Origin of the sequence: Qipengyuania sp. 902, from assembly GCF_051195295.1 — a bacterium.
Lineage (GTDB): Bacteria > Pseudomonadota > Alphaproteobacteria > Sphingomonadales > Sphingomonadaceae > Qipengyuania.
Genome location: NZ_JBNJLJ010000001.1, coordinates 435002 through 490775, shown reverse-complemented (window position 1 = coordinate 490775; position 55774 = coordinate 435002). Strand labels below are relative to the sequence as shown.

57 protein-coding genes and 1 pseudogene (2 of these 58 cut by a window edge) are annotated in these 55774 nt (G+C 65.2%); 27 read left to right on the top strand and 31 right to left on the bottom strand.

Annotation, left to right across the window (positions count from 1 at the left end):
- The 5 genes from ACSH0F_RS02410 to asd form a co-directional block, all read left to right on the top strand.
- Positions 1-49 carry the end of a toxin-antitoxin system HicB family antitoxin gene (locus ACSH0F_RS02410; protein ID WP_435199545.1) on the top strand. 143 nt of this gene lie to the left of the window's left edge, so the window shows 49 of its 192 coding nt (coding positions 144-192); the start codon falls outside the window, past its left edge; the stop codon is at positions 47-49.
- Positions 42-314, top strand: a complete 273-nt coding sequence (locus ACSH0F_RS02405) for a hypothetical protein (protein ID WP_435199543.1) — start codon at positions 42-44, stop codon at positions 312-314. Before ACSH0F_RS02410 ends, ACSH0F_RS02405 begins: the two co-directional genes overlap by 8 nt.
- Before the next feature lie 60 nt (positions 315-374).
- A complete protein-coding gene (locus ACSH0F_RS02400; protein ID WP_435199541.1) occupies positions 375-1361 on the top strand; it encodes a right-handed parallel beta-helix repeat-containing protein in 987 nt (328 codons plus the stop codon).
- A 63-nt stretch (positions 1362-1424) separates the two neighbouring features.
- Positions 1425-1688: a DksA/TraR family C4-type zinc finger protein gene (locus tag ACSH0F_RS02395; protein WP_435199539.1), complete on the top strand. Its 264-nt coding sequence runs from the start codon at positions 1425-1427 to the stop codon at positions 1686-1688.
- Positions 1689-1714: 26 nt separating this feature from the next.
- A complete protein-coding gene (gene asd / locus ACSH0F_RS02390) occupies positions 1715-2575 on the top strand; it encodes an archaetidylserine decarboxylase (protein WP_435199537.1) in 861 nt (286 codons plus the stop codon).
- Here asd and ACSH0F_RS02385 read toward each other — a convergent pair.
- The 8 genes from ACSH0F_RS02385 to pabB form a co-directional block, all read right to left on the bottom strand.
- Positions 2554-3054: a GNAT family N-acetyltransferase gene (locus ACSH0F_RS02385; RefSeq protein ID WP_435199535.1), complete on the bottom strand. Its 501-nt coding sequence runs from the start codon at positions 3052-3054 to the stop codon at positions 2554-2556. The two genes, asd and ACSH0F_RS02385, sit on opposite strands and share 22 nt — an antisense overlap.
- Positions 3051-4112: a GTP cyclohydrolase II gene (gene ribA / locus ACSH0F_RS02380; protein ID WP_435200527.1), complete on the bottom strand. Its 1062-nt coding sequence runs from the start codon at positions 4110-4112 to the stop codon at positions 3051-3053. The genes ACSH0F_RS02385 and ribA overlap by 4 nt, the downstream gene beginning before the upstream one ends.
- Entirely contained in the window at positions 4109-4900 is a 792-nt protein-coding gene (gene xth / locus ACSH0F_RS02375; protein ID WP_435199533.1) for an exodeoxyribonuclease III, read from the bottom strand. The genes ribA and xth overlap by 4 nt, the downstream gene beginning before the upstream one ends.
- Before the next feature lie 471 nt (positions 4901-5371).
- On the bottom strand, positions 5372-6031 hold the full coding sequence (locus ACSH0F_RS02370) for a LolA family protein (protein WP_435199531.1): 660 nt from the start codon (positions 6029-6031) through the stop codon (positions 5372-5374).
- Between the two features lie 82 nt (positions 6032-6113).
- On the bottom strand, positions 6114-6281 hold the full coding sequence (gene rpmG, locus ACSH0F_RS02365; protein WP_050601641.1) for a 50S ribosomal protein L33: 168 nt from the start codon (positions 6279-6281) through the stop codon (positions 6114-6116).
- A gap of 117 nt (positions 6282-6398) precedes the next feature.
- Positions 6399-6803 carry an alternative ribosome rescue aminoacyl-tRNA hydrolase ArfB gene (gene arfB, locus ACSH0F_RS02360; RefSeq protein ID WP_435199528.1) on the bottom strand — a complete coding sequence of 135 codons (405 nt, stop codon included), beginning with the start codon at positions 6801-6803 and terminating at the stop codon, positions 6399-6401.
- Positions 6796-7452: an RluA family pseudouridine synthase gene (locus tag ACSH0F_RS02355; RefSeq protein WP_435199526.1), complete on the bottom strand. Its 657-nt coding sequence runs from the start codon at positions 7450-7452 to the stop codon at positions 6796-6798. Before ACSH0F_RS02355 ends, arfB begins: the two co-directional genes overlap by 8 nt.
- Entirely contained in the window at positions 7449-9260 is a 1812-nt protein-coding gene (gene pabB, locus ACSH0F_RS02350) for an aminodeoxychorismate synthase component I (RefSeq protein WP_435200525.1), read from the bottom strand. The genes ACSH0F_RS02355 and pabB overlap by 4 nt, the downstream gene beginning before the upstream one ends.
- Before the next feature lie 109 nt (positions 9261-9369).
- On the opposite strand from pabB, the gene ACSH0F_RS02345 reads away from it, so the two are divergent.
- Positions 9370-10896, top strand: coding sequence for a helicase HerA-like domain-containing protein (locus ACSH0F_RS02345; RefSeq protein WP_435199524.1), 1527 nt, complete (start codon positions 9370-9372; stop codon positions 10894-10896).
- A gap of 29 nt (positions 10897-10925) precedes the next feature.
- On the opposite strand, the gene ACSH0F_RS02340 is transcribed toward ACSH0F_RS02345, so the two are convergent.
- The 6 genes from ACSH0F_RS02340 to ACSH0F_RS02315 form a co-directional block, all read right to left on the bottom strand.
- Positions 10926-12332: an ATP-binding protein gene (locus ACSH0F_RS02340; protein ID WP_435199522.1), complete on the bottom strand. Its 1407-nt coding sequence runs from the start codon at positions 12330-12332 to the stop codon at positions 10926-10928.
- Complete coding sequence (locus tag ACSH0F_RS02335; protein ID WP_435199520.1) at positions 12329-13063, bottom strand: response regulator; 735 nt, start codon at positions 13061-13063, stop codon at positions 12329-12331. Before ACSH0F_RS02335 ends, ACSH0F_RS02340 begins: the two co-directional genes overlap by 4 nt.
- A 63-nt stretch (positions 13064-13126) precedes the next feature.
- Positions 13127-13813: a hypothetical protein gene (locus tag ACSH0F_RS02330; RefSeq protein WP_435199518.1), complete on the bottom strand. Its 687-nt coding sequence runs from the start codon at positions 13811-13813 to the stop codon at positions 13127-13129.
- A 200-nt stretch (positions 13814-14013) separates the two neighbouring features.
- Positions 14014-14418: a cupin domain-containing protein gene (locus ACSH0F_RS02325; protein ID WP_435199516.1), complete on the bottom strand. Its 405-nt coding sequence runs from the start codon at positions 14416-14418 to the stop codon at positions 14014-14016.
- Positions 14415-14810 (bottom strand): VOC family protein, encoded by a 396-nt coding sequence (locus tag ACSH0F_RS02320; protein ID WP_435199514.1) that lies wholly within the window; start codon positions 14808-14810, stop codon positions 14415-14417. Before ACSH0F_RS02320 ends, ACSH0F_RS02325 begins: the two co-directional genes overlap by 4 nt.
- Before the next feature lie 72 nt (positions 14811-14882).
- Complete coding sequence (locus tag ACSH0F_RS02315) at positions 14883-16685, bottom strand: aminopeptidase P family protein (protein WP_435199513.1); 1803 nt, start codon at positions 16683-16685, stop codon at positions 14883-14885.
- Positions 16686-16839: 154 nt separating this feature from the next.
- Between ACSH0F_RS02315 and ACSH0F_RS02310 the strand changes: the two genes are divergently transcribed.
- Both ACSH0F_RS02310 and ACSH0F_RS02305 read left to right on the top strand, forming a co-directional pair.
- Positions 16840-18909 (top strand): S9 family peptidase, encoded by a 2070-nt coding sequence (locus tag ACSH0F_RS02310; RefSeq protein WP_435200523.1) that lies wholly within the window; start codon positions 16840-16842, stop codon positions 18907-18909.
- The gene (locus ACSH0F_RS02305) at positions 18906-19301 is read left to right on the top strand and encodes an acyl-CoA thioesterase (protein ID WP_435199512.1); all 396 of its coding nucleotides are present in this window, start codon (positions 18906-18908) and stop codon (positions 19299-19301) included. Before ACSH0F_RS02310 ends, ACSH0F_RS02305 begins: the two co-directional genes overlap by 4 nt.
- Here ACSH0F_RS02305 and ald read toward each other — a convergent pair.
- The 8 genes from ald to ACSH0F_RS02265 all read right to left on the bottom strand — a co-directional run bounded on the left by ald (position 19298) and on the right by ACSH0F_RS02265 (position 26386).
- The gene (gene ald / locus ACSH0F_RS02300) at positions 19298-20413 is read right to left on the bottom strand and encodes an alanine dehydrogenase (RefSeq protein ID WP_435199510.1); all 1116 of its coding nucleotides are present in this window, start codon (positions 20411-20413) and stop codon (positions 19298-19300) included. The genes ACSH0F_RS02305 and ald overlap by 4 nt on opposite strands.
- Positions 20414-20529: 116 nt before the next feature.
- Complete coding sequence (locus ACSH0F_RS02295; protein ID WP_435199508.1) at positions 20530-22077, bottom strand: DUF389 domain-containing protein; 1548 nt, start codon at positions 22075-22077, stop codon at positions 20530-20532.
- A gap of 129 nt (positions 22078-22206) precedes the next feature.
- A complete protein-coding gene (locus ACSH0F_RS02290) occupies positions 22207-22470 on the bottom strand; it encodes a hypothetical protein (protein ID WP_435199506.1) in 264 nt (87 codons plus the stop codon).
- A gap of 77 nt (positions 22471-22547) precedes the next feature.
- Positions 22548-22766 carry a hypothetical protein gene (locus ACSH0F_RS02285; RefSeq protein ID WP_278329199.1) on the bottom strand — a complete coding sequence of 73 codons (219 nt, stop codon included), beginning with the start codon at positions 22764-22766 and terminating at the stop codon, positions 22548-22550.
- 25 nt (positions 22767-22791) lie between these two features.
- A complete protein-coding gene (locus tag ACSH0F_RS02280; RefSeq protein ID WP_435199504.1) occupies positions 22792-23001 on the bottom strand; it encodes a hypothetical protein in 210 nt (69 codons plus the stop codon).
- A 35-nt stretch (positions 23002-23036) separates the two neighbouring features.
- A complete protein-coding gene (locus ACSH0F_RS02275) occupies positions 23037-23240 on the bottom strand; it encodes a class IIb bacteriocin, lactobin A/cerein 7B family (protein WP_435199502.1) in 204 nt (67 codons plus the stop codon).
- A 169-nt stretch (positions 23241-23409) separates the two neighbouring features.
- A complete protein-coding gene (locus ACSH0F_RS02270) occupies positions 23410-25749 on the bottom strand; it encodes a DNA translocase FtsK 4TM domain-containing protein (protein ID WP_435199500.1) in 2340 nt (779 codons plus the stop codon).
- A 127-nt stretch (positions 25750-25876) separates the two neighbouring features.
- Entirely contained in the window at positions 25877-26386 is a 510-nt protein-coding gene (locus ACSH0F_RS02265; protein ID WP_435199498.1) for a thiamine phosphate synthase, read from the bottom strand.
- Positions 26387-26411: 25 nt separating this feature from the next.
- Here ACSH0F_RS02265 and ACSH0F_RS02260 point away from each other — a divergent pair, with 25 nt between their 5' ends.
- Positions 26412-27086, top strand: a complete 675-nt coding sequence (locus ACSH0F_RS02260; protein WP_435199496.1) for a YggS family pyridoxal phosphate-dependent enzyme — start codon at positions 26412-26414, stop codon at positions 27084-27086.
- Positions 27087-27096: 10 nt separating this feature from the next.
- Here ACSH0F_RS02260 and ACSH0F_RS02255 read toward each other — a convergent pair whose 3' ends face one another.
- On the bottom strand, positions 27097-29856 hold the full coding sequence (locus ACSH0F_RS02255; protein WP_435199494.1) for a [protein-PII] uridylyltransferase: 2760 nt from the start codon (positions 29854-29856) through the stop codon (positions 27097-27099).
- Complete coding sequence (locus ACSH0F_RS02250; RefSeq protein ID WP_435199492.1) at positions 29853-31547, bottom strand: class I adenylate-forming enzyme family protein; 1695 nt, start codon at positions 31545-31547, stop codon at positions 29853-29855. Before ACSH0F_RS02250 ends, ACSH0F_RS02255 begins: the two co-directional genes overlap by 4 nt.
- A 163-nt stretch (positions 31548-31710) precedes the next feature.
- On the opposite strand from ACSH0F_RS02250, the gene lgt reads away from it, so the two are divergent.
- From lgt to ACSH0F_RS02235, 3 genes are read left to right on the top strand one after another with little or no spacing between them, the layout of a single operon-like run.
- Positions 31711-32586, top strand: coding sequence for a prolipoprotein diacylglyceryl transferase (gene lgt / locus ACSH0F_RS02245; RefSeq protein ID WP_435199490.1), 876 nt, complete (start codon positions 31711-31713; stop codon positions 32584-32586).
- Positions 32583-33668, top strand: coding sequence for a class I SAM-dependent methyltransferase (locus tag ACSH0F_RS02240; RefSeq protein WP_435199488.1), 1086 nt, complete (start codon positions 32583-32585; stop codon positions 33666-33668). The genes lgt and ACSH0F_RS02240 overlap by 4 nt, the downstream gene beginning before the upstream one ends.
- On the top strand, positions 33665-34078 hold the full coding sequence (locus ACSH0F_RS02235) for a DUF2147 domain-containing protein (RefSeq protein WP_435199486.1): 414 nt from the start codon (positions 33665-33667) through the stop codon (positions 34076-34078). Before ACSH0F_RS02240 ends, ACSH0F_RS02235 begins: the two co-directional genes overlap by 4 nt.
- Here ACSH0F_RS02235 and ACSH0F_RS02230 read toward each other — a convergent pair.
- The 4 genes from ACSH0F_RS02230 to ACSH0F_RS02215 all read right to left on the bottom strand — a co-directional run bounded on the left by ACSH0F_RS02230 (position 34075) and on the right by ACSH0F_RS02215 (position 38428).
- Positions 34075-35610 carry an ABC transporter permease/substrate-binding protein gene (locus ACSH0F_RS02230; protein WP_435199484.1) on the bottom strand — a complete coding sequence of 512 codons (1536 nt, stop codon included), beginning with the start codon at positions 35608-35610 and terminating at the stop codon, positions 34075-34077. The genes ACSH0F_RS02235 and ACSH0F_RS02230 overlap by 4 nt on opposite strands.
- Positions 35607-36371 carry an ATP-binding cassette domain-containing protein gene (locus ACSH0F_RS02225; RefSeq protein ID WP_435200521.1) on the bottom strand — a complete coding sequence of 255 codons (765 nt, stop codon included), beginning with the start codon at positions 36369-36371 and terminating at the stop codon, positions 35607-35609. The genes ACSH0F_RS02230 and ACSH0F_RS02225 overlap by 4 nt, the downstream gene beginning before the upstream one ends.
- A complete protein-coding gene (locus ACSH0F_RS02220) occupies positions 36371-36820 on the bottom strand; it encodes a hypothetical protein (protein ID WP_435199481.1) in 450 nt (149 codons plus the stop codon). The genes ACSH0F_RS02225 and ACSH0F_RS02220 overlap by 1 nt, the downstream gene beginning before the upstream one ends.
- Before the next feature lie 81 nt (positions 36821-36901).
- A complete protein-coding gene (locus tag ACSH0F_RS02215; protein WP_435199479.1) occupies positions 36902-38428 on the bottom strand; it encodes a GAF domain-containing protein in 1527 nt (508 codons plus the stop codon).
- A 173-nt stretch (positions 38429-38601) separates the two neighbouring features.
- Between ACSH0F_RS02215 and ACSH0F_RS02210 the strand changes: the two genes are divergently transcribed.
- The 12 genes and pseudogenes from ACSH0F_RS02210 (at position 38602) to ACSH0F_RS02155 (ending at position 48071) form a co-directional block, all read left to right on the top strand.
- Complete coding sequence (locus ACSH0F_RS02210) at positions 38602-39771, top strand: acyl-CoA dehydrogenase family protein (protein WP_435199477.1); 1170 nt, start codon at positions 38602-38604, stop codon at positions 39769-39771.
- On the top strand, positions 39768-41378 hold the full coding sequence (locus ACSH0F_RS02205; RefSeq protein ID WP_435199475.1) for a carboxyl transferase domain-containing protein: 1611 nt from the start codon (positions 39768-39770) through the stop codon (positions 41376-41378). Before ACSH0F_RS02210 ends, ACSH0F_RS02205 begins: the two co-directional genes overlap by 4 nt.
- A 70-nt stretch (positions 41379-41448) precedes the next feature.
- Entirely contained in the window at positions 41449-42150 is a 702-nt protein-coding gene (locus tag ACSH0F_RS02200; protein ID WP_435199473.1) for a hypothetical protein, read from the top strand.
- Positions 42151-42235: 85 nt separating this feature from the next.
- Positions 42236-42868 carry a 1-acyl-sn-glycerol-3-phosphate acyltransferase gene (locus ACSH0F_RS02195; RefSeq protein ID WP_435199471.1) on the top strand — a complete coding sequence of 211 codons (633 nt, stop codon included), beginning with the start codon at positions 42236-42238 and terminating at the stop codon, positions 42866-42868.
- Positions 42865-43665 carry a DUF1295 domain-containing protein gene (locus ACSH0F_RS02190; protein ID WP_435199469.1) on the top strand — a complete coding sequence of 267 codons (801 nt, stop codon included), beginning with the start codon at positions 42865-42867 and terminating at the stop codon, positions 43663-43665. Before ACSH0F_RS02195 ends, ACSH0F_RS02190 begins: the two co-directional genes overlap by 4 nt.
- A 73-nt stretch (positions 43666-43738) precedes the next feature.
- Positions 43739-44365, top strand: coding sequence for a hypothetical protein (locus ACSH0F_RS02185; protein WP_435199467.1), 627 nt, complete (start codon positions 43739-43741; stop codon positions 44363-44365).
- A complete protein-coding gene (locus tag ACSH0F_RS02180) occupies positions 44362-44550 on the top strand; it encodes a hypothetical protein (protein WP_435199465.1) in 189 nt (62 codons plus the stop codon). The genes ACSH0F_RS02185 and ACSH0F_RS02180 overlap by 4 nt, the downstream gene beginning before the upstream one ends.
- A gap of 21 nt (positions 44551-44571) precedes the next feature.
- Positions 44572-45600: pseudogene (locus tag ACSH0F_RS02175) on the top strand (WcaI family glycosyltransferase); the annotation flags it as partial.
- Positions 45601-45692: 92 nt separating this feature from the next.
- A complete protein-coding gene (locus ACSH0F_RS02170) occupies positions 45693-46127 on the top strand; it encodes a hypothetical protein (RefSeq protein WP_435199463.1) in 435 nt (144 codons plus the stop codon).
- A gap of 208 nt (positions 46128-46335) precedes the next feature.
- Positions 46336-47142, top strand: a complete 807-nt coding sequence (locus ACSH0F_RS02165; protein WP_435199461.1) for a hypothetical protein — start codon at positions 46336-46338, stop codon at positions 47140-47142.
- A gap of 114 nt (positions 47143-47256) precedes the next feature.
- Complete coding sequence (locus ACSH0F_RS02160; protein ID WP_435199459.1) at positions 47257-47637, top strand: hypothetical protein; 381 nt, start codon at positions 47257-47259, stop codon at positions 47635-47637.
- Positions 47638-47696: 59 nt separating this feature from the next.
- Positions 47697-48071 carry a hypothetical protein gene (locus tag ACSH0F_RS02155; protein ID WP_435199457.1) on the top strand — a complete coding sequence of 125 codons (375 nt, stop codon included), beginning with the start codon at positions 47697-47699 and terminating at the stop codon, positions 48069-48071.
- On the opposite strand, the gene ACSH0F_RS02150 is transcribed toward ACSH0F_RS02155, so the two are convergent.
- Together ACSH0F_RS02150 and gyrB are read right to left on the bottom strand one after the other, a co-directional pair.
- Positions 48068-49138, bottom strand: a complete 1071-nt coding sequence (locus ACSH0F_RS02150) for an AI-2E family transporter (protein ID WP_435199455.1) — start codon at positions 49136-49138, stop codon at positions 48068-48070. The genes ACSH0F_RS02155 and ACSH0F_RS02150 overlap by 4 nt on opposite strands.
- Positions 49139-49157: 19 nt before the next feature.
- Positions 49158-51686: a DNA topoisomerase (ATP-hydrolyzing) subunit B gene (gene gyrB, locus ACSH0F_RS02145; RefSeq protein WP_435199453.1), complete on the bottom strand. Its 2529-nt coding sequence runs from the start codon at positions 51684-51686 to the stop codon at positions 49158-49160.
- 128 nt (positions 51687-51814) lie between these two features.
- Here gyrB and ACSH0F_RS02140 point away from each other — a divergent pair, with 128 nt between their 5' ends.
- The 3 genes from ACSH0F_RS02140 to ACSH0F_RS02130 are packed head-to-tail and all read left to right on the top strand — an operon-like array spanning position 51815 to position 55487.
- On the top strand, positions 51815-53200 hold the full coding sequence (locus ACSH0F_RS02140; protein WP_435199451.1) for an L-serine ammonia-lyase: 1386 nt from the start codon (positions 51815-51817) through the stop codon (positions 53198-53200).
- Complete coding sequence (locus ACSH0F_RS02135) at positions 53194-53898, top strand: ZIP family metal transporter (RefSeq protein ID WP_435199449.1); 705 nt, start codon at positions 53194-53196, stop codon at positions 53896-53898. The genes ACSH0F_RS02140 and ACSH0F_RS02135 overlap by 7 nt, the downstream gene beginning before the upstream one ends.
- Before the next feature lie 32 nt (positions 53899-53930).
- The gene (locus ACSH0F_RS02130) at positions 53931-55487 is read left to right on the top strand and encodes a class I adenylate-forming enzyme family protein (protein WP_435199447.1); all 1557 of its coding nucleotides are present in this window, start codon (positions 53931-53933) and stop codon (positions 55485-55487) included.
- A gap of 54 nt (positions 55488-55541) precedes the next feature.
- Here the strand turns inward: ACSH0F_RS02130 and ACSH0F_RS02125 are convergent, their stop codons facing one another.
- Positions 55542-55774 carry the 3' portion of a UrcA family protein gene (locus tag ACSH0F_RS02125; protein ID WP_305931466.1) on the bottom strand. The gene runs 43 nt beyond the window's last position, so 233 of the gene's 276 nt are visible here — the last part of the coding sequence; its start codon lies beyond the right edge, outside the window; its stop codon occupies positions 55542-55544.

Sequence of the window (55774 nt, the reverse complement as noted above, 5' to 3'; positions counted from 1 at the left end):
TGGCAAGACCAAGCCCGCCCGCCGGGGAAGGCCACCGAAGGATGACTGATCCGCCCATAAAGCATGATGACGCGTGGTTTTTGCCGAAGGCGTTCGGCTATGGGGCGGGCTGGCCGATCAAATGGCAGGGCTGGGCGCTGGTCATCGGTTATCTTGTCATAGTGGCAGCATGCGAGCGCTTGCTCGACTGGGACACGATCGTCGGTGCAGGAACCGCCTTCGCCATTATCGTCCCCGCGACCTCTGCCCTGATCCTCATCGCAAAGGCCAAAACCCGCGGAGAGTGGCGCTGGCGATGGGGCAGTACCGACTAACCCGGTCCGGCCTACGAAAAGCTTATCACCCCGTTAACCGTTGCGTGCTAGGCATATGGCATGACGACTCCGCACCCACCCGCTTCGGACCGCTCGCCTGGCTGGCTGCTGGCCGGTGTGGCGGGCTTCGCGCTTGCGGTGATCCCGCTCGCTGCCGTGATGGCGCAGGAACCGGCGCCCAGACCCTTCACGGTCCAGGAAACGGGCCAGGGCTTCGTGACCCTGCAACAGGCGGTCGATGCCATCGGGGACGGCGAGGGGGCCATCCGGATTGCGCCCGGCAACTGGCGGCAATGCGCCGTGCAGAGCGCGGGATACATTACCTACACCGGCGAAGTGCCGGGACAGTCGCTGCTCGGCGGAACGGCCTGCGAGGGCAAGGCGCTGCTCGTGCTGCGCGGACGCGGTGCGCGGGTCGAAGGGCTGGTGCTGGCCGACGTCAGCGTCGGCGATGGCAATGGCGCTGGCATCCGGCTGGAAAAAGGCCCGCTGCATGTCTCGCAGACCTGGTTTCGCGACAGCCAGCAGGGCATCCTCACCGTCAATGGTGTCGATAGCGAGATGGTGATCGACAAGTCGACCTTCACCCGGCTCGGCACTTGCGAACACTCGGCAGGCTGCGCGCATTCGATTTATGCCGGCGACTACGGCAGCGTCACGGTCACTCGCTCGCGTTTCGAACAGGGGCGCGGCGGCCATTACTACAAGTCGCGCGCCGGGCGGAACGTGGTGGTCGACAACAGCTTCGACGATTCCAAGGGCCGCGCCACCAATTACATGATCGACCTGCCCAATGGCGGCAGTGGCGAAATCCGCGACAACTGGTTCGTGCAGGGCGCGGACAAGGAAAACTGGTCCGCGCTGATCGCCGTGGGGGCCGAAGGCGCGCAATACAGCGCAGACGGGCTGGTGATCGAGGGCAACAATGCCCGCCTTGCGCCGGGTCTCGGTCGCAATCCCGCCTTCGTCGCCGATTGGACGGGCCACGATATCCTTATCCGTGGCAATACGCTGGGCACCGGCCTTAAACGCTACGAGCGCCGCTGAGCCCTCTCCACTGGCGAAACCTTGGGCGGCCCGATCCGTTGGGCCGGTGAAGGAGATTGTCGCATGGCAGGCGGATGGGCGCGCGATGGCGCGGTTCAGGATCAGATCGACGACACGGTCAGCGACGCGGTCAGCGCCGCCCGCTCGCGCATGCCGAAGGGCGAGAGCGCCGAATATTGCGACGAATGCGGGGAAGGCATCCCTGAAAAGCGCCGTGCGGCCCTGCCGGGCGTGCGCACTTGTGTGGAATGCCAGTCCCGCCGCGACGGCGCGCTGCGCCAATCGGGCATCAATCGCCGCGGCAGCAAGGATAGCCAGTTGCGCTGATCTGCGCGGCGCGCCAAGGCTTCCCCATGTCGTCCCCTTTCATTCTCCTCCAGCATGCCTTGCCGCATCATGCCGTATCGCGCCTTGCGGGCAAGTTCGCATCGAGCGAGACGCCGTGGCTGAAGGACCGGCTGATCCGCCGTTTCATAGCCACCTACGATATCGACATGTCGCAGGCTGCGCGCAGCATCGAGCAGTTCGCCAGCTTCAACGACTTCTTCACTCGCGAGCTGAAGCCAGGTGCGCGGCCGTTGGCCGATGCGTACGAGTTCGTCCTTTCGCCCGCCGATGGCGCGATCAGCCAGATCGGCACGATCGAGCGCGGCGAGATATTCCAGGCCAAGGGGCGCGCCTTCACGGCGAGCCAATTGCTGGGCGGCGATACCGCGGCGGCCGAACGCTTCGAAGGCGGCAGCTTCGCGACGATCTATCTCAGCCCGCGCGATTATCACCGCGTCCACATGCCCGCCGCCGGCGCGTTGCAATCGACCACCTATGTGCCGGGCGATCTGTTCAGCGTGAACCAGGTTACGGCGGAGAACGTCGATGGCCTGTTCGCGCGCAACGAGCGCTTGGCCTGCTTGTTCGACGGAGCGGTCGGGCGCTTTGCCAGCGTGATGGTCGGCGCGATGATCGTCGCCGGGATCGAGACCGTCTGGTCGGGCCGGGTCGAGGCGCATGCGCCGAAGCTGGTGCATGAGGACTTTGCATTGCGAGATGTGTCGCTGAAGGCGGGCGCGGAAATGGGCCGTTTCTTTCTCGGCTCGACCGTCGTGCTGCTGTTCGAACCGGGCCGTGTCGAATGGCTCGACGGTTTCGAGGCCGGAAGCACCGTCCGCATGGGCGAGGCGCTGGGGCGCAGAGTTCAGCCGAAGGCGGGCGCGTAGCTTACACTGCCGTTCGGCGCATCGCCCTCGAGGACGAGGCGCTGAAAATACTCGGCCGGCGGCCCAGGATATCGTAGCTCCGGATCATGCTCGAAGCCGAAGCGAGCATAGTATGCCGGATCGCCTAGCAGGACGATGCCGCGTGCGCCCATGGCGCGGATGTCGGCAATAGCGCGCTTTATCAGGCGAAAGCCAATCCCTTCGCCCCGGCATTCGGGCAGTACGCTGATCGGGCCGAGACCGTACCAGTCGCGGGAGCCGTCGGTGATGGTCACAGGCGAAAGAGCGACGTGGCCGACAAGACGCTCGGCGGTCTCGGCGACTAGCGACACGGCAAGGTCGCCATCGCGGCGCAGCGCATCGACGATTCCCGGCTCGGAGCCATCGGAGTGGGCCGCATCGCGAAAGGCGGCTTCAGTCAGGTCGTGGATCGACTCGACGTCGCTTGCCTGCTCGGGCCGGATGGTGATCGCGCTCATGGCAGCAGATGCCCCGCGCGGTCGCGCTTGGTGGCGAGATAGTGCGCATTATGCGGATTGTCGGGCAGGCTATGGGGGACGCGTTCGTTCACCGTCACTCCTTCGCGTTCCAGGGATTCGACCTTGGCCGGATTGTTGGTCATCAGCCGGATCGTGTCGACCCCCAGCAGGTCGAGCATTCGCGCGGCGGTCGGAAAATCGCGCGCTTCGTCGGGCAGACCGAGCCGTGTGTTCGCATCCACCGTGTCGAAGCCCTGATCCTGCAGGCGATAGGCCCGCAGCTTGTTAACGAGGCCGATGCCGCGCCCCTCCTGCCGCATGTAGAGCAGCACGCCCCATCCGCCGGCTTCTGCCTCCTTCGCCATCGCACGGAGCGCCGCATCGAGCTGCGGGCCGCAATCGCATTTCAGACTGCCGAGGATATCGCCGGTGAGGCATTCGGAATGCAGGCGGACCAGCGGCGGGCGGTTTGTACTGACGATGCCGATCACCAGCGCCACATGCTCGCGCGTGTCGTCGGGGCTGCGGAAGGCGACGATCTGCGCGTCTTCGGCGGCAGTGACCGGCAACCTGGCGCGAGTCGCGATCTGGAGGCGCGCGGCGTGGGCGAAGTGGGCGACGTCCTCAACCTCGAGCGAAACCGGCTCCGCCGCGCCTCGCGGATCGACGAGGAAGGCAGGCAGCACCCCAGCCATGCGCGCCAGTTCCAGTGCCGCGCGTGCTTGCTCTTCCCAAGCCAACGGCAGTGCCTTGAACGGCCCTTTGAGCGGTTGCTGCAAATCTAGCGCGGGGTCGGCCACCGCCAAGGCTGCGCCGAGATCGAACGTCTCGGCAGCGCGCATCAACACCGGCTGGCGCGGCACCGCGGCCTCGATCTGGTTCGCCAGCTTGAGCGTTGCGGCGCGGGTTGCCGATAGCAACATCGCTTCGCCGGTGACATCGCCGAACGCGGTTTCGACCGGTTGCAGCACCGGTGCCCCGGCAATCGCCAGCGGCCAACCGTGCCGCAGCGCATCGACCGCCTGCGCCGCGCGGCGGGAGGCGCTGGCTTCGCTCAGAGGGTGAACTCCGTCACCAGCGGCACATGATCCGATGGCTTTTCCCAATCGCGCGCATATTCGTGCACCGAATGGCCGGTCGCCTGTTTCGCCAGCTCGGGGCTCGCCCACATATGATCGAGCCGCCGCCCGCGATCGTTGGCCTTCCAGTCCTTCGCGCGATAGCTCCACCAGCTGTAATAGCGCTCGGGCGCCTTGATGTGCTCGCGCCCGATATCGGCCCATCCATGCGCGTCCATGAAGCGCTGTAGGCTGTCGACCTCGACGGGCGTATGGCTGACGACTTTGAGCAGCTGCTTGTGGTTCCAGACATCGCTTTCCAGCGGCGCGATGTTGAAATCTCCGACGATCAGCGTGGGGCGATCGACTGCATCGGCCCAGCGCGTCATGCGCTCGAGAAAATCGAGCTTCTGGCCGAACTTCACGTTCACCTCGCGGTCGGGCTCGTCTCCGCCGGCGGGGACATAGACGTTCTCGACGATCATGCCCTGATGGTCGGTAAGCTCCACACCGACGTGGCGCGCCTCGCCATTGTCCTGCCAGTCGTGGCGCGAGAATTCCTTCAGCGGCGTCTTCGCGACCGTCGCAACGCCGTGATAGCCCTTCTGCCCGTGAACGGCGAAATGCTCGTAGCCGAGCTCGCGGAACGCGTCATAGGGGAACTGGTGCTCCTGGCACTTGATCTCTTGCAGGCAGAGCACGTCGGGCGCCTGCTCCTTCAGGAAACGCTCGACGATGGGCATGCGGAGGCGGACGGAATTGATGTTCCAGGTAGCGACAGAAACCATGGGGGAGTCCTTATGGCGTCTATGCGGCCAAGGCTAGCGGGAGGTTGTTTGTAGGTGCGGAAAGCGCATCCGCGCTTTCCTTGGCTGTTCCGTCCCGCTCCCCCTCCCGACCACCCACGGGACTTTCCTGTTTGGGTGGTCGGGAGGGGGAGCGGGACGGAACAGCAAGCCTTCGACGGATGTCGAAGGCGCACTAAACAAGGACTCGGTACCGAAGCCATCAATGCCGATGGCTCCCCCCCCCCCCCCCATCAAACACAAAAAACCCCCGCGCCGGGGGCATTGGCACGGGGGTTTCTCTTTTAGCGTTCGTCACGCTTGGAACGAGGCGAACCAGGATGAGGGGGTCAACAGGGGGGAAACCCGCCTCTCGTCGTCTCGCAATTGGAAACTAGGCCTGCAGCGATTGCCCTTCAATGAACGGTGCGACGCGAAATGTCGTAATTATACAACGAGCCGCCGCCGAGCCGTTTATCCCGGGCGACGGGACGAACGGCGCGGATCCTTGAAGGTAAACGCGCTGTCGGCAACCGACACGCCATAACGCTGATTCCGCAAGCGCACGGTGGTCCGATGGTTCTGCGAATCGAGCGCGACCCAGTGGGTCAGCTGCAGTCCACCCGGGGCACTCGAGTCGCGCGCGAAGATCAGCGTGATCACTCCGAATTCGGGGCGCTTGGGATCGCGCACCTGGATGCTGACGACGTCGGGATGCCCCGAATCGATCAGCTTGCCGTATTTCTTCACATCGCGATTGGGATCGAGCAGCGCGCCTAGCGGCGAGTTGCTGATCGGCCAGCGCTGGACCTGGTTGACCTCGTAATCGACGAGATACATCGACTTGCCGTTGGACACGACCAGCATCGGCACGCCCTTGGCGTATTCGAAGCGGATCTTGCCCGGACGCTTCAGCGTCATCACGCCCGAAACCGCCTGCCCGTTGCGGTCGGTCTGGGTGAAATCGGCCTTCATCGTCGTAATGCCGCGCAGCGCGGTCACCGCTCGGTCGAGGTCGTCGGCGGCGGCTTCGACGGGCGCAGGGGCCAGGATGGCGGACGCAGGAAGCACCGCGGCAACCCCGAGGGCAAGCGCGGCGCGGATCGATTTAGTTTTGAAAGACAAGGTGCTCATGCTCCGTGTTCTAGGATCGGAGCATTGAACCATCACTGAACCCGCGCAGTTCCCACCATTCAGGAAAAGGGGGCCCGGAAGATTACTTGATCTTCGCTTCCTTGAACTCGACGTGCTTGCGCGCGACGGGGTCGTACTTGCGGAAGGTGAACTTCTCGGTGTGGTTCCGGGGGTTCTTCTTCGTCACGTAATAGAAACCCGTGTCGGCAGTCGAGACGAGCTTGATCTTGACGGTTGCGGGCTTCGCCATGGCGTGTTCCTAAAGATCCTGTGAGGCCGGTTGATGGCCGAAAAAATAAGGGCGGCGCGTCGAGCACCGCCGTCCGGCGCGCCCTTTGTGTGATTCACGGGGAAAAGTCAAGCGTCCCTACAGCTTCACGGGCCCGCGCTTCGCCTTCACCTCGGCTCGTGCCTTCTTGGCCTTCAGCCGCTTCACCTTGCCGACACGGTTCACGCGGCTCTTCTTGCGCTTCTTCGGCGGCGTCAGCGCCTCGTTCAGCAGCGCGACGAGGCGGTCGCGCGCAGCTTCGCGGTTCTGCTCCTGCGTGCGGTATTCATTGGCGGTAAGGACGATCTCGCCGCCCTTGGTCAGCTTGCTGCCGGTAATATCTTTCAGCCGTTCGAAGGCATCCGGCGGCATGCCGATCTGGAAGACATCCACGCGCAGTTGCACCGAGGTCGCGACCTTGTTGACGTTCTGGCCGCCCGGGCCGGAGGAGGCGATGAATTTCTCCTCCGCAATCTCGAGCGCCCGGTCGGCAATCTTACCCATCGGAATAGCCGAGCGCGGCGAAGTCGCGGGGCAGAGGTGCGCTGGCATCGATCGGCGGTTTGCCGTCGCGCGGTACGGTCAGTGCGGCGGCATGCAGCATGGTCCGCCGTGCGCCCTTGCCACTGCCATAGACCGGATCGCCGAGCAATGGGATGCCGAGACCGGTCAGCGCATGGACGCGGATCTGGTGGGTGCGCCCGGTTTCGGGGCGGAATTCGACCAGCGCGCGACCGTCCTTCACATCGAGCGTGCGCCAATGCGTGATGGAAGGTTTGCCCTTCTTCGCGGCGATCATCCGCCAGCCCTTCTCGGCACTGCTGATCTTGGCGAGTGACAGTTCGATCGTGCCTACCGCTTCCTCCGGCACTCCGTCGAGAATCCCGAGATAGCGCTTTTCCACCAGCCGCTCTTCGAAGGCCCTCGCGAAGCGTTTGAGCGCCTTCGGATTGCGCGCCAGCAGCAAACAGCCGCTCGTATCGGTGTCGAGCCGGTGGACCGGCATGGGCGGCCGCTGGAAGCCGAGCTTCAACTGCTCGTAGTGATCTTCGAGGCTGACGCCGCCCTTCCGCGGACGCTCGATCGGCAGCCCGCCGGGCTTGTCGATCACCAGCGCTTCGCCGTCTTCGAAGAGGATCGGAATGTCGGTCATGTCTTGAGCCTTGCTGCCAGCATCAGGCGCAGGCCGTTGCCGAGATGAAATCCGTTTTCGAGATCCTCGATCCGCAATTCCGCCTCGCGCGCTTCGCCGCTGGCGATCAGTGACTGGCGGAGCACGCCGGGCAGCAGGCCGAGCGAGGCGGGCGGGGTCAGCCACACGCCGGCATCCCCGCGCACGAAGATGTTGGTGATGCTGCCTTCGGTCAGCAGGCCGTCCTCGCGCACGAACAGCGCCTCCTGCGCGCCGCGCTGCCAGGCGACGTTACGCGCGTCGTCGTAGAAGGAGCGGTCGCTGGTCTTGTGGTGCAGGCGCCAGTCGCCCGGATCGACCGGCAGTGGCATCACGATCGCCTCGGCCGGGTCGGGCCACGCTTGCGGCATGTCGAGCGCCTCCAGCGCGATCGCGCCGCTACGCGAGGCGAGCAGGCGCACGCGGCTCGGTTTCTCGATCACGAAGCACAGCGCGTGCAGCTGGTTTCGTGCCTCGTGCCGGTCGAAGGCGAAGCCCAGCTCCGCCGCGCTCGCTTTCATCCGTTCGAGATGCGCCTCCAGCATGGGAATGCCATTGTCTGGCGTGAACCGCATGGTCTCGATCAGGTCGAACTGCGCGGCGCGGTGGTCGGGCGAGCTGGAGCGCGCGAAGGCACCCTTCAGCAGCGCCTCGCGCCATTCGGTGCGCGGTTCGCTATCGGCAACGATCGCGCCGCCCACGCCGAGCACGGCCTTGCCGCGCCAGTTCTCGATCTCGGTCAGGCGCAGCGTGCGGATCGCGACATTGAAGGCTGCATCACCGTCTGCGCCGATCCGGCCTATCGCCCCGCAATAGGGGCCGCGCGGCGCGACCTCCACCTCGTCGATCAGCTCCATCGCGCGGATCTTCGGCGCGCCGGTGATCGAGCCGCAGGGGAACAGGGCGCGCACGAGATCGACCGCGCCTTCGCCTTCCATAAGCTGCGCGCGCACCACGCTGACCATCTGGTGGACCGTAGGGTAGCTTTCGATGGCGAAGGGGTCGTCCACCCGGACGCTGCCCGGTTCGGCCACGCGGCTGAGATCGTTGCGCATCAGATCGACGATCATGAGGTTCTCGGCCTTGTCCTTGACCGATGTCGCCAGCTCCTCGGCCATTGCGCGGTCGGCCGCTGCCTCCGCCATCCGTGGGCGCGTGCCCTTCATCGGCTTCGCCTTCGCCTCGCGCCCCTTCAAGGACACGAACAGTTCCGGGCTGAGGCTGAGCAGCCAGTGCGAGCCATCGAACACCACGCCGCCATAGCCTGCCTGCGCAGCCGGACGCAGCGCGGCGTAGAGGCCCAACGGGTCTCCGGTGAAATTGCCCGCGAGCGGGAACGTGAGGTTCGCCTGGTAGATATCGCCTGCGCGGATCGCTTGCTGCAACGTCTCGAACGCTTGGGCATAGCCGCCGGGCGAGAGCTGCGGCTCGAGCGGCCCAACACTGCCGCCGCACTTGGCATGGCTGGTCAGCCACGCGGGAACGTCGGCAGCGGGAATGCGCGTCGGCGCGTCGAACAGGCCCAGCCACACCAGCGGTCCGGCCCCGCCACTGCGCGCTTCGGCCAGCTTCGCCAGTTTCGGCTCGAGCGCCAGCCCTGCCTCATAGGCGATATAGCCCGCCAACTCGCCGCCATCGCGCCGCGCGGCATCGGCCCGTGCCAGCACCTCTTCCACCTCGTCCGGTCGCCGCGCCACGAACACCTCGCGCGGGTTCTCGAACAACAGGGCATCGGCCGCACCGCTGGTGCGCGCATCGTCAAGCAGGATGAAGGGATGCCGGTCGGTCATCGTGTGACAGCCTTTACCCACTGGCGCCGCGCTGTCGAGGGATAGCTTGACCTCGCGCCGCGCCCTGCGCCACACCGCAGCCCGATCGGATTTCGGGAGCGGACGTTTCATGGGTGACATATTCCTCGGACTGGGCGGCAATGGCGAGAACCAGCATCTGCGCCTCGCGCAGGCCAATCGCCACGGCCTGATCGCCGGGGCGACCGGCACCGGCAAGACGGTGACGCTGCAGGGCCTCGCCGAGAGCTTTTCCGCCAATGGCGTCCCGGTATTCGTGGCCGATGTGAAGGGCGATCTGTCGGGCATCGCGATGGCGGGATCGCCGCAGTTCAAGCATGCCGAAAAGCTGGAGGGACGCGCGAAAGAACTGAGCATGGAAGACTATGCTTATGCCGACAATGCGGCGGTCTTTTGGGACCTCTATGGCGAGAAGGGCTTCCCGATCCGCACGACGATTTCGGAGATGGGCCCGCTTTTGCTCGCCCGCCTGCTCGACTTGAACGACACGCAGGAAGGCGTGCTCAATATCGTGTTCCGCTATGCGGACGAGAACAACCTCCTACTGCTCGACCTCGGCGACCTGCAGGCGATGCTCAGCTTCGCTTACGAGAATGCGAAGGATCTCTCGGGCACCTACGGAAACGTCTCCAAGGCCAGTGTCGGCGCGATCCAGCGCCAGCTACTGAGCTTCGAGAGTCAGGGCGCGGACATGTTCTTCGGAGAGCCGGCGCTGGAGATCGACGATTTCCTCGCCGTGGACGAGCAGGGGCGCGGGATGATCAACATCCTCGCCGCCGACAGACTGATGCGAAGCCCGAAGCTCTATGCGACCTTCCTGCTGTGGCTGCTCGCCGAACTGTTCGAGACGCTGCCCGAGGTAGGCGATCCCGAAAAGCCGAAGCTGGTGTTCTTCTTCGACGAGGCCCACCTGCTGTTCGACGACGCGCCGGAAGCGTTGGAGGACAAGGTGGAGCAGGTCGTCCGCCTGATCCGCTCCAAGGGCGTGGGCGTCTATTTCGTGACGCAGAACCCGATCGATATTCCGGAGAAGATCGCCGGCCAGCTCGGCAATCGCATCCAGCATGCGCTGCGCGCCTTCACCCCGCGCGACCAGCGGGCGATCAAGGCGGCGGCAGAGACCTTCCGGATCAATCTCGAGCTCGATGTCGAGCAGGCCATCACTGAATTGAAGGTGGGCGAGGCGCTGGTTTCGACGCTGGACGAGGATGGCGCACCATCGGTGGTCCAGCGCACGCTGATCAGGCCGCCACACTCGCGCCTCGGCCCGGTCACCGAGAAAGAGCGCAAGATCATCAACTCGGTGAGCGATCTCGACGGTAAGTACGACGAGCCGGTCGATCGCGAGAGCGCGGAGGAAGTGCTTGCCGCGAAGACTGCCGATGCCGCCGAGACGGCGAAGCAGGTCGCGAAAAAGGGGCGCGAAGAGGTCGCCAAGCAGGAGCGCAAGACTCCGTCGATGTGGAGCAAGGCGGGCAAGGCGGCGGCGCGGGCAGCGGCAGGCTCGCTCACCTCGGTCGCGGTGGCGACGGTACTCGGCAAGAAATCGAGCGCAGATCCGGTGCGCACCGGCCTCAACGCTTTCGTGCGCAATATCGTGGGCGGACTGATGCGGTAGGGGGTTCGGTTCGCGCCGGTATCGACCGTTCAAGCAGGAATACGCAATTCCGCGCGCAAGCCGCCTTGCGGGCGGTTCGCCAGCACCAGCCTGCCGCCATGCTGCTCGGCAATGGCCCGGGCGATGGTGAGGCCGAGGCCCGCGCCGCCGGTCGCGCGGTTGCGGCTTGCCTCGCCGCGGGTGAAGGGTTCGAGCATCTCGGCGATGCGGCCTTCCGGGATGCCGGGGCCGCTGTCTTCGATGGCGATGACGGCCTCGCCGCCATCGCGGGCCAGCGCGATTTCGGCCGAGCCACCATAGCGCAACGCGTTGGAGACGAGGTTGCGCACCGCGCGCTTCGCCCAGGTGAGATGCACGGGCGCAGCCACCCGCTCGCCTTCCAGCAGCACGACCGGTTCGCCCATGTCTTCGAATTCCTCCACCACCGATACCAGTAGCGCATAGAGATCAGTGCGTTCCGCAGGACGGTCCGCGCGACCGAGGCGGGCCAGCAGCAGAATTTCGTCGAGCGTGCGGGTAATGTCCTCGATGCTGTCCACCATGCGGGCACGGGCAGTGTCGTCCTCGACGCTCTCGACCCGCACGCGCAGCGCGGCGAGGGGTGTCTTGAGATCGTGCCCAATGGCGCCGAGCATCACGTCCTTCTCGTCCAGCATGGCGCCGATCCGCGCCTGCATGGCATTATGCGCCTCGATCAGATCGCGCACGTCGTCCGGCCCGGTCGGGTGCACCGGCGTTTCGGGATGGCCGATCCCGCCGAAGCGCCGGGTGCTGTCGGCCAGCGCGGCAAGCGGCCGCGTGATCCGCCGCAGCGCGAACCACAGCAGGCCGAACTGCATGATGAACAGGACCACCGTCTGGAAAACGAGCGTGCGCACGATCGAGCGGTCTCGCGGGGGGATCGGCAGGCGCGCGACCTGCCAGGTATCGCTGCCTTGCTGGCGCAGGCCGACGACGAGCATTTCCTGCGGCGCATCGCGCAGACGTGCGGCGACGCGGGGAAAGCGTTCGCGTGCGCTGGCGATCAGCGGGTCGGCCAGTGTCGCGCGGCGGGCGACAACGAGTTGCTCGATAGCGATGCCCTGCGCTTCGAGTACCTCGCGTAAGGCGGTTTCGCGATCGGATAGGCGGATATCGGCTGCGCTTAGCGGGCTCGTTTCGCTTTCCGAATAGCGCAGACGGCGTGGCAGGCGGGGGCCGCGAAATTCTCGCCGTTCGTCGCTGCCGAAACGCGGGCGAACCCCGTCGCGGCGGCCCTCTGCCCGGGCCTGTCCGGTAATCAGCTGGAAGGCGGCGGCATTGGCCAGCGCCAGTTCGCGGCGCTGTTCGGCGGCGCGATACAGCAGCGTGGTCGAGATCGCCTGCGCGACCAGCAGGGCGACCGCCATGGCCAGCATCACCTGGCCGAACAGGCTGCGGGGTAATAGCCTCGTCACCGGCTTTCGCGGCCCGTTCGGGTTACATCGGCAGAGAGGCGATAGCCGCCACCGCGTACGGTCTGGATCAGCTGCGGATTGCGACTGTCGGCCTCGATCTTGCGGCGCAGGCGGCTGACCTGGTTGTCGACCGCGCGGTCGAACAATTGCGCTTCGCGGCCTTGCACCATGTCGAGCAGCCGGTCGCGGTCGAGCACTTGGCAGGGATGGTCGCAAAAGGCGCGCAGCATGCGGAATTCGGCGGTCGAGATGGGCACGGTCGCGCCGTCCGGATCGACCAGCTTGCGCTTGAGTGGGTCGAGCGTCCAGCCATCGAAGCGGTAGACCAGCTGCTCGTCTTGCATGATCGGGGCGCGCTCGGATCGGCGCAGGACCGAACGGATGCGGGCGACCAGTTCGCGCGGTTCGAAGGGCTTGGTGACATAATCGTCCGCGCCGATCTCGAGGCCGACGATGCGGTCGGTCGCCTCGCCGCGCGCGGTCAGCAGGATGACCGGCAGGTCACGCGTCTCGACGAGATGGCGGCAGAGCGACAAGCCGTCCTCGCCCGGCATCATGATGTCGAGCAGGACGAGGTCGGGCGTTGCCTCACCGAGCGTGGTGCGGGCGGCGGCGGCGCTTTCTGCTTCGAGCACGGAAAACCCCTGGCCGGAGAGATATTCCGCCAGGGGTTCCCGCAGTCCCGGCTCGTCGTCGACGAGCAGGAGGGTGGTGGGCGCGGTGTCGGTCATGGTCTGTCCTCGCCGCGCCTACCGGGTAAGTCGGCAAGCGATCAAGCGCTTACTCTACAGCGCTTACTGGGCTTGGCGCGCCGCGCGGCGTTCCTGCCATTTCGCACGACGTTCGGCCTTGGCAGCCTCGCGTTCCTCGACCGTAACCTGGCCATTGCCGTCGGCATCGAGCCGGGCGAAGCGGGCGGCGACCTGCGCGTCGAACTCGGCCTTGCTGATGGCCTGGTCGCCATTGGTGTCCACCTGCGCCATGCGGTTCATGCCGCGTTTGCCGCGCTGACCGCGTTCGCCGCGGGCTTCGTGCATCGCCTGCATCTCGGCCATGGTCAGGCCGCCCGAATTGTCGATGTCGGCCGCAGCGAAGCGTTCCGCCATGCGTTCGGCGCGATTGCCGCCACGGCGGTTCATCCGCTCGCTGCGTTCCACGCCGCGCTCGGCCATGCGCTCGGCCCGCTCGGCGCGGCGAGCCTCATGGGCAGCCTGCATTTCGGCCTGTGTGACTTCGCCGTCATTGTCCGCGTCGATGCGGGCGAAGTGCTCGGCCATCTTGGCCTGGCGATCGGCGGTGTTCAGCACGCCATCGGAATTGCTGTCCATACGGGCGAAACGCTCTGCCGACTTGGCCTGCATTTCGGCAAGGGTGACGACCCCGTCGCCATTGACGTCGGCGCGTTCGCCCTTCTGGGCAAAAGCGACGCCGCCGGTGAGGGCGAGCGCGGCGGCGGAAAGGGAAAGGATGGTCTTGCGCATTGCAAATCTCCGTAAGGGTTCAAATCGGAGAGCTGCGACGGCGGGGGAGGGGGAGGGAGACCGGTTCGTCCGCCGCAGCTCGTGTGCCCTTTCTAGGCCCGCCATGTCGCAGCAATATCCCGGATTGCTGGGGAATTGTATCGGATTGTATCGGCCAGTCGACGTTGTTAATCCACGCGAAAGCGTTGCGTTGGCGGCGGTCAGCGCGGGCGGTGCTGCGTGCCTTCGCCGGCGGTGATGAAGATCGCCGTGGCGCTACCCTCCACATCTGCCGTGTGCCAGACGCCGGGTGCGTTGATCGCGTAGTCGCCCGCTTCCAGCGCGACCTCTTCCTGTCCCCCGTCGGGATATTCCTGCGTCAGCACCATCCGGCCCTCCGTGCAGATCACCACTTCGTCGCCGACGGGGTGCATCTCCCAGCTGTCCCAGTCTTCGGTAAAAGTATATTGGCTGACCAGCCGGCCTTCGCGCCCGTCCGCGCCATGGCGCTGGCCGTAGCCTTCGTACCACTCCATCCCGCCTTCGAAGGGCGGCTGCGGCACGGCCGTCGCGCCGAGGCCGAGATGCACGAAGCTCTCGGCCAGTCGGCGTGGCTCTTTGCTCATTCCGCCTTGTCCATCAGGAAGGCATTGAGCTTGTTGCCGTCCGGATCGCGGAAGTAAGCGGCGTAGAACACCATGCCGTTTGCGTCCGGCTCACCGCGCGGCCCCGGCTCGCCCTCGTCACTGCCGCCATTGGCCAGCGCGAGTTCGTGCAGGCGCTTGACCTGGTCGCGATCCTTGCATTCGAGCGCCACCATCACCCCGTTGCCGACGCTCGGCGCATTGCCGTCGTATGGCTTGGTCGCAGCGATCCCAGGCGCGCCATTCGCATCGCCCCACGCAATGAAGGTCGGGAATTCCATCATCCGCCCGACGCCCATTTCGGCGGCGATCGGGTCGTAGAATCTGGCCGAGCGTTCGAGGTCGTGGCTTCCCAGCGTAACGTAACCGATCATGGCATTTCTCCTCTGTCAGCGACTCGCGACCGCTTTCGATTCGTGGAGAACATTACAAGAACAGGCGAACCCCTACAAGGGCGCACACTGCTCCTTGAGCCAATCGCGGTCCTCTCCTTCCATCTGCGGGCCGAGGATCGCCTCGACCTGTTCGTGATAGCTGTTCCACCAGCCGATCTCGGCCTCGGTAAGCAGGGTCTTGTCTACCAGCGTCCGGTCGAGCGGGACGAAGGTCAGCGTCTCGAAGCCGAGATATTTGCCCTCGCTTGCGATCGGCGCTTCGACCACCAGCACGAGGTTCTCGATCCGGATGCCGTATTCGCCAGGTTTGTAATAGCCGGGCTCGTTGGAGAGGATCATGCCTTCGCTCAGCGGTGTTTCGGTGCCGGGGAAGGCGCCGCCCGGCTTGCTGATCCGCTGCGGCCCTTCGTGGACCGAGAGATAGCTGCCGACGCCGTGGCCGGTGCCGTGGCCGTAATCGACCCCGTTCTGCCACAGATGCATGCGGGCCAGCGCGTCGAGTGCGCCGCCGGTCGTCTGGTCGGGGAAATACTGCATCGCCAGCTGGATGTGGCCCTTCAACACGCGGGTGTTGCGCTCGATCATCTCCGCGCTCGGCTCGCCGGGGCCGATCCACACGGTGCGGGTGATGTCGGTCGTGCCGTCGTCATACTGGCCACCCGAGTCGACGAGGTAGATCGAGGATGGCGGGATCGGGATATTGCTATCCTCGTCCACCTTGTAGTGCGGCAGCGCGGCATGGCCGGCGGCGGCGCTGATCGTGTCGAAGCTCGCATCGCGCAGGATGCCGCAGTCCTCGCGAAATTCGCGCAGCTTGGCGGCGGCGGCAAGTTCGTCCACGCCGCCCTTGGGCGCCTCGATACCGAGCCAGCGCAGGAAGCGGCTGACCGCAACCCCGTCGCGCGCCTGTGCATCGCGATGGCCCTGCTGCTCGGCAGGCGTCTTGATCGCCTTGGGCATGATCGTGGGATCGCCGTCGCGCACGACCTTTGCCCCGCCTGCTTCCAGCGCGTGGAAGATGCCTGCCACCGCGTGGTTCGTATCGACGGCAACAGTCTTGCCCTTGAGGTCCGCCAGCGAAGCTTCGAACTGAGCGCGCGGGCGCACGGTCACGGCATTGCCGAGATGCTGCGCCAGCGCGGGCGTCACCTTTTCCGGCGCGATGAACAACTCCGCCGTGCCATCTGCATGGGCGAGTACGTAGGACAGCGCGACCGGCGTATTATCGACATCTTTGCCGCGCATGTTGAGCAGCCAGGCGACGGAATCGAGCGCAGTGACCACGGTGGCGTCATAGCCTTCGCGCTTCAGCCAGTCGGCGACCTCGGCGCGCTTATCCGCGCTGGAGCGGCCGGCGAGCTTTTCGTCATGCGGCGCGGCCTCGGCAACGGAGGGTTCGGGCTGGTCGTCCCAAATCGCGTCGATCGGATTGCCATCCACCGGCACCAGCTTCAGGCCCTTCTTGGCGAACAGCTTCTCCGCGCTTTCCGCCCATTCGATGCCGTGCAGCCAGGCGTCGTAGCCGATGGTCGCGCCTTCGGGCGCAGTCTCCGCGATCCATTTGGCGGGCGAGGTCGCAGGCACGTCCTCGTAATCGTAGAGCTTGCCGTCCACCTGCTCGCGCACCTGCACGGTGTAGCGGCCGTCGGTGAACATCGCCGCGCGGTCCTTCAGCACCACGGCGCTGCCTGCGCTGCCGCCGAACCCGGTCAGCCATTTGAGGCGCTGGGCATAGCTGCCGACATATTCGCTCATATGCTCGTCGGAGATCGGGATCACGAAGCCGTCGAGGCCGCGTTTGCCAAGTTCCTTGCGCAATCCGTCGAGGCGGGCTTCATATGTCTGCATGAGCATGGGCGGGGTCCTTTGCGTATCGTCGGGCCGGATCGTCGCACCGGCGCTTGCGGCGCGCCCCTACCCATCTTAGGTCGGGCGCGCAGGGTCATGCGCCCCACTTACGCCTCACCGGCACCCATTTCCACCCGTTGCGACGCCAAGGAGTTCTCCCATTTCGACCAGCCGCCCCGCCGAGCCGCCCAAGGCCGAGAAACGCGACTTTTCCTATTCGCATCACGGGATCACCATCGCCGATCCCTATGCCTGGCTGCGCGATCCCGGCTATCCGACGGTCGAGGACAAGGACGTGCTCGCGCATCTCGAAGCGGAGAATGCGTGGTTCGAAGCGCGGATGGAACCGCAGCAGGACCTGGTCGAAGAACTCTTCAAGGAGATGAAGGCGCGCATCAAGGAGGACGATTCGACCGTGCCCCAGCGCCGGGGCGACTTCCTATACTGGTCGGAATTCGAGGAGGGCGCGGAGTATCGCAAATACTACCGCAAGGCCGTAAGCGGTGGCGATGCGCATCTGATCCTCGACGAGAACGAACTGGCCGAAGGACACGAGTATTTCCGGCTGGGCACCTTCTCCGTCTCGCAGAACGGCAAGCTGCTCGCTTATTCGGTCGACACCAATGGGTCGGAGCGGTTCACTGCGCGGGTGAAGAACCTCGAGACCGGCGAGCATCTGCCCGACGAGATCCCCGGCACGCTGTCCGGCCTCGTCTGGGTGATGGGCGACACGGCGCTGGTCTATGGCCTCGCCGACGAGAACTGGCGGGTGCACGACGCCACGTTGCACATGCTGGGCACGCCGCTGTCGGACGATGTCGAACTCTATCGTGAGACGCTGGACGAGGGCTTTCGCGTCGGTGCGGGCCTCAGCGCACAGGAGGACTGGCTGGTCGTATCGACCGGCGACAATGAGACCAGCGAAGTGCGGCTGGTGCCGGCAAACGACCCGACGGCCCAGCCGATCCTCGTCAAGCCGCGCATGAAGGGCGTCGAATACGATGTCGACGTGCGCGACGGCACGCTGTGGGTCCACACCAATGACGACCACATCAATTTCCGCCTTGCCACGGCGCCGCTCGACATGCCCGATGCATGGGAAACGCTGATCGAGGGCTCGGACGAATTCTATCTCGACGGGTTCGAACTCTATCGCGATTTCTTCGTCACCGAAGGGCGCGTGAAGGGGCTCGACCAGATCCAGCTGCGGTCCTACGCGCAGCCCGATCTCGTCAAACCGATCGCCTTCGCCGAAGCGAGCTTCACCGCGGGGCTCACCAACAATCCCGAATACCATCAGGACAAGTTGCGCCTGTCGTACCAGAGCATGGTCACGCCGGATTCGGTGTTCGACTATCACGTCGAAAGCGGCGAGCTGGAACTGCTCAAGCAGCAGGAAATCCCTAGCGGCTACGATCCCGAAGCCTACACCACCGAACGCGTCGAGATCGAAGCGCGCGACGGGACGATGATCCCGGTCAGTGTGGTCATGCGCAAGGATCGCCCGGACGGGCCTGGCCCGCTGCATCTCTATGCCTACGGCGCCTACGGTTTCGCCGTGCCGCCGGGCTTCTCGACCACCCGCCTCAGCCTGGTCGATCGCGGCTTTGCCTATGCCATCGCGCATATCCGCGGCGGCGACGATCTGGGCCGCAAGTGGTATTTGCAGGGCAAGCTCAACGAGCGGCTCAACACCTTCACCGATTTCGTCGATGTCGCGAAGGGGCTGGCGGCCAAGGGGTTCACCGAAGAGGGCAGGATCAGCATCTCCGGCGGCTCGGCAGGCGGCGAGCTGATGGGCGTGGTCGCGAATACCGATCCGCAACTGTGGGGAGCGATCGTAGCGCATGTGCCCTTCGTCGATGTGCTCGCCACGATGCTCGACGAAAGCCTGCCGCTGACGCCGGGCGAATGGCCCGAATGGGGCAATCCGATCCTGTCGAAACAAGCCTTCGCCTATATCCTGAGCTATAGCCCGTACGACCAGGTGGTGGAGCAGGACTATCCGCCGATGCTGGTGACCGCCGGTCTCAACGATCCGCGCGTGACCTATTGGGAGCCGGCCAAATGGGTGGCCAAGCTGCGCGAGCTGAAAACCGACGACAACGAGCTGCTGCTCAAGACCAACATGGGCGCAGGCCATGGCGGCAAGTCGGGCCGCTTCGAAAGCATTCGCGAAGCGGCGGAAGAGGTCGCCTTCGTACTCTGGCAGCTGGACGTCGAGACGTGAGTGCCCCGACCTTCGACAAGACCTTCACCGCTCGGCCCGATCACATCGACGAGCTCGGCCATGTCAATAATGCCGTGTGGGTGCAGTGGATTCAGGACATGGCGACCGCGCATTGGGAGGCGGCTGCGCGGCCTGCCGATCGCGAGGCGTTCTTCTGGGTCGTGACGCGACACGAGATCGATTATCGCGGCAATATCGCGGAAGGTGACCGCGTGACCGGCACGACCTGGATCGAAGGTCCGGCGCGCGGTGCGCAATCGACCCGTCGCGTCGAGTTTCGCGATACCGAGGGCAAGATCATCGTCTCCGCGACGACGACCTGGGCGATGCTCGAACGAGCGACGCAGCGCCTCGCGCGCGTGCGCCCGGACGTGCTCGCGCCGTTTACCTAGCCGAGGATGTCGGCGACCGTCCGGTATTCGTAGCCCAGCTCGTTCGCCACGGCTTCATAGGTCACGGTGCCCTTGTGCACATTGAGCCCTTCGGCGAGGTGCGGATCGCGGCGCAGCGCTTCCTTCCAGCCGAGATCGGCGATGCGCAGCGCGTGCGGAAGGGTCACGTTGTTGAGCGCATAGGTGCTGGTGCGCGCGACCGCGCCGGGCATGTTGGCGACGCAATAGTGCACGATATCGTCGATGACATAGGTCGGATCGGCATGGGTGGTCGGCTTGCTGGTTTCGAAGCAGCCGCCCTGGTCGATCGCGACATCGACCAGCACTGCGCCCTTTTGCATGTCGCCCAGCATCTCGCGGGTGACCAGCTTGGGCGCCGCTGCGCCGGGGATTAGCACCGCACCGATGACGAGGTCCGCCTGGCAAACCGAATCGTGGAGGTTCGCGCGGTTGGAGAACCGGGTGGAGGCCCGCGCTTCGAAGAAGGTGCCGACCTTTTCCAGCACTTCGGGATCGCGGTCGAGGATGGTAACGTCCGCGCCGAGGCCGACCGCCATCTGCGCGGCATTGAAGCCGACCACGCCGCCGCCGATCACGACGACCTTGCCCGGCATCACGCCCGGCACGCCGCCCAGCAGCACGCCGCGGCCGCCATGCGCCTTCTCCAGCGCGCTGGCACCCGCCTGCACGCTCATGCGGCCGGCCACCTGGCTCATCGGCTTCAGCAGCGGCAGCTGGCCGCGCGGGCCGGTGACCGTTTCGTAGGCGATGGCCGTCACGCCGCTGGCGACGAGGTCCTTGGTCTGCTCCGGATCGGGCGCGAGGTGGAGATAGGTGTAGAGAATCTGGTCCTCGCGCAGCTTGGCGCGCTCCACCGCCTGCGGTTCCTTGACCTTCACCACCATTTCGCATTCGGCGAAGATCGGGTCCGGCCCGTCGACGATCTTCGCGCCTGCAGCGACATATTGCGCGTCGGTCGCGTCGATGCCGCAGCCGGCCTCGGTTTCGATCCACACCTCGTGGCCCCGCGCGGTCAGTTCGCGCGCGCTCTCCGGCGTCAGGCCGACGCGGTATTCGTGGTTCTTGATTTCCTTGGGGCTGCCGATGCGCATGGGGAGGACTCCGTTGTCTGCGCCGCCCGTTACATCTGCAACCATCTACGGGCAAGCCCGCCCTCGACGGAATGCGAACAGAGGCCGGCTAAGCGGGACGTACTACATCGGGTCGCTCAGGGGATGGTGTCGGACCCCGGCGCAGACCATGCAGTTACGATGCTGTTTCCCTCGCCGGAGATCCGCGTCTCAACGAAACGGGCATCGTCACCGAGGCCTGCCACCGCCGTATCGATCGCCTCTTCACCGCCGGTCAGCACGGCCCGCACGCCGGTGCGGCTGGCGGCCCAGCCGACCAGTGCGAGGCGCAGGGCGTTGTCGGCGTCGAGTCCGTCTTCGCCCACAGTAATGTCGGGCAACGGCAAGAGCGGCGGGCGCAGCTCTACCGACCAGCCGGGTGCCTGCGCGGCCAGCCGCCGCTCGAGTTCGCGATAGCCGGACAAGGTAAGCCCCTCCAGCGCATTGGCCTGTGCCACGGCGCGGCGGTTGTCACGGTCGACGAGGACGGCGGACCGCTCGACCCCGGCGACCAGCGCCAGCCGCTCGCCAAGCGCGGCAATCTGCCGTTCGGTCGCTTCCGCCTGCTCGCGGGCGCGGGCTTGCGCCAGGGCAGCCTGTTCCGCCGCGCCCGGATCGGTGCCGACGCGGAACTGGTCGATCCTGACCGAAACCTCTTCGTCCAGCGCCCGCGCCAGCGAGCGCCCGAGATAGGTGTTGGCATTGGCGCGGAATTCGGGCGTGAGGACGCTCGCCGTAATCAGTACGGGATCGGCGTCCCAGTCGATCTCCAGCGTATCGATGCGCGACTGCGGGTCGAAGGCATCCTCGATCGTATTGCGCACGATCCGCTGCCCGTTGCTCTCGTTCGCGATCTGCACCAGCGAAAAGCCCAGCGGTATGGCGAGCGCGATGAAGGTGATGAGGATGCCGACGCTTTCGAACATGCCCTGCCGGCTCGATCGCGTGGACTTGAAGCCATACAGCCGCGCCATGACGAAAGCGGACAGCGCGATGGTCAGCAGATTGGTGACGAACAGCATCAGCGCCCCGCCGAATACCGTCCAGTTCCAGGTCGCCAGGCCGAAGCCGACCACGGCGAGCGGCGGCATCAGGGCCGTGGCGATGGCAACGCCGACGATCGTCCCCTCGCGCCCGCGGATCATCGCATAGCTGCCCGCCAGGGCAGAGAAGAGCGCGACGAGCAGGTCGAACAGGCTCGGCCTTGTGCGCGAAGCGATCTCCTCGGTCACGGTCTGCAAGGGCGAGAGCCAGACGATCAGCGCGCAGAACAGTACGGCGACCAGCGTGCCCCAGAACAGCGCCTTGGCGCACAGGCGCAGCCAGGTGAACTTGCCTTCCGCCAGCGCGAAACCCGCGCCCAGGATCGGCCCCATCAGCGGAGACAGCAGCATGGCCCCGATTACCACCGCGGGCGAGGACAGCAGCAGGCCGAGGATCGCGATCCCCGCCGACATGCAGATCATGAAGATGTAACGCGGCGTCAGCGAGCTTTCGGCGGCGATCTTCTGCAAGACCTTGCCGTGCTCGACTCCGTCGGCCACATCGTTCCGCCACCAGCCCACGGTATAGCCCCACAGCGCATCGATCGGCGTGCGGTATTGCGACTGGGCGGATGTCACGGCGGCGCTTTGCGGCGCGGTCATGGCAATTCGTCTCCTACGTGCGGTGCCATCTAAGAAAAGCTTGCGCGACGATGTATAAGGACGAGGCGCGTATGTCGCGCTTCAATTTCGGACCGGCGGATCGACCGGCGCGAACCGAGAGCCGGTCGTCTAGTCGCTTCTTTCCGCGAGCATCGAGAGGCGGGCCATCGGAACGATATCCCCAAGCTCGAACGCCCCCTCGATCCGGCCTTCGAAAACGTCTCCCTCGCGCAGCCAGCGGTCCTCGATACTGGTCCAGTTCGGATTGGGGAACGCACCGTTGAATTGGACATTGCGGCGCACACCCGGACTGACGACTTCTACGCGGACGGTACGCCCGAAGAGCCCGTTCTTGACGACGCCAAGGATCCGAAAAGTGGGTGTGTCGGTCATGTCCAGCTCCTACTGGCGCAAAGGGGGAGATCGGCGCTTGCCGACCTCCCCCCGAAGTTGCGCAAATGCGGCGGCGGTCAGGCCAGGGTGACCAGCCGTTCCCCCAACGCTTTGGCAGTGTTATAAATCGGCCCCAGAGCGGTCATCAACCCCACGATCATCAAGCCGAGCGCAATCGCCTCCATCACGAACTGGACCGGATGCTCGCGCATCTTGCTCCACAGTTCGGCGACATCGAGCGGCGAACCGGTCAATGCCCGGTCCAGCGGTATCACGCGGTTGGAAAATAGTATCATGATCTGCTCCCTGACCGAATGGATCTTACGATCCTTCTTGCGTGGTCTCTTCCGTGTCCGGCGTGGTGCGCGTGAGTTCGCGACCCAGCTCTTTCGCGCCTTCGTAAAGCGCGACATAGCCATCGCGAAGGGTCCACAGAAGCCGAACGGTGGTGAGCACACCCCCGTTGGTCGCATCGATTTCCTGGCCGTCGAGCGACTGGATGCCGGTGGCCGGTGTGTTTGCGGTGCTCATTGTTCAATCCTCTCGAAAATCGTGTGCGTCGGCGATCAACCGGCGTCCTGCTCGGCCTTGCGCTGTTCGTCTTCGGCAATGCCGGTGAAGATCCCATCGACGAGGCCGATGAGCGCGGTCGTTGCTGCGACCGCACCAAGCGCGGCCAGCGGGACGATGCCGCCATTGACGCTTTCGATTTCGTCGAAGGTGAGTTCGGCGCATTGGGCCGAACGGCTGAATTCGGAATGGTTTGACATGTACATAGTGCCCCTCTCAGGTTCGCATCGAGATTACGGACAAGCCTGTCCGCAAGCGAAACCTGCCGACCCAGAGGGGGTGCAGTCCATATGGCAACCGGTCTAGGTCGATGCGTCTAGATCGAAGCAACTATGCCGGCGCGCCGAAGGCGGCGCTGCGTGATCTGCCTCAGATCGGATTGCCGTCCTGGTCGCGGAAGATCTCGCGGCGGCCGACGTGGTTGGCCGGGCCGACCAGCCCTTCGCTTTCCATGCGTTCGATCCACTTGGCCGCGGTGTTGTAGCCCACGCCCATCTGGCGCTGGAGCCACGATCCGCTGGCCTTCTGGTTCTCGATCACGATCTGGCAGGCCTGGCGATACTTGCGCTCGTCCGGATCGTCGGACGCGGTGAACTCGTCCTCGAAACTGTAGCCGCCGTCTTCGGGCTCTTCGGTGACGGCATCGACATAATCGGGCTTGCCCTGTTCGCGCCAGTGATCGGCGACCTTCTCGACTTCCTCGTCGCTGACGAAGGGGCCGTGTACGCGCAACATCGCGCCGGTGTTGGGCTTGTAGAGCATATCCCCCTTGCCGAGCAGCTGCTCCGCGCCCTGTTCGCCCAAAATAGTGCGGCTGTCGATACGGCTGGTGACCTTGAAGCTGATGCGGGTCGGCAAATTGGCCTTGATGACGCCGGTGATGACGTCGACCGAGGGACGCTGCGTCGCCATGATCAGGTGGATGCCGGCGGCGCGACTCTTCTGGGAGAGGCGCTGGATCAGCACCTCGATTTCCTTGCCGACGGTGACCATCAAATCGGCCAGCTCGTCGACGATCAGCACGATCAACGGCAGCGGTTCGTAATCGAGCTGCTCTTCCTCGTAGATTTCCTCGCCGGTCTCGGGATCGAAGCCGGTCTGCACCCGGCGGCCGAGCGGCTTGCCCTTCTCGGCTGCCTTCTTCACTTTCTCGTTGAATCCGGCGATGTTGCGCGAGTTCACGCTCGACATCATGCGATAGCGCTTCTCCATCTCCTCCACCGCCCATTTCAGGGCGCGCACGCTCTTGTGCGGCTCGGTCACCACCGGGCTGAGGAGGTGGGGGATGTCGTCGTAGGTCTTGAGCTCTAGCACCTTCGGATCGATCAGGATCAGGCGGCATTCGTCGGGCGTGAAGCGATAAAGCAGCGACAGCAGGATGGCATTGAGGCCGACCGATTTACCGCTGCCGGTCGTGCCTGCGACGAGCAGGTGCGGCATGGCGGCAAGGTCGGCGACGATCGGCTCGCCCGCGATGTCCTTGCCCAGGATCATCGGCAGGCTGCCCGAATGATCGACGAAGGCCCCGCTGCTCGCCAGCTGCTTGTAGCTGACCATCTGGCGGTCCGCATTGGGCAGTTCGATGCCGATCACGGTCTTGCCCGGAATGGGCGAGACGCGGGCGCTGATGGCGCTCATGTTGCGCGCGATGTCTTCGGCGAGGCCGACCACGCGACTGGCCTTGATGCCGGGGGCGGGTTCCAGCTCGTACATGGTGACCACCGGCCCGGCGCGCACGGCGGTGATCTCGCCCTTCACGTTGAAATCGTCGAGCACGTTTTCGAGCAGGCGAGCATTACGCTCCAGCGCCATCTTGTCGAGCTTGGGCGCGGAATTTTCCGGCGGATCGTCGAGCAATTCCAGCGTCGGGAGCTGGTAATTGGCGAACATGTCGCGCTGCTTCGCCTTGGCCGGTTTCGGCTGGGCGGGCATGGGTGCGGGATCGGCGATTTCCGGCGCGCGGCGCGGTTCGCGAAACTCGACCGGATCGGCCTCGTCTTCTTCGTCGGCTACTGCGGGTTTGGCACGCTTCTGGCGCTTGGGAATCAGCGGCAGGTCCGCATCTGCGAGTGCCGGGCGGCGCTTGACGAAATCGGGCAGGGTCAGGAACTGCGCCCAGTCGATGGCGAAGACGCGCGTGACCAGTGCGATCCCGCCCGCCAGCGCGACGAGCGCCAGCGCCAGGACGATCCAGCCCGATGCTGCCTCGCCGAACCGAGCGGCGACCGCCTCGATCCCGAGACCGCCCAGCTGGCCGAAGAGGCCACCGAGCCCTGCAGGCAGGCTGCCTGTCGCGGGATCGAACAGCAGCGCGAGCACAGTGCCAAGCAGCACCATGGCCGCAAGCAGCATGGCGAAGGGGCCCCACCAACGGCCGGGCGTCTCCTGCTCGTCATCATCCTCCACGCCGGTCCACAAGCGGCGCGCGGAGATATACAGCAATGGCAGCAGCAGCGCGGCGGTGATGCCGAAGAAATTGAGCGCACGCTCGGCGGCCCAAGCTCCGGAGAGGCCCATCCAGTTGCCGATATCGGTGCGGTCGGCGGCGGTGGACGGGCTGGGATCGGTCTGCGTGTAGCTGGCCAACGACAGGGTCAGGAACAGCAGCAGCGCGAACAGCAACCCCGCCCCCGCCATATGCGTGGCGCGGCGGAAAGAGCGGCGGAATGCCGCCCGCCAGTCGGGTGCTGCGCCAGCGCGCGTGGCCATGTGTCTCGCCTCTGTGTCGTCGGGAGCTTTCAGTATGAATCCTCGGCGAGTCCGAGGTCAAGCGGAGTTCGTCGAGCGGGTGTATTTTCTGAGCAACACACCCGCCATTGCGGGGATGCCGATCTGGTCACGTAAGGCCGTCGATCGCGGCCCAGCGAGGCCAGTTCAATTCGCGCGCGCGCTCGGCATTCATTCCCCCTAGCGCGATCACCGGTACGGGCGAACGCTGAGCTAGCACGGAAAACCCCATCGCGCCCAGCGTCGCGCCGCCGGGATGCGACGCCGTCCGGAATACGGGCGAGAGAAATATGCCGTCAGCTTTCGCTTCGATGGCGGCTTCGATCTCCTCGCCATTATGCGCCGTTGCCAGACGCAGCCCATTCCGGAGGCGCTCCGGCGCACCATAGTGCCCATCGGCACCCCAGTCCTCGTCGCCCGACAGCACGACCACATGGCCGCATTTGCGCGCCACGGTCGAGAGCTCGTCGAACCGGCTCCGCCGTTCCGCCGGGTCGAGATGATAGTGCCGGAAGACGAAGCCCGACCACTTCGGTAGCGCGCGCAATGCTGCCTCCAGCCCGGCATCGTTGCGGGCGTCCGACAGCAGCCAGATCAGCGGGAGGGTCTGTCCATTCATGCGGCGTCCGCTATAGCGCATGGCCATGGAAAAGGCAGACACTCCGCTCCAGCAGGTTCAGGCCAATATCACACAGGCGTGCAAGATCGCGCGACGCGATCCGGGCGAGGTGACGCTGGTCGCGGTCAGCAAGACCCATCCGGCAGACGCGATCCAGCCGCTGCTGATCGAAGGCCAGCGCCATTTCGGCGAGAACCGCGTGCAGGAATCGCAGGCCAAATGGCCCGCGCTACGCGAGGAATATCCGGCGGTGCAGCTGCACCTCATCGGCCAGCTGCAATCCAACAAGGCGGACGATGCCGTGGCGCTGTTCGATGCGATCCATTCGCTCGACCGCCCGAGCCTCGTGAAGGCGCTGGGCAAGGCGATGGACAAGTTGGATCGCCGCGTGCCGTGTTTCGTGCAGGTCGATGTCGGAGAGGAAGAGCAGAAGGGCGGGTGCCCCATCGCGGAACTCCCCGCGCTGCTCGACCAGGCGCGCGAGGCGGATATCCCGATCGCCGGCCTGATGTGCATCCCGCCGTTCGACATCGAGCCGACCCCATTCTTCGCCCTGCTCGACAAGCTGGCGCGCGACCACGGACCAGCCGATGGTTCCTGGGGCCGCAGCATGGGCATGAGCGGGGATTACGAGACCGCCGTCAAGCTCGGCGCGACGCATGTGCGGGTGGGCACCGCGCTGTTCGGGGAGCGGGGCTGAGCCTGCCGCTTCAGGCGTTCTCCAGCCGATCCTGCGTCGCGTCGCTGGCGGCTTCGATCAGCCGGGCTTCGATGCGGTTCATCCGTTCGCCTTGCTCCAGCTTGTGGCCGGTGAGGTCGGTGATGTAGAACGTGTCCGCCGCCCGTTCGCCGTAGTTCGTGACATGGGCGGAATGCACCACAAGGCGGCTTTCGAACAGCACCCGCGCAAGGCGGTTGAGCAGCGCCGGACGGTCGCGGGCATTCACTTCGATCACGGTGAAGCGATTGGAGGCCTTGTTGTCGAACAGGACGCGCGGGGACACGTCGAAGGCGCGCGCGCGGCTGTGCGCCAGCGGGCGCTGGGCGAGGCGCGGGGCGAGATCGACGCGATTGGCAAGCGCATCCTCGATGCTGGTCTTCAGCCGCTCCAGCTGGCCTTCTTCCGCGAAGGCGCCGCCATGCGGGTCCTGCACCAGGAAATTGTCGAGCGCCCAGCCCTGCCGCGTGGTATGGATGCGCGCATCGATGATGTTGCCGCCAGCGAGGTGGATGCCGCCCGCGATGCGGTAGAACAGGCCCGGATGGTCGGCAGCGATGACCGTGACCAGCGTCGCGCCGCGCTCTTCGTAGAACTCGCAATGGATCGACAGGTCGTGCTTCTGTTCGCGCGCGGCGGCGTAATGCACCAGGTTGAGCGCGATGATATCGACCGGCTCGGCGATCCAGTAGGGGTCGGCCATCGCTCCGCCCACTGTTTCGGCCAGATCGGCCTTGTCGCCGAGCAATTCCGCGACCTCGGCCTTCTTCGCCGCGATCTTGCGTTCGCGCCCTTCGCGCATGTGGCCGAGACGCAGGCGCTCGCTCGCCGTGTCGTAAAGCTCGCCGAGAAGCTGGCCCTTCCAGCTGTTCCACGTACCCGGGCCGACCGCGCGGATGTCGACCGCGGTCAGGATCGCGAGATGGCGCAGCCGCTCCTGGCTCTGCACCTTGCCGACGAAATCCTCGATCGTCTTCGGGTCGGTAAGGTCGCGCTTCTGTGCCGTGTGGCTCATCAGCAGGTGGTGCAGCACCAGCCAGGCGACCAGCTCGGTCTCGCTGTCGGAGAGGCCGAAGCGCGGACACAGCTCGTGCGCTACCTCTGCCCCCAGCTCCGAGTGATCGCCGCCGCGGCCCTTGGCGATATCGTGCAGCAGCGCCGCCACGTATGCCACGCGGCGCGAAATGACCTTGTGAATCAGCCGCGTGGCGCGCGGGTGATCGTCGGCCAGTTCGCCCTTTTCGATCCTGTTGAGCAGGCCGATCGCGCGGATCGTATGCTCGTCCACCGTATAGTGGTGGTACATGTCGAACTGCATCTGCGCGTTGACCTTGCCGAAATCGGGCACGAATTTCCCGAACACGCCAGTCTCGTTCATCCAGCGCAGGACCATTTCGGGATCGTTGCGCCCGCACAGCAGGTCGAGGAAGAGGGCGTTCGCGCGCTCGTCATTGCGCACCGCCTTGTCGATCAGCCCGCTGTCGCGATCGGCCTGGCGCATCGTTTCGGGATGCACCTCGAGCTGCTGCTCTTCGGCGATCTGGAAAATTTCGATAAGGCGCACCGGATCCTTGCGGAACCAGTCGTCGGACGGCGCGGCGATCTTGCCGCCGAACACGCGGTAGCCTTTCACGGTCCGCGCCTTCTGCTTCCAGCCGGCGAAAAAGCCGGAGCGCGCGCTCTTGGCTTCGAACTGCTCGTCGATATGCGCGAGGAAGACGCCGGTGAGCGAGCCGACCCGCTTCGCGTGCAGGAAATAGAGCTGCATGAACCGCTCGACCGAGCTTTTGCCCGGTCGTTCGGCGAAATTCATCCGCTCGGCGATCTGGCGCTGCATGTCGAAGGTCAGCCGGTCCTCCGCCCGTCCGGTAAGCACATGCAGGTGGCAGCGCACGGCGAGGAGGAAGTTCTCCGCCCGGCGGAAGCTGCGATATTCGGCCTGCGTGAACAGCCCCACATCGACCAGCTCCGCCGCCGCGCGCACGCGATGGATGAACTTGCCGATCCAGTAGAGCGTATGGAGGTCGCGCAGCCCCCCCTTGCCGTCCTTCACATTGGGTTCGACGACATAGCGGCTGTCGCCCATGCGCTTGTGCCGCGCGTTACGTTCGGCCAGCTTCTCGGTGACGAAAGTGCGCTCGTTGCCACGCACGACCTCCGATGTGTAGCGGCGCGAGCCTTCGTCGTAGAGCGCCTGGTCGCCCCAGACATAGCGGCCTTCGAGCAGGGCGGTGCGGATGGTGAGGTCGTTCTTCGAGAGGCGCATCGCCTCGTCCAGCGTGCGGGTCGAATGGCCGACTTTGAGGCCGAGATCCCACATCAGGTAAAGCATCGCTTCGACCACCTGCTCGCACCAGGCGGTCTTCTTGCCGCCGACGATAAAGGCGATGTCGACATCGGAATGCGGCGCCATTTCGGAGCGGCCGTAGCCACCGACCGCCATGATCGTCAGCCGCTCTGCCTGCGAGCGATTGGCGCTGGGGTAGAGATGCGTCGTTGCATGATCGTGGATCACGCGCAGCAGCTGGTCGATCAGGAAGGAATGCCCGCCCGCGCATTCGTGCCCGGCCGAATGCTTTTCCTCCAGCCGCCGCGCGAGCTCGGCGTGCCCCTTCTCCAGCGCACCCTTGAGCAGCTCGACGATGTGCGGTCGTGCCGTTTCGCCATGCTCCTCCACCAGCGCATCGATCCGCGCGGCGATATCGCGCCGGTCGAAGATCGCGCGCTGGCGGGGGATGCGGAACGTGCTCAAGCGGCCTCGTAATCGCTCGCGTACGTGGCCTTGACGGTCCGCTTGTCGACTTTCTGCGTGCCGAGGCGGGGCAGCTGCTCCTCAGCCTGCCACAGCACGCTCGGCACCTTGAAGGCGGCGATATGCTCGCGCAGGAATTCCTGCAGGTCGTCGGAAGACAGCTCCTTGCCCTCGTGGGTCAGGTAGACGGCTGCCGGGATCTCGCCGAAGCGTTCGTCGGGCAGGCCGAAGACGGAGCATTCGGCCACTGCCGGATGTGCGTAGATCGCCTCTTCCACCTCGATGCAGGAGATGTTCTCGCCGCCGCGGATGATGATGTCCTTCTTGCGATCGACGATGAACAGGTAATCGTCCTCGTCCATGTAGCCGAGATCGCCGGTGCGGAAGAAGGCATCCTTGCTGAAGGCCGCCTTGGTCGCTTCCTCGTTGCGCCAGTAGCCGAGGAAATTGCAGACCGAGCGGATCGAGATCTCGCCCACTTCGCCCTGCGGCAACTGGTTGCCGTCGTCGTCGAGGATGGCCATTTCGACCAGCGGGCGCGAAGGCATGCCCGTGCTGTTGGGCTTGGCGAGATAGTTCTCGTTGAGATTGCCCGCGCCGACACCGTTGGTTTCGGTAAGGCCGTAGCCGAGCACGGGATAGCCGTCCTCGAAGGCGGACTTGATCTTCTTGACGTGCTCCACCGGGCGCGCGGAACCGCCGGCGGCAAAGGTCTTGCACTGCGAGAGGTCGTATTTCTCGCGGTCGGGATGCATAGCGATTTCGTAGCTCATCAGCGGCACGCCGACGAAATAGGTGATCTTCTCTTCGTCGAGCAGGCGCAGCGCTTCGCCCGCATCCCACTTCGGCATCAGCACCAGCTTGCGGCCCATGGCGAAGCTCTGGAGGAACAGCGGCACTTCGCCCGTCACGTGGAACAGCGGCACAGCGACCAGTGCGCTCGGCTGCACGGTCGGGGCCTCGCCCCGCTCGGTCAGTAGCTGGAGCATCATCGCCGTCTGGCAGACATAGTTCATCGTGCCCGAAACGACGCCGAGATGGTCGGAATAGGCACCCTTGGGATGGCCGGTCGAGCCGGAGGTGTAGAGGATGGTGGCCAGGTCTTCCGGGCCGATCTCGCCGAGCATCTTCATTGCGGTGTCGCCAGCCGCCCAGATCGGCGCAAGGCCCTCGCTCGGCGTACCGTGGTCGAAGACGACGACCTTGGCCGGGTGCTCCACACCCTCGAGGCGCGCGGCGCGCTGCGCATCGGCCAGCACCAGCTTGCATTCGCACAGGTCGATTCCATAAGCGAGCTCCTCGCCCGTCCACCAGCCGTTGAGCAGCGTGGCGCAGCCGCCCGACATCAAAATGCCCATATAGGCGACGATCCAGTTGACCGAATTGCGCGCCGCGATGCCCACGCGGTCGCCCTTTTCGATGCCGTGCTGCGTCGCAAGGCCGTGCGCCACATGACTGGCGGCATGCCAGACCTCGCCGAAGGTCATGCGCATATCGCCATCGACGAGGAAGGTCTCGCCTTTCTTCTCGTTGCAGAAATGGGCGAAGAAATGCGCCAGGCTGGGGGGCGCGTTCTTGAAGGCGGGCATGGCAACGCCGCGGCGCGTCGCCTCGGTCAGTTCGAACATCTGGCCCGGCGCGGTCACGGCGTCGGTAATGCGGTGGATGTCCTTGTCGAGTTCGGTCGGCATGGTGGTCAGGGTCCTCTCTCAAAACGGCGCACGGCCCCGATTCGAGGCTCGCGCAGAAATTGCGGCTCGACGCAGGCTTTCCCCAAAACTCCTGCTATGCCAAAAGCCGCCGCCGATGGGTCGTCGGATGCGGCCTTGAACATATCTCTAAGAGGATAAGCCCTTGCTGTCACTACTCGCCGCGAGCGGCGCCACCGACCCGATCTACTGGCAGGATCTGGGGCTGCGGCCCTATCTGTTCGAGATCGGCAGCTTCCAGCTGCGCTTCTATTCGCTGGCCTATCTGCTCGGCATCCTGCTCGGCTACTGGCACCTGTCGAAGATGATCAAGGCGCCCGGCAGCCCGATGGCCCAGCGCCATGCGGACGATCTGTTCTTCTATTGCACGCTCGGCGTGATCCTCGGCGGGCGGCTCGGCTATGTCGCTTTCTACCGGCCCGAACTGTTCGGCACTCTGGACATGTTCAAGCTATGGGAAGGCGGGATGAGCTTTCATGGCGGGGTGATCGGCGTGCTGGTGGCGATCAGCTGGGTGGCCTGGCGCGGGCATCTCAACTGGCTGCGCATCTGCGACTATATCGCGGTGAATGTCCCGCTGGCCTACATGCTGGGGCGGCTAGCGAATTTCGTGAACGGCGAGCTCTACGGCCGTCCGGTGGAAGGCGATTTTCCCTTCGCGATGATTTTCCCGAGCGATCCGCTGCAACTGCCGCGCTATCCCAGCCAGCTGTTCCAGGCCGGGCTGGAAGGGCTGCTGCTCGGCGTGATCCTGATCGCGCTGTTCTGGAAGACCCGCGCGCGATACCGCCCGGGCCTGCTGGTCGGCCTGTTCACCGTCGGCATGGGCGTCGGCCGCTTCGTGAACGAGTTCTTCCGCGAGCCGGACGCGCATCTCGCCAATGTGGTGGTCGAGACAGGCCTGTCGCGCGGGCAATGGCTGAGCCTGCCGATGATCGCGGTGGGCCTCGGCGTGCTGGCCTTTGCGCTGGCGCGCCCGGCCATCGGCGGCGCCAAGGCGGGCAAGCCGGCGACCGCATGAGCGAAAGCGCGCCCGACGATCTGGCGACCAGCTTTCGTCGCCTGATTGAACGGCACGGGCCGATGCCCGTGGCGCGCTACATGGGCGAAAGTAATGCGCGCTATTACGCCAGCCGCGATCCGCTTGGCGCAGCAGGCGACTTCACGACTGCGCCGGAGATCAGCCAGATGTTCGGCGAGATGGTCGGGCTGTGGCTGGCCGATATCTGGACACGCGCGGGCAAGTCGGAAAACGCGACCTATGTCGAGCTAGGGCCGGGGCGCGGCACGTTGGCGAGCGATGCGCTACGTGCCATGGCGAGCCAGGGTTTGCGGCCCGAGGTGCATCTGGTCGAAGGCTCGCAAGCCTTGCGCGCGGTCCAGTCCGGCGCGCTCGCCGGGGCGCAGTTTCACGACACGATCGACAGCCTGCCCGAAGATCGCCCGATCCTGCTGGCGGCGAACGAATTTCTTGACGCGCTCCCGGTGCGCCAACTGGTGATGACGGAGCGGGGTTGGCGCGAGCGGATGGTGGCACTGGACGAGGAGGGCGGCTTCGTCTTCGCCGCCGGGCGGAGTCCGATGGACGATGCGGTGCCGGCCGAGCAGCGGGCGGCGGAACCTGGCACGATCATCGAGACCAGCGCCGCCGCGGCGGCGCTGGTCGACGCTCTTGCCGAGCGGCTGGAGCGACAGGGCGGCGCGGCGATTTTCATCGATTACGGGCACCTCATGCCGCGATGCGGCTCGACGCTGCAGGCCGTGAAGGCGCATGAGAAGGTCGGTGTGTTCGACCATCCCGGCGAAATGGACCTCACCGCGCATGTCGATTTCGCTATGCTGGTGGAGGTCGCCAAGCGCGCCGGGCTTGCCATTGCCACCGCGACACAGGGCGAATGGCTCGGCGCCATGGGGATCGGCTTGCGGGCGAAGGCGCTTGCAACCGCTTCGCCCAATCGAGCGAAGGACGTTGCGTCAGCGCATGACCGGCTCGTTCAGCCGGCGGCCATGGGGGACCTGTTCAAGGTGCTGGCCCTGACGCCGCGCGACTGGCCGCGCGGTGCCGGATTTGCCGAAGGCGAGAGGCGGAAGGTAAAGGCATGAGAGCATTGGTCGCATCGCTCGCCGCCCTATTGCTGGCATCGCCCGCGCTGGCTGCCGATCCGGTTCAGGGCCGCTGGATCACCGAAGAGAAAGACGCCGTCATCACCATCGCCCCCTGCAGCGCAAAGCTGTGCGGGCGGATCTCGAAATTCCTGGTCGCCCCGCCGCCAGGACTCGACCAGCGCGACGTCAACAACAAGGACGCCTCCAAGCGCAGCCGCAAGCTGCTCGGCATGCCGGTGCTGACCGGCTTCGTCGAAGACGGCGACGAATGGCGCGGGACGATCTACGATCCCAAGAGCGGCAAGACCTATCGCTCGATCCTGCAGCGCAAAGGCTCGAACCAGCTGACCGTGAAGGGCTGCCTTGGGCCCTTCTGCCAGACCCAGACATGGCGCAAGGTCGGCTAAAGGCCGATCCGGTCCGCGAGCCGCCGGGCCGCTTCCGCGAACGTCAGCTTGTCCTCCTCGCGGTCGACCGAAAGGTTCGCCTCGCGCATCGCCTCGACATCGATCGCGCCCATTAACGGCGCGATCGCGGCACGAATCGCGGCGTTACTCCCGGTTCCGGGGGAGAGCAGCACGATCGCGTCGTAATTGGGAAACGCGCCCTGCGGATCCTCCAAGATCGTCAGCCCGTCCGCCGCGATGCGCCCGTCCGAAGTATAGGCCCCGATCACATCCGCCTCGCCCGATTGCAGCGCGTTGTACATGAAGGTCGGCGAGAAATTGCGCCGCTCGGCAAAGCGCAGTCCGTAGGTATCGCGCATGGCAATCCATTCGGGCCGCTCGAAGAATTCAGGGTCGCCGCCGACGGTCATGCCACCCGCCGCGCCGGCCAGATCGGCAATCGATTCGATGCCGAGCGCCGCCGCCCGCTCGTCGCGCATGGCGAGGCCATAGGCGTTTTCGAACCCCAGCCGGCCCAGCACATGGGTGCCGCTGGTGTCGGTTTCCCACGCGGCGATTTCCTCCAGCATCGCGTCGCGCGGCGGGTTGTCCTCGCGCCTCATCTGGTTGGTCCAGATCGTGCCGGTGTAATCGACCAGCACGTCGATCGCGCCGGTGGTGACCGCCCGGTGCGCCACTGCCGAGCCGAGCCCATCGCGATAGTCGACCGAAAAGCCGCTCTCTTCCAATTGCTGCCCGATCAGCCGGGCGAGAATATACTGCTCGGAAAACCCCTTCGCCCCGATGACGATACGCCGCTCGTCGCTGCCCCCGAAATTCGCCAACAATGCCGCGCCGACACCCAGCGCGACAGCTGCCAGACCGCCGAATGTAAGCACGCGACGGCGAGTCTTGAGCCCCTTTTCGATAGTGCCGAGCAGCCCATCGGCGATGAGGGCAAGCCCCGCACTCGCGATGCACCCGGCCAGCACCAGCACCCAGTTCTGCGTCTGCAATCCGGCGAAGATCGGATCGCCGAGGCTCTTCTGGCCGATGGTCGTCGCCAGCGTGGCGGCGCCGATTGTCCAGACCGCCGCCGTGCGGATGCCCGCCATTATGTAGGGCGCGCTGAGCGGCGCTTCGACCAGCCGCAGGCGCTGCCAGAATGTCATGCCCACACCGTCCGCCGCCTCGATCACGCCGGGGTCGAGATTGGCCTGCGCGGTGATCGCATTGCGCAGGATCGGGAGCAGCGCATAAAGCGACAGCGCCAGAAGGGCAGGCAGGAAGCCGAGCGTCGGCAGGCCTTCGCCGAAGACGGCGCGCAGGCTCAGCAGGATTGGGAAGAACAGGGCGAGCAAGGCGAGCGCCGGGATAGTCTGGACGAGGCTTGCGAAGCCGAGCGCGGCTCGTGACACCGCAGGCGAGCGGCTCGCCCAGACGGCCAGCGGCAAAGCCACTGTAATCCCGAGCGCGATGGCCGCTGCCGACAACAATACATGCGCAGCGAGCTGGTCGCCGAGGTTCAGAAGCGCCTGCCAGATTTCGCTCACCTCGCCAGCTCCGCCAGCCGGTCCGCCTGCGCGCGAGGGACAGCGACCAGCTCCTGCGCGACCGCTCCGCCGCGCCCCTCCAGCAAGGATTGCGGAGTCTCGTCGGCCACGATCGCGCCTGCATCCATCACCAGCACCCGGTCGGCCAGGAGCAACGCTTCGGCCATATCATGCGTGACCATGATGGTGGTGAGGCCAAGTTCGTCATGCAGCTTGCGCACCCGGACGCCGAGCGCATCGCGGATGACCGGATCGAGCGCGCCGAACGGCTCGTCCATCAGCAGCAGGTGCGGATCGCCCGCCAGCGCACGGGCCACACCGACCCGCTGGCGCTGCCCGCCGGACAGGGCATCGGGCATCCGGGTCGCCATTCCGGCATCGAGCTCGACCAGTTCGAGCAGCTCGGCGATCCGCGCAGGGGACAGCTTCTCCCCAGCAAGCCGCGGGCCGATCGCGATATTCTCGCCCACCGTCATGTGCGGTAACAGGCCGATCGACTGGAACACATATCCAACCCGGCGACGGAGGGCTGGCAGCGGCAGGCTGCCGACCGGATCGCCTTCGTAGATCACCTCGCCGCTGTCCGCTTTCGCTAGGCGATTGATCGTCTTGAGCAGGGTCGACTTACCGGATCCCGACGCACCGACAAGCGCGACGAACTGGCTAGGTGCGATCGTCAGCGAAACCTCGCGGACGGCTTCGACCGCTCCGTAACGCTTGCCGACAGCCCGGAATTCCAGAGCAGCTTGGTCCTCGGAAATCACTCGTCCTCGGTGCTCGATTCATCGGGCAGGCGGTAATCGACGCGCTGCAATTCGATCCGGCGGTCCTGCGGCCCCGTCGCGTCCATCATGTCGTCGGTCATGCTCTCGGGATTCCAGCACCTTTCGACGCCGTTTTCCTCGTTCGGAGTGAAGCATAAACGCTCGTCACCGGTGGCGTTGAAGGTCCATTGGCCTTCTTGCCACAAGTCCCCGTTGCGAAGGTCGCGATAGCTGCCATCGCGGTCGAGATAGGTTGTGTAGCGCGCACCGTCTTCCGATGTGATGCGCCAGGCGGTCTCTGCGAAATCGCCCGGCAGAGAGGTGTCTTCCGCCGCTGCTACAGGCTCCCCGACCTCGGTGGTTTCGACCACCTCGGATGAGTTTTCGTCCGGATTGCTGCAAGCCGCGACCAGAACCATCGCTCCTGCCAGGACCACCATTCGCATCTTGGGCCTCTCCTCTGCCGATCCGCGCACCCTAGCAGGTTGCGCCATGGGGGAAAGGCGCGGTCGGACCCAGCAGCGCGGCTACGGGACCAGCTTCTCCACTGGGAACACCAGGTCGACCGTCAGTCCCTCATTTGCAAGCAAGCGCTCGAAACGCCCGCCGAGCTGGCTTTCGACTGCCATCCGCAACAGGCGCGAACCAAAGCCCTCCCGCTGCGAATCGAGCGGATCGCACACGCCTTCCATGGTTTCATGCCAAGTCACGCGAAGTTCTTCGCAATCGCTTTTCTCACGGGCGATCTCGACGCAGATCGTCCCGTCGTCGCAGGCGAGCGCACCGTATTTGGCGGAATTGGTCGCCAGCTCGTGGAAGATCAGCGCCAGCGGCGTCGCCGCCTGGGGGCCGGTCTCGACGTCATCGCCCTTGACCAGCAGGCGCTCGGGCCGACCGTCGCCATAGGGCTTGAGCAGATCGCGCAGCAGGCCCTGCAGGCTGTCGCTGGATCTTCCATCGCCGGGACGGACGTAATCATGCGCCGTGCCCAGCGCGCGGATCGCCTCGTTGAGTTCCTTGGCGAATCCCTCGACCTCGGGCTTGCCTCGCGAACGTATCGCGATGAGGCCGGAGACGACCGCAAAGATATTCTTGATGCGGTGCGACAGTTCGCGCGCCAGCAGGTCGTTGCTTTCCGAGAGGCGGTGGGTCTCGTCGATATCGATCCCTGCGCCGAACCAGGTTTCGACGTTGCCGGCCGCATCGCGCATCGGCCATGCGCGCAGAACCATCCAGCGATACTCGCCATCGGCCCGCTTGAGGCGCGCCTCGGCTTCCCAGCGCTCCTCGGTCTTGCGCGATCTTGCGCGCATATCGGCGACCGCCTCGCTTTGTTCTTCGTGGACCAGCGATTCGAAGTCGATCGACCCGACGTCCTCGGTGCCGCAATATTCGTAGAAAGCCTCGTTGCCGAACTCGATCGATCCATCGGGCCGCGCTGCCCATGCGAGCACCGGAATATGTTCCGCCATCCGCCGCAGCCGCATGCTTTCGCGCACGAGCTGTTCCTGCACCGCGAGGTATTCGCGCCGCGCGTTGAGACGCCGCATCACCGATGCCGCGAGCACTTCGAGGCCCTCGCGCTGCAAATCGGTCAGACCTTCCAGACGGGGTTCGGTATCGATGACGCAGAGCGAACCCAACGGCGCTCCTTCCGACGACAGCAGGGGCGCGCCGGCGTAAAACCGGATCTTCGGCTCGCCGGTCACCAATGGGTTGCGCTCGAACCGCGGGTCCAGCAGCGCGTCGGGCACCACCATCGGCTCGCGCTCCATCATCGCATGGGCGCAGAAGCTGGTCGGGCGGGGTGTTTCGGTCGCATCCAGACCGGCCCGGGCGAGAAAGCGCTGGCGCTGTTCCTCGACCAGGCTCACCAGCGAGATCGGCGCCCCGCATAGCTTTGCGGCGAATTGCACGATCTGCAGCAGCTCGTCGTCGTTCTCCAGCTCGTCGAGGCCATAGGACGCCATTACCGTCAGGCGGTCCTGCTCGCCGCAGAATGCCGGGTTCGGCCCTTTGGTGGTCGGCCAGGATGTGGACGCGTCGAGAAGCATGACTGGCCAACGCTTTTAGATTCATCGCCTTGTTTTACAAGCCACAGAGGCCCGCAGGATCGCGCGATACTTCGATCACGCAAAGCGGGTTTGCCCGCCGCGCTTCGTTTCGCTATCGCGCGCGCAACGATATTACGCGAGCCCCGAGGTTTTGGGGCTCTTGAGGAGAGACCATGCGCGCGACCCCCGATTTCGACTTCCAGCTGGGCGAAGCCGCCGAGATGATCCGCGAGAGCGTCGGCCGCTTCGCCGACGAACAGATCGCGCCGCTGGCGGAAAAGGTCGATCGCGAAGACTGGTTCCCGAAGGCCGAGCTCTGGCCCGCGATGGGCGAGCTGGGACTGCATGGCATTACCGTTCCCGAAGCCGACGGCGGGCTGGGCCTCGGCTATCTCGAACATGTCATCGCAGTGGAAGAGGTCAGCCGGGCGAGCGCCTCTGTCGGCCTCAGCTACGGCGCGCATTCCAATCTTTGCGTCAACCAGATCGCGCGCTGGGGCAATGACGAGCAGAAGGCGAAATATTTGCCTAAGCTCATCAGCGGCGAACACGTCGGATCGCTCGCCATGAGCGAGGCGAGTGCTGGATCGGACGTCGTCTCGATGAAGATGAAGGCCGAGAAGGTGGACGGCGGCTACGTGCTCAACGGCACCAAGTTCTGGATTACCAACGCGCCCTATGCCGATACGCTGGTCGTCTACGGCAAGACGTCGCCCGAAGCCGGGAGCCGGGGTATCACGACCTTCCTGATCGAGAAGAATTTCGAGGGCTTCTCCATCGGCCAGAAGATCGAGAAGGTCGGCATGCGCGGTTCGCCCACCAGCGAGCTGGTGTTCGACGATTGCTTCGTGCCCGAAGCTAATGTGATGGGCCCGGAAAACGGCGGCGTCGGCGTGCTGATGAGTGGCCTCGATTACGAGCGCGTGGTGCTCGCCGGATTGCAGCTGGGCGTGATGCAGGCGTGCCTCGATACGGTCATCCCCTACCTGCGCGAGCGCACCCAGTTCGGCAAGCCGCTCGGCAGCTTCCAGCTGATGCAGGCCAAGGTCGCCGACATGTATGTCGCGCTGCAATCGGCGCGCGCCTATACTTATGCCGTGGCCAAGAGCTGCGACGCGGAAAAGACCACCCGCTTCGATGCGGCGGGCGCGATCCTGCTGGCGAGCGAGAACGCCTTCCGCGTGGCTGCCGAGAGCGTGCAGGCGCTAGGCGGAGCGGGCTACACGCTCGACTGGCCGGTGGAGCGCTACATGCGTGATGCGAAACTGCTCGACATCGGCGCGGGGACCAACGAGATCAGGCGAATGCTGATCGGGCGCGAGCTGATCGGGGCTGCGGGATGACAGCACCCGTTCTCACCTCTACCCTCGACCGCGAGGCGCCTGATGCCAAGGCGCGCTTCGAGCGCAACAAGTCTCTCGCCGCGGATTTGCGCTCCACCGTAGCCGCCGCTGCTTTGGGTGGCTCCGAAGGCAGCCGTGAACGCCACGTCGGGCGGGGCAAGCTGTTGCCGCGCGAGCGGGTGGAGCGCTTGCTCGATCCGGGCAGCCCCTTCCTCGAGATCGGCCAGCTTGCCGCCAACGGCATGTATGGCAAGGACGAGATCAACGGTGCGGGAATGATTGCCGGGATCGGACGGGTTTCGGGTCGGCAGGTGATGATCGTGTGCAACGATGCCACGGTTAAAGGCGGCACCTATTATCCGATGACGGTCAAGAAGCACCTGCGCGCGCAGGAGATTGCGCAGGAGAATCGTCTCCCGTGCATCTACCTCGTCGACAGCGGGGGGGCGAATTTGCCGCACCAGGCCGAGGTCTTCCCGGACCGCGACCATTTCGGGCGCATCTTCTTCAACCAGGCGAACATGAGCGCGCTCGGCATTCCGCAGATCGCCTGCGTCATGGGTAGTTGCACGGCGGGCGGAGCCTATGTGCCTGCCATGTCGGACGAGACAGTGATCGTGCGTAATCAGGGCACGATCTTCCTTGCCGGACCGCCGCTGGTGAAGGCCGCGACGGGCGAGGAAATCAGCGCCGAGGATCTGGGCGGCGGCGACCTCCACGCGAAGAAATCGGGCGTGGTCGATCATCTCGCCGAGAACGACGAGCACGCGCTCACGATCGTGCGCGATATCGTCAGTCATCTCGGCGACAATTATGCCGAGGCTAGGAACGTCGCGCTGAAAGAACCGCGCCCGCCCAAGTTCGACGCCGACGATCTCTATGCCATCGTGCCAGAGGATGTGCGCGCACCCTATGACGTGCACGAGGTCATCGCGCGGCTGGTCGATGGCAGCGAATTCCACGAGTTCAAGCAGCATTACGGCAGCACGCTGGTCTGCGGCTTCGCCTACATCTGGGGCATGCCGGTGGCGATCCTCGCCAACAATGGCGTGCTCTTCTCCGAAAGCGCGCAGAAGGGAGCGCATTTTATCGAACTGGCGCAGCAGCGCCGCATTCCGCTGCTGTTCCTCCAGAACATCTCCGGCTTCATGGTCGGCGGGAAATACGAAGCGGAAGGCATCGCCAAGCATGGCGCGAAACTTGTCACCGCCGTTGCCACCGCCACCGTACCCAAGGTCACCGTAGTCATCGGCGGCAGCTTCGGCGCGGGCAATTACGGCATGTGCGGGCGCGCCTATAGCCCGCGCTTCCTGTTCACCTGGCCAAATGCGCGCATCTCCGTGATGGGCGGCGAGCAGGCCGCATCGGTGCTGGCCACCGTCCACCGCGACGCCGACAGCTGGACCGAGGAGCAGGCCGAGGAGTTCAAGGCCCCGCTCCGCCAGAAATACGAGGACGAGGGCAATCCCTACTATGCCACCGCCCGCCTGTGGGATGACGGCGTGATCGATCCGGCACAGACCCGCGATGTGCTGGGCCTAGCGTTCGCCGCCACGCTCGAAGCGCCGATCCCCGAGCGTCCGCAGTTCGGCGTCTTCCGGATGTAGTCGCGGAACACCAGCCGGTCAGGCGCGTAAAGACGGATGAGGGTCTTGGGCGGAAACGAGGAGAGTTTCCGTGAATGAGAACATTCTGCTGGTAATCTTCGCCGTCATCGTGCTGCTGATCGCCGTCGGCATTTGGATGACGATCCGCAAACGTCGGACCGATCACCTGCGCGACCGCTTCGGCGACGAATACGACCGTACGCTGGACAATGCCGGCGACCGCACCAAGGCCGAGCGTGATCTGGAGCGGCGCGAAGAACGCGTCGACGCGCTCGAGATTCGCCGGCTGACCGCAGACGAGCACACCCGCTTCGCAACCGAATGGCGCGACGTGAAATCCGTGTTCGTCGACAGTCCCGTCGAAGCCGTGCTCCATGCCGACCGCATGCTGGCCAACATGATGAAGACGGTCGGCTATCCGATGGCCGATTTCGACCGCCGCTACGAAGACCTCACGGTCAACCACGGCGACGTCGCGCGGCATTATCGCGAAGGTCACGCCATCGTCGACCGGCACAATGATGGCAGCGCCTCGACCGAGGACATGCGTCAGGGAATGAAGCATTACGAGGCGCTGTTCGATCACCTCGTCGCCGATGCCGAGGGCGGCGGTCTCGATGCGGCTACCACCGGCACGACGACTACCGGTGCGACGGGGACGGCCTCGACCACGCGCGCGACCGATCTCGATGGTGACGGCGATGTCGATGTCGTGCGGCAGGATAGGGATGGCGACGGCCGCGCGGACCGGGTCGCCATCAGGAACGACTGATCGGCCTGAACATCGCCGTCGAAATCTCCAGACGGTCTTAGCATTCCCCGCTGCGCCTGCTAGTCGGAGCGGGGAGAGTGACTGGATGACCGCACGAAATCCGCGCAAGCGATCGATCCTGTCGCGGATCGTGCGGCGCATTATCTGGACGATCTATCGCCTGCAGGGGTGGAAGGTCGAAACCGGCATGCCCGCGATCCCGAAATTCGTCATCGCGGGCGCACCGCACACCTCGAACTGGGACTTCGTTTTCTTCACCGGCGCTACCGCCGAAGAGGGCATCGAACCCAGCTTCATGGGCAAACACACGCTGTTCAAGGGCTTCATGCGCAACTTCATGTTCGACATGGGCGGCGTGCCGATCGACCGGACAAAGCGCGCGAACTACGTCGAGCAGGTGGCCGATGCCTTTCGCGCAGCGGAGCGGCTGGCGCTGGTTATTGCGGCAGAAGGCACGCGAAGCTCCGACGGGGAATGGAAATCGGGCTTCTGGCATATCGCACGCGAAGCGAAAGTGCCGATCGTGCTCGCCTGGGTCAGCTGGAAGGATCGCCGGCTCGGCTTCAGCGAACCCATCGAGCCGAGCGACGACTACGCCAGCGACCTCGCGCGCATTGCCGCGTGGTTCCGCACGAAACGCCCCGATTACGGGCGGTACAAGGTGCTCGAGGCGCAAGCGCAGCGCCTGCTGGCCGATGGAAAGGACACCGCCGCATGATCCTCGAAGCGCTGATCGCCAATGCCGCCATCCTGCTCGGCTTCACACTGATCCTGTGGGTCGTGGCGGTGCAGATCGACGACGCCTCCTTCATCGACAGCTTCTGGGGTTTCGGGATGGCGCTGATGGCCTTCACCAGCTGGATGCAACTCGAAGCGCCCGGCCCGCTGGCAACCTTGCTGATGGGCATGGCGGTGGTTTGGGGCCTGCGATTGTCGATCTACCTTTTTCTGCGCTGGCGCCGCGAGGGGGAGGACAAGCGCTACAAGCGGATGCTGCGCAAGGATCGGGAGAAGGGCCGCTTCGCTGTCGCTGCGCTCATCAAGATCTTCCTCAGTCAGGCAGTCCTGCTGTTCATCGTTAGCAGTCCGGCGCAATATGGTGTCCTCGAGGCAGCAACTTCGATCCCGATCAGTGGGCTCGCGCTGGTCGGGCTGGCGCTCTACCTCCTCGGCATCGTGTTCGAATGGGTCGGCGACTGGCAGCTTTCGCGCTTCAAGGCCGATCCGGCGAACGAGGGCGAAGTGATGGACACCGGCCTGTGGCGCTACACCCGCCACCCCAATTACTTCGGCGATGCCTGCGTGTGGTGGGGCATCTGGATCGCCGCGGCCTCTGCCGGTTGGTGGGTTGCGGCAACCACCGTGGTCGGGCCGCTGTTTCTCACCTTCACTCTGGTGAAATGGTCGGGCGCCGCCCTGCTCGAAAAGGGCATGAAGCACTCGCGCCCGGGCTATGAGAATTACAAGAAACGCACCTCCGCCTTCATTCCCATGCCGCCGTCGAAATCCGGCTGAGAGGCGCGTCCCGGGCTTCAATCCGGCGTCGAATCCGCTACATGGTCCCCATGAGCAACCGGAAGCGTATCGCGTGAGCGAGAACGAGATCGAAGAACTGCGCTCGCGCTTCGCGCGCGAGGCGATGGCGATCATGGAGCGGCGTGGCGAGGAAGTGAACCGCGCGAAGCTGGCTTCCGAACTCAACATCGCACGCACCAGGGTCGAAACGGTGTTCCCCGAAGAGGCCGATCTGCTCGAGGCGGTGACCGGCGAGTGGTTCGCGCCCAAGCTGGCGGTGATGGACGAGGTGATGGCGACCGACCTGCCGCCGCGACGCAAGATGTACGAATTCTTCGCTCGCCGCTTCCTGCTTCTGCGCGACAATTTCAAGAACGATCCGGCGAGCTTCAAGCTCTATGTCGAAATGGGCGAGCGCTATTTTGAATATGCGCAAAGCTATATCGACCTGGCCGATCATTACCTGTGTGAACTCATCGCGCAGGCGCAGGCCGAGGGGCATTTCGCCGGGCTGGAGATCAACCAGGCGCTGTCGCTGATCAACCAGGCGGTGCTCTGTTATATTCAGCCCTATCTGATCGCGATGATCGACGAGCGCCTGGCCGAGGCGAAGCTCGCCGCCCTGATCGATGCGCTGTTTGACGGCCTGCACGCGCGCGACAGCGATGCCCGCGGGATGCGCAGCATAACGCCGGCGTGAGGCAGGGACCCGCCCGGCGGATTCTCTTCATCGGACTGAACTACAGTCCCGAACCGATCGGCATCGGCCCCTATTCCGCCGGCCTTGCCGAAGCACTGGTTGCGCGCGGGCACGAGGTGCAGGCCGTGGTCGGGCAGCCATACTATCCCGAGTGGAAGCTCTACGAACGCTACAAGGGGCGCTAGCAGAGCAGCGTCGAGAACGGCCTCGCGATCACGCGCTGCCCGCATTACGTGCCGTCCAATCCGACGGGGACGCGGCGCATGGCGCATCATATGAGTTTTGCCAGCAGCGCCTATCCGCCTGCCCGCGCGGCGCGACGCGAATTCAGGCCGGACATGGTGTTTACCGTCGCCCCATCGATGGTCGCGGTTCCGGTTGCTCGCCGCATGGCGCGCCGCGCCGGTGTGCCCCTGTGGCTGCATATCCAGGATTTCGAAGTCGGCGCGGCGCTGGCGACCGGGCTCATCGAACAAGGCAGCAAGACGGCGAGGACTGCCGCCCGCTTCGAGGAACGCCTGCTGCGCTCGGCCGATGTCGTGTCAACTATCAGCGAACCGATGTGCGCGCTCGCTCAGGCAAAAGGTGTGGACGCCGATCGCATCGTCGAGATCCGCAATTGGGCGAACCACGCCGAGAGGATTGCGACCGGCGATGGCCAACGCTTGCGGGCGGATTGGGGCCTGCAGGACAAGGTGGTGGCGCTCTATTCGGGCAATATCGCCAACAAACAGGGGCTCGAAATCGTGATCGAGGCGGCGCGCAGGCTGGAGCGGCGTGCCGATCTGGCCTTTGTGATTTCGGGCGAGGGGCCGAACCGCGCGCGCCTGGAAACGCTGGCCGCAGGGCTGGGGAATATTCAGTTCCACGATCTGCAACCGGAGGAGAGAATTGGCGACCTGATGCGGCTGGCCGATATCCATCTCCTGCCCCAGCTCCCCGATGCTGCCGATCTCGTGCTGCCGTCCAAACTAGGCAACATGCTTGCATCGGGTCGCCCGATCGTGGCGACAGCGGCGCCCGGCACAGGGATAGATCGCGAAATCGAGGGGGCCGGGGTCGTGGTTCCGCCGCAGGACCCAGCCGCATTCGCCTGGGGCATCGACCAGCTTTTGCGGCATCCCTTGCTACGCGAAGGACTTGGAAAGGGCGGGCGAGAGCGCGCCCTGCTGCACTGGTCGAAAGAAGCCATCGTCGACCGCTTCGAAGCGCAGATGCAATTGCTGCTCGGCTGACCGGCGAGCCTCTCGCGCAACGAAAACCATTTTCCTACATACGTTCGCGTGAATAACCGATCTGGTTCCTAATTGATTCGGGGGCCAACCATATGCCTTCAAAAACCTATCCAATCGAGGCCCCCGGCGGCTTCGCCCCCGTCTTCGCTCTTGGTAGCGACGATGGTAGCGGCCATCTCGCCGTCGTCTCGCACGGCGCACCCCTCCCCACCGTCGCGCTCGCACCGGCCGCTCCGGCTCCGCTGACCGGAAGCGCCTCGAACGCCAAGATCGCGGGACCGTTCGAGCCCACTCCGCTCGCTCCGGTATACCTGACACTGACAGGCGAATGGAGCGGCACTGTTCGCGTCCTGCGATCGATCGACGGAGGGGCGACCAAGCATCCTCTGACCATTGCCGGTTCCGAATGGGCGGTCTTCCATAGCAATGCTTGCGAGCCGGTCTGGCAGGAGGGGGAAAACGGCGCGCAGCTTTATCTCGATATCGCGCCGACCTCCGGCGCGCTAATCTACCGGATCGCACAATGAGCGCGCTGGCTTTGCCCGCACTGGGCCTTGCCCAACGTTCCGCCCAATCGCTTCCAGCCCTGTTCGCCGAACTGGCAACGCGATTGCCCGCCCCGACATCGCCCGGCTCCACGGCGCAGGCCATGCGGTCTCCGGCAAAGGCGCCGGAACCTATATCGCAGACGAGCTCGCGACGGAGGCCCTCGCCGATGCGCACCCGCGCTTCGTCTTGCGGACTGCAAATCGTCGGGTCTTCCGCCTGCTGCCGGAGGCGGGCTCTATCTCGGTCGAACAGGGCGGTGCGGCTGGCGACGTACTCTTCAACGACCAGTCCGCAATCCAGGCGACGATCGACTATGCCGAGGCCCTGGGTGCGCGCGAAATACGGTTCGAAAGCGCGTATTACCGCATCGATTGCCCCGAACGAACCTCGCCCGCGCTCGACACGCGCGCGGTCGATGGCCATCCTCTCGTGGTCCGTGAAAGCCTCACCTTGCGCGGCTGCGCGGCGGATCGCAGCGTGCTCGATTTTCGCGGGCTTGGCGGCGTCGATCCCGACGGCAACTGGCAGACGGTGCCGACCTCCGCGACGGATGCCGCACCGGCAGTGTGGCGCGGGGGCGGGCTCTATCTAGACGGCGATACCTCCCGTCCCGAACCCGCCGCGCGGCGCATTGCCAGGCTGGAGCTCGACCGGCTGGTGTTCCGGGGTAACCGCCAGCGGACCAGCCAGACCGCCTATCCCGCCGATCCCGTCACCGGCGACGGGTGGGACATTTCGGACAAGGGTTTCTGGTTGCATGACGTCTATGTCGGCACGGTCATCTGCCGCGACACGGACTTTATCGGCTGGCGGGGCGAGATCTTCTACGCGGTCGGCGCGGACGACGCGATCGAGCAGCTTTCGCTGACGCGGTGTAAGCTGCTGACCGGGAATGGCAACGGCCTCAATCTCGGCTGCAATCCGCGCGTCGATGCGGTCGACTGCGAATTCGGCGACTGCAAGATCGCGCAGGAGGACAAGGGCAAGAGCTAGGTTCATTTCCGCAATTGCCTGTGGCGCGACTGCGAATACGTCTGGCTCGGCGGCGGATCGACCCACGGCCGGCTCTACACCTACAAATACCCGACGCGCGACGAAGCTGCGCGGGTGCCCGCGACGATTCTCGACGGATGCCGCTTCGACGATGCGGGGTTGGTTTGGGTCAACAGCTGGGTATCGGACCGTATCCGCACGGTCGATACGCCGGTCGCGATGAGCAGCACGCATGGCCACGCGCTGCGCGATATCGATCTTGATGTGGACGCGCTGCTGGACCGGCGCGGCGGCTTCAATGCCGTAGGCCTTTACGGCCCGACTTCGCTGACGCAGCCGGTCGAAGGGGCTCCCGCTGGCGTCTATCACAGCGCGCCGCGGCAAATTCGCCTGAAGGTCCGCCATTACCGCAGCGCGCTGGCCCAGCAGGCGGACGTCACTGGCTGGATGTACGCTGGGGCGGCTACATCGACCGTTCCTGCCGGATCGAAGTAGAGGGGGAATTTCTAGCGGGACGGGTCCCCAACGGCCAGGACGATCCGCTATCCTTTCCCTTGGTCAGCTTCGCCGGCGGCAATACGACACCCGCGAGCACGGTGCACGGCTATTACAAGCCGGCAAGTATTGCGGCATCCGGCGTGCTGGCTCCGGCGAGTTCGCATATGGCGCTGGCGCTCAGCGGAGACATTGCAGTCGACCTCGCGCTGCCCGCCAATCCGCGCGGCGGGGCGAACCACGGCTATGCAGATGGCCAGCGCCTGCGGCTCGTCCAGCAGGAAGATGCCGGAAGCATCGCTTTCGCCAAGGGGGCCTCCACCAGCATGCCGATGGCGGCGACGCGAGTCCTCGACAAAACATTCGACTGGATCGAATTCACCTACAACCGTTCGGCGTCGCGCTGGGAGGAGGTCGGCTTCGGCGCTTACTAGTGCGCAGTGGCGGGGCTGGCTTCGCGCTGTTCGCGCAAGATCGACCAGCCGGCGATGAACAGCCCCGCCACCAACGGCCCGACGACGATGCCGGATAAGCCAAGCAGCGCGATCCCGCCCAGCGTGGTCACGAGGATCAGCCAATCGGGAATGCCGGTATCGCGGCCCACCAGGATGGGGCGCAGCACATTGTCGATCATGCCGATCACCGCAACGCCGGAGACGATCACGACCACGCCCTGCCAGATCGCGCCGGTCGCCAGCAGGTAGACCGCAGCGGGCACCCAGACGATGGCCGGACCGATGGCAGGCAAAAGCGAGGCAATCGCCATGATGACGCCAAGCAGCAGGACGGAGGGTATCCCGACGATCCAGAAGGTGATCGCCCCCAGCGCGCCTTGCACCAGTCCGACGACGACCGATCCCTTGATCGTTGCGCGCACGATGCCAAGGAAACGCTCGGCAAGGCGATCCGCAATGCTGCGCTCGAAGGGCAGCGAGGCGAGCAGCGTCTCGCCGATTGTGCGTCCGTCGCGCAGGAGGAAATAGCTGACGTAGAGCGCGATACCGAAGGCGAGCACGAAGCCGAACACGCTGCCCCCGATGGCGATCGCCTGCTGCGCGATCAGGCCGAGGCTGGCTTGCAGAAATTCCTGCGCCCGGCGCTGCAGATCCGACAGATCGCCCCAGCCCGACGCATCGAGCGTTTCCTGGACATTAGGTGGTAGCGCCGCGAACACCTGCTCGAACCAGTCGGCCACATTGATGCGCCCTTCCTGGAAGGCGACGACAAGGCCGGCCGCTTCGTTCACCACCGCGCTGCCGATGGCGAAGGCCGGCACGATCACGGCGACGAAGATCACCAGCAGCGTCGCCAGCGCAGCCTGATTGTCGCGGCTCGGCGCGCGCGCGAGGAACCAGCGGAACAATGGCTGGAACATGATCGCTGCCAGTGCCGCCCATAGCAGCGGCTGCGCGAAGGGCAGGACGACGACCAGCAGCGCCAGCGTCACCAGCGCGAGGAACAGCAGGAAGCCGCCGCGCTCCAGCCCCACGATCTCGCGCATCGCCGGCCAGCCCCGCTCGTTAAACGTCGAGATTGGCGACGTTGAGCGCGTTCGACTGGATGAATTCGCGCCGCGGCTCGACCACATCGCCCATCAGACGGGTGAAGATCTCGTCGGTCACGTCGGCATCCTCAACCTTCACCTGCAGCAGCGCGCGATTGTCCGGGTCGAGCGTGGTCTCCCACAGCTGCTCCGCATTCATTTCGCCCAGACCCTTGTAGCGCTGAATCTTCTGGCCCTTCCGCCCGGCGGCCATGACCGCTTCGAGCAATTGGGTGGGCAGGGTGATCGCGCTGTCGTCGGCGAAGGCAGGTGCATCGGCATCGGTTTCGTCGGCGCTGTCGGGATCGACCGGCTCCGCTTCCTCGCTGTCGCCCTTCACCAGCCGCACCGGTGCGCCGTAGACGTCCGCATGCTCGGCCGCGACGCGGTGCAGCTTGCGCGCTTCGGCGCTGTCCATGAAGGCGGGGTCGATTTCGTGCACGTCGGTCACGCCGCGCCACAGGCGGAACAGGCGGACCTTGCCGTCCTCGCCGGTTTCCGCCGACCATTTCGCCTCCGGATCGCCCATCTGTAGATGCGACGCCGCGCGGTCGAGGCCCGCCTGCCGGTCGCCCTCGGGATCGAGCGCACCGGCCAGCGCCATGGCCTCGACCAGATCGGTTTTGTACTTGCGCGGCACGAAGCCGAGCAGGTTGCGCATCCGCAGCCCGTGCTCGACCAGCTGGTTCATGCCGGTCGCGGGGATCGAACCTTCCTTCGTCTCCAGGTAATGGCCCGACAGCCCCTGATCGATCAGGTAGCGGTCGTAGGCCGCCTGGTCCTTGAGATAGACTTCGCTCTTGCCGCGCGTCACCTTGTAGAGCGGCGGCTGGGCGATGAAGAGGTGTCCGGCCTTCACAATTTCCGGCATCTGGCGATGGAAAAAGGTGAGCAGAAGCGTGCGAATATGCGCGCCGTCGACGTCGGCGTCGGTCATGATCACGATCTTGTGATAGCGCAGCTTTTCGAGGTTGAATTCGTCGCGCAGACCCGTGCCCATCGCTTGGATCAGCGTGCCGACTTCCTTGGAGCTGATGATCCGGTCGAAGCGCGCACGCTCGACATTCAGGATCTTGCCCTTCAGCGGCAGGATCGCCTGCGTCTTGCGGTCGCGACCCTGCTTGGCGGAGCCGCCTGCCGAATCGCCCTCGACCAGGAAGAGTTCGCAGTTCGCGGGATTGCGATCCTGGCAATCGGCGAGCTTGCCGGGGAGGCTGGCGATGCTCATCGCGCCTTTGCGGCTCATCTCGCGGGCACGGCGAGCCGCTTCGCGCGCGGCGGCGGCATCGATTACCTTCTGGATGATCGCCTTGGCATCGTTGGGGTTCTCCTCGAGCCACTCGGTCATCTTCTCGCCCATGAGGCTTTCGAGTGGCTGGCGGACTTCGGAGCTGACCAGCTTGTCCTTGGTCTGCGATCCGAACTTGGGGTCAGGCAGCTTGACCGAGACGATGGCGGTCAGGCCTTCGCGCATGTCTTCCCCCGACAGGCTGACCTTTTCCTTCTTCATCAGCCCGCTGGCGCTGGCATAATTGTTGAGCGTGCGGGTCAGCGCCGCGCGGAAGGCGGCAAGGTGAGTGCCGCCGTCACGCTGCGGAATGTTGTTGGTGAAGCACAGCACGTTCTCGTAATAGCTGTCGTTCCATTCCAGCGCGACGTCGATGCCGATGCCATCCTTTTCCGCGCTGACCGAAATCGGCTCGGCGACCAGCGCCTGCTTGTTGCGGTCGAGATATTTGACGAAGGCCGCGATGCCGCCTTCGTAGAACAGGTCGTGCTCCAGAACTTCCTCGTGCCGCTTGTCGCGCAGCTTGATGCGGACGCCGGAGTTGAGGAAGGCGAGCTCGCGATAGCGGTGCTCCAGCCGGTCGAAATCGTATTCGGTGACGTTCTTGAACGTCTCGTCGCTGGCCTTGAAGGTGACGCGCGTGCCTTTCTTCAGGCCCTCCTCGTCGCCATTGCTGTCGACCGGCGGGGCATCGCCGACCACGCGCAGGCTTTCGACCGCATCGCCATGCTCGAAGCGCATCCAGTGTTCCTTGCCATCGCGCCAGATGGTGAGTTCGAGCCATTCGGAGAGCGCGTTGACGACCGAGACGCCCACGCCGTGGAGGCCGCCCGACACCTTGTAGGCATTGTCGTCGCTCGTGTTCTCGAACTTCCCGCCGGCGTGCAGCTGGGTCATGATGACCTCGGCAGCGGACACGCCCTCTTCCTTGTGCATGTCGACCGGAATGCCGCGGCCATTGTCCTCGACGCTCACCGAGCCATCGGGATTGAGTTCGATCAGGACGAGGTCGCAATGCCCGGCCAGCGCCTCGTCGATGGCATTGTCCGACACCTCGAACACCATGTGGTGGAGGCCCGATCCGTCATCGGTATCGCCGATATACATACCGGGGCGCTTGCGTACCGCGTCGAGGCCCTTGAGGACCTTGATCGAATCTGCGCCATAGCCGGGTTTCTTGGGGGCGTTATCGCCGGTGATTTCGGTGTTCTCGTCCATGCTCAGCATATAGGCTTTCGAGGGCGAAAAACCAAAGTTTACGCGGTGTTTTTTCCCACAGATTGCCGCGCAACCGGTTTCACCTGCAACCGCTTGATTTCGGGGCGCAGAAAGCGCATCCCCGCATCATGCTCTCGGTACTCGACATCTTCCGGATTGGGATCGGTCCCTCGTCTTCGCATACGGTCGGTCCGATGCGGATTGCGCGGACCTTCGTGCGGGCGCTGGAGAAGGCGGGGAAGCTGGAGCGGACGGCGCGTGTGGCGGTGGAGTTGCAAGGCTCGCTCGCGCTGACGGGGGTGGGGCATGGCACGATCGATGCGACGATCCTCGGCCTTGCGAATTTCGCCCCGGACAGGACCTGCCCCGATGAAGCGGCGAGCGCTTTGGAAGCGATCCTCGCAGAAAATGCCCTGCCGCTCGGCGGGAAGCGCCGGATCGCCTTCGACAAAGCGCGGGACATCGATCTGGCCGGACATATCATTCCGGACCTGCACCCCAACGGCATGACCCTAACCGCGATGGATGCCGAGGGCGATGTGCTACTGAAGCGCACCTATTACTCCACCGGTGGTGGCTTCGTCGCGTCGGAGGCGCAGTTAAAGCGCAAGCCCAAGGGCGACCGGATCAATGCCGGCACACCGGTGCCGCACGATTTCGGATCGGCGGCAAAATTGCTGGCCAGCTGCGAGACGACCGGGCTGTCGATCGCCGAGCTGATCCTCGCCAATGAAGACGCCTTCCGCCCGCGCGAAAAGACCTTCGCCGGCATCGATCGCATCGCCGAGGCGATGCACCAGTGCATCGAACGCGGCCTGACGCAGCGCGGCGTGCTGCCCGGCGGCCTCAAGGTGCAGCGGCGAGCGCCCGACCTGTGGGACAAGCTCTCCGCCAATCCGCAATCGAACGAGCGCGAGCAATTGTTCGATTGGCTCAATTGCTACGCAATGGCCGTGAACGAGGAGAACGCCGCCGGCGGGCGCGTCGTGACCGCACCGACCAATGGGGCGGCTGGTATCATTCCCGCCGTCATCCGCTTCTATTGCGTGACGGCGGACGAAAGGCCCTGCCGTGACAGCAAGCGCACCTTCCTGCTCACGGCCGGAGCGATCGGCCTCCTCTACAAGCAACGCGCCAGCATCTCCGGTGCGGAGATGGGCTGCCAGGGCGAGGTCGGCGTGGCTTGTTCGATGGCAGCAGGCGGTCTCGCGGCGCTGTGGGGCGCCTCGCCATCGCAGATCGCCAGCGCGGCGGAGATCGGCATGGAGCATAATCTCGGCCTGACCTGCGATCCCGTCGGCGGGCTGGTGCAGGTGCCCTGTATCGAGCGAAATGCCATCGGCGCGGTGAAGGCGGTCAACGCAGCGCGGCTCGCGCTCCACCGGACCGGGGCGGAGGGCTTCGTCAGTTTAGACCAGGTGATCGAGACCATGCGCCAGACCGGGCTCGACATGAGCACGAAGTACAAGGAAACCAGTCAGGGCGGATTGGCGGTCAACGTCATCGAATGCTGACCGTCCTGCTCGTGATCGCCGTGGTGTCGGGCGCGCTCATCGTCGGCGCGCTCTGGGCGCTTTACGGCAAACTGCGCGGGCGGGTCGAGGGTATCGTGGTGGCAGTTGCCGGCGGGTCGTTGTTGTTGTCCCTCGTGCTCGAACTGGTGCAGCCCGCAATCGAGAAAAGCTCGATGACGACGGCGGTACTCGGCGTGCTGGCAGGTGCCGGCATCTTCGCGGCGGTCGATTACCTGATAGACGAAAAGTGGGGCTCCGAAACCGGCGGCGGGATGCTGGCCGCGATCACGCTGGACGGCATTCCGGAAAACCTTGCGCTGGGTGTCGCGCTAATCGGTGCGGGTGCGCCGGAGGTCGCCGCGCTGGCGGGATCGATCATGCTCTCCAACCTGCCCGAAGCTGCCAGCGGCGCGCGCGCGATGCGCGACGATCAGGGGTTTTCGAAGGCGAAGATCCTCGGCATCTGGGCGCTGACGGCTGCCGTTCTGTCCGCCTGCGCCCTACTCGGCTATATGTTTTTGGAGCGGCTCACCGACGACCTGCTGGCCTTCATCAGCTGCCTCGCGGCGGGGGCGGTAACCGCCAGCCTGACGACCGAAGTGCTGCCTCAGGCGCACCGGCAAGCACCGCACTGGGCGGGTTTCGCGACCGCCATCGGGCTGGTGCTCGCGCTGCTGCTGCACAGTCTAGGCGGCTAGACACGCGCAATCGCTTGGGTCACACAGGCGGCATGGGAGAGACCGACATCGCCGCCAGCCTCGCCGAACCTTTCGGCAGCTTTCCGCAACTTATCGCCGATAATGCCGCCCGTCTGGGTGACGCCATCGCCATGCGCGATGACGAGGGGGAGCTTAGCTGGGCCGGGCTCGGCGACCGGGTCGAGCGGATTGCCGCGCGGCTGGTCGAAGGCGGGCTGGAACGCGGCCAGTCGGTCGCCATCCTCGGCTATTCGTCGATCCCTTATGCTCTGGTCTTTCTCGCTGCCGTGCGCGCGGGCGGCGTGGCGGCACCGCTGACCACCAGCGCCAGCCCCGACCAGCTCGCCGGCATGGCGCGCGATTCGGGGGCGAGACACATCTTCATCGACCGCGCCAAGCTGACCGAGCTGGGCGAAGATTGCTTCCCCGGCATGACGCGGATCGTGCTGGACGAGGAACTGGACGGCTGGATGGCGGAAGAAGGCGTGACCGCGCCGAAATTCGTTCCGGAGCCGGGCGACTCGTTCAACATCATCTATTCCTCCGGCACGACCGGCGTGCCCAAGGGCATCGTCCATTCGCACAAGATGCGCTGGCGCCAGTTCGCTGCCACCGCGTCGAGCTGGATCGAGAACGGCCTGCCGGTGCGCACGCTCGCCTCGACGCCGCTCTATTCCAACACCACCATGGTCGCCTTCCTGCCGCCATTGCTGGCTGGCGGCACGGTGCGGGTGATGCGCAAGTTCGACGTCCTCCGCTGGCTCGAAAGCGCGCAATCCGACGCGACCACGGTTACCATGCTCGTGCCCGTCCAGTACCAGCGCCTGATGCGCGAGCCCCGCTTCGACGAGTTCGACCTGTCCGCCTTGCAGCTAAAATACTGCACCTCCGCGCCCTTTCCCGCCGAGCTGAAGCGCGAGGTGCTGGAGCGTATGCCGGGTGCGCTGATCGAGATCTATTCGATGACCGAAGGCGGCGTCGTCTGCCTGCTGGAAGCGCACAAGTTTCCCGACAAGTTGCACACCGTCGGCCGCCCCGCTCCGGGCAGCGAGCTGAAGGTGCTCGACGACCAAGACCGGCCCGTGCCGCCCGGTACGCCCGGAAATCTCATCGGTCGCAGCCAGACGATGATGAGCGGCTACAAGAACCAGCCCGACAAAACGCGCGAGGGTTACTGGACCGATCCGGAAAGCGGCGAGGTGTGGCAGCGGATGGGCGATATCGGCCGCGTCGATGCCGAAGGCTTCGTCGAACTGGTCGGCCGCGCGAAGGACATGATCATCTCGGGCGGCTTCAATATCTTCCCGGTCGATCTCGAAGACGAACTGGCGAAGGAGCCGGACGTGGTCGAGGCTGCCGTGATCGGCGTGCCGAGCGAGCGCTGGGGCGAAACGCCGGTCGGCTTCGTTACCCTGAGCGATGACGCGCGCGAGTGCGAGGCAATAATGGAGGCGGTCAATGCGCGACTTGGCAAGACCCAGCGGCTGGCCCAACTCCACGCGATCGACGACATGCCGCGCAGCCATATCGGCAAGCTGCTGAAGACCGACCTGCGCGCGGAAGCCGAACGGCGCGGACTGCCGGCCTGAATCGAAACGGGCGGAGCCACCGGCCCCGCCCGTCGTGGTTACAATGGCTTGCGATTACCGGCTGGCGAGAACCGCCGGAGTGCGCTGCTCCACTTCGGCCATGGCGGCCTTGACCGTCTTGCGCACGCAAGCGCGGTCCGATGCAGTCGCGACATTGCAGACTTCGCGAGCGGCCTGGCGGACGCGTTCTTCGAGAACCTCGACATGGGCCGCCTGCGACAGGTCGAGATCGTTGTAATCGACCGCGACTTCGGCGTTCTGCGAAGCGGCGAGGGCCGGCGAGGTAA

Bases quoted from the DNA above. Each gene is read 5' to 3' on its own strand.
- ACSH0F_RS02405 (WP_435199543.1), top strand. From the start codon at position 42: ATGACTGATCCGCCCATAAAGCATGATGACGCGTGGTTTTTGCCGAAG.
- ACSH0F_RS02400 (WP_435199541.1), top strand. From the start codon at position 375: ATGACGACTCCGCACCCACCCGCTTCGGACCGCTCGCCTGGCTGGCTG.
- ACSH0F_RS02395 (WP_435199539.1), top strand. From the start codon at position 1,425: ATGGCAGGCGGATGGGCGCGCGATGGCGCGGTTCAGGATCAGATCGAC.
- asd (WP_435199537.1), top strand. From the start codon at position 1,715: ATGTCGTCCCCTTTCATTCTCCTCCAGCATGCCTTGCCGCATCATGCC.
- ACSH0F_RS02385 (WP_435199535.1), bottom strand. From the start codon at position 3,054: ATGAGCGCGATCACCATCCGGCCCGAGCAGGCAAGCGACGTCGAGTCG.
- xth (WP_435199533.1), bottom strand. From the start codon at position 4,900: ATGGTTTCTGTCGCTACCTGGAACATCAATTCCGTCCGCCTCCGCATG.
- ACSH0F_RS02370 (WP_435199531.1), bottom strand. From the start codon at position 6,031: ATGAGCACCTTGTCTTTCAAAACTAAATCGATCCGCGCCGCGCTTGCC.
- rpmG (WP_050601641.1), bottom strand. From the start codon at position 6,281: ATGGCGAAGCCCGCAACCGTCAAGATCAAGCTCGTCTCGACTGCCGAC.
- arfB (WP_435199528.1), bottom strand. From the start codon at position 6,803: ATGGGTAAGATTGCCGACCGGGCGCTCGAGATTGCGGAGGAGAAATTC.
- ACSH0F_RS02355 (WP_435199526.1), bottom strand. From the start codon at position 7,452: ATGACCGACATTCCGATCCTCTTCGAAGACGGCGAAGCGCTGGTGATC.
- pabB (WP_435200525.1), bottom strand. From the start codon at position 9,260: ATGACCGACCGGCATCCCTTCATCCTGCTTGACGATGCGCGCACCAGC.
- ACSH0F_RS02345 (WP_435199524.1), top strand. From the start codon at position 9,370: ATGGGTGACATATTCCTCGGACTGGGCGGCAATGGCGAGAACCAGCAT.
- ACSH0F_RS02335 (WP_435199520.1), bottom strand. From the start codon at position 13,063: ATGACCGACACCGCGCCCACCACCCTCCTGCTCGTCGACGACGAGCCG.
- ACSH0F_RS02330 (WP_435199518.1), bottom strand. From the start codon at position 13,813: ATGCGCAAGACCATCCTTTCCCTTTCCGCCGCCGCGCTCGCCCTCACC.
- ACSH0F_RS02325 (WP_435199516.1), bottom strand. From the start codon at position 14,418: ATGAGCAAAGAGCCACGCCGACTGGCCGAGAGCTTCGTGCATCTCGGC.
- ACSH0F_RS02320 (WP_435199514.1), bottom strand. From the start codon at position 14,810: ATGATCGGTTACGTTACGCTGGGAAGCCACGACCTCGAACGCTCGGCC.
- ACSH0F_RS02315 (WP_435199513.1), bottom strand. From the start codon at position 16,685: ATGCTCATGCAGACATATGAAGCCCGCCTCGACGGATTGCGCAAGGAA.
- ald (WP_435199510.1), bottom strand. From the start codon at position 20,413: ATGCGCATCGGCAGCCCCAAGGAAATCAAGAACCACGAATACCGCGTC.
- ACSH0F_RS02295 (WP_435199508.1), bottom strand. From the start codon at position 22,077: ATGACCGCGCCGCAAAGCGCCGCCGTGACATCCGCCCAGTCGCAATAC.
- ACSH0F_RS02290 (WP_435199506.1), bottom strand. From the start codon at position 22,470: ATGACCGACACACCCACTTTTCGGATCCTTGGCGTCGTCAAGAACGGG.
- ACSH0F_RS02285 (WP_278329199.1), bottom strand. From the start codon at position 22,766: ATGATACTATTTTCCAACCGCGTGATACCGCTGGACCGGGCATTGACC.
- ACSH0F_RS02280 (WP_435199504.1), bottom strand. From the start codon at position 23,001: ATGAGCACCGCAAACACACCGGCCACCGGCATCCAGTCGCTCGACGGC.
- ACSH0F_RS02275 (WP_435199502.1), bottom strand. From the start codon at position 23,240: ATGTCAAACCATTCCGAATTCAGCCGTTCGGCCCAATGCGCCGAACTC.
- ACSH0F_RS02270 (WP_435199500.1), bottom strand. From the start codon at position 25,749: ATGGCCACGCGCGCTGGCGCAGCACCCGACTGGCGGGCGGCATTCCGC.
- ACSH0F_RS02265 (WP_435199498.1), bottom strand. From the start codon at position 26,386: ATGAATGGACAGACCCTCCCGCTGATCTGGCTGCTGTCGGACGCCCGC.
- ACSH0F_RS02260 (WP_435199496.1), top strand. From the start codon at position 26,412: ATGGAAAAGGCAGACACTCCGCTCCAGCAGGTTCAGGCCAATATCACA.
- ACSH0F_RS02250 (WP_435199492.1), bottom strand. From the start codon at position 31,547: ATGCCGACCGAACTCGACAAGGACATCCACCGCATTACCGACGCCGTG.
- ACSH0F_RS02240 (WP_435199488.1), top strand. From the start codon at position 32,583: ATGAGCGAAAGCGCGCCCGACGATCTGGCGACCAGCTTTCGTCGCCTG.
- ACSH0F_RS02235 (WP_435199486.1), top strand. From the start codon at position 33,665: ATGAGAGCATTGGTCGCATCGCTCGCCGCCCTATTGCTGGCATCGCCC.
- ACSH0F_RS02220 (WP_435199481.1), bottom strand. From the start codon at position 36,820: ATGCGAATGGTGGTCCTGGCAGGAGCGATGGTTCTGGTCGCGGCTTGC.
- ACSH0F_RS02215 (WP_435199479.1), bottom strand. From the start codon at position 38,428: ATGCTTCTCGACGCGTCCACATCCTGGCCGACCACCAAAGGGCCGAAC.
- ACSH0F_RS02210 (WP_435199477.1), top strand. From the start codon at position 38,602: ATGCGCGCGACCCCCGATTTCGACTTCCAGCTGGGCGAAGCCGCCGAG.
- ACSH0F_RS02205 (WP_435199475.1), top strand. From the start codon at position 39,768: ATGACAGCACCCGTTCTCACCTCTACCCTCGACCGCGAGGCGCCTGAT.
- ACSH0F_RS02195 (WP_435199471.1), top strand. From the start codon at position 42,236: ATGACCGCACGAAATCCGCGCAAGCGATCGATCCTGTCGCGGATCGTG.
- ACSH0F_RS02190 (WP_435199469.1), top strand. From the start codon at position 42,865: ATGATCCTCGAAGCGCTGATCGCCAATGCCGCCATCCTGCTCGGCTTC.
- ACSH0F_RS02170 (WP_435199463.1), top strand. From the start codon at position 45,693: ATGCCTTCAAAAACCTATCCAATCGAGGCCCCCGGCGGCTTCGCCCCC.
- ACSH0F_RS02150 (WP_435199455.1), bottom strand. From the start codon at position 49,138: ATGCGCGAGATCGTGGGGCTGGAGCGCGGCGGCTTCCTGCTGTTCCTC.
- gyrB (WP_435199453.1), bottom strand. From the start codon at position 51,686: ATGGACGAGAACACCGAAATCACCGGCGATAACGCCCCCAAGAAACCC.
- ACSH0F_RS02140 (WP_435199451.1), top strand. From the start codon at position 51,815: ATGCTCTCGGTACTCGACATCTTCCGGATTGGGATCGGTCCCTCGTCT.
- ACSH0F_RS02135 (WP_435199449.1), top strand. From the start codon at position 53,194: ATGCTGACCGTCCTGCTCGTGATCGCCGTGGTGTCGGGCGCGCTCATC.
- ACSH0F_RS02130 (WP_435199447.1), top strand. From the start codon at position 53,931: ATGGGAGAGACCGACATCGCCGCCAGCCTCGCCGAACCTTTCGGCAGC.